51 protein-coding genes (1 of these 51 running past the window's edge) are annotated in these 56,840 nt (G+C 66.6%); 24 read left to right on the forward strand and 27 right to left on the reverse strand.

The genetic code is table 11. The annotated features are described in order from the left end of the window. Positions 1-196: 196 nt before the first annotated feature. Positions 197-1,414: a patatin-like phospholipase family protein gene (locus J8I33_RS06955; protein WP_050013490.1), complete on the forward strand. Its 1,218-nt coding sequence runs from the start codon at positions 197-199 to the stop codon at positions 1,412-1,414. Positions 1,415-1,474: 60 nt separating this feature from the next. Continuing rightward, positions 1,475-1,939: a hypothetical protein gene (locus J8I33_RS06960; RefSeq protein WP_209934083.1), complete on the forward strand. Its 465-nt coding sequence runs from the start codon at positions 1,475-1,477 to the stop codon at positions 1,937-1,939. Positions 1,940-1,987: 48 nt separating this feature from the next. Here J8I33_RS06960 and J8I33_RS06965 read toward each other — a convergent pair whose 3' ends face one another. Beyond that, positions 1,988-2,872 carry a LysR family transcriptional regulator gene (locus J8I33_RS06965; RefSeq protein ID WP_050013488.1) on the reverse strand — a complete coding sequence of 295 codons (885 nt, stop codon included), beginning with the start codon at positions 2,870-2,872 and terminating at the stop codon, positions 1,988-1,990. A gap of 121 nt (positions 2,873-2,993) precedes the next feature. Here J8I33_RS06965 and argC point away from each other — a divergent pair, with 121 nt between their 5' ends. Next, complete coding sequence (gene argC, locus J8I33_RS06970; protein WP_124681582.1) at positions 2,994-3,935, forward strand: N-acetyl-gamma-glutamyl-phosphate reductase; 942 nt, start codon at positions 2,994-2,996, stop codon at positions 3,933-3,935. A gap of 66 nt (positions 3,936-4,001) precedes the next feature. On the opposite strand, the gene J8I33_RS06975 is transcribed toward argC, so the two are convergent. Continuing rightward, the gene (locus J8I33_RS06975) at positions 4,002-4,925 is read right to left on the reverse strand and encodes a LysR substrate-binding domain-containing protein (RefSeq protein ID WP_209934089.1); all 924 of its coding nucleotides are present in this window, start codon (positions 4,923-4,925) and stop codon (positions 4,002-4,004) included. A gap of 115 nt (positions 4,926-5,040) precedes the next feature. Between J8I33_RS06975 and J8I33_RS06980 the strand changes: the two genes are divergently transcribed. After that, positions 5,041-6,126, forward strand: coding sequence for a tartrate dehydrogenase (locus tag J8I33_RS06980; RefSeq protein WP_050013485.1), 1,086 nt, complete (start codon positions 5,041-5,043; stop codon positions 6,124-6,126). A 472-nt stretch (positions 6,127-6,598) separates the two neighbouring features. Here the strand turns inward: J8I33_RS06980 and J8I33_RS06985 are convergent, their stop codons facing one another. The 4 genes from J8I33_RS06985 to J8I33_RS07000 form a co-directional block, all read right to left on the reverse strand. Beyond that, complete coding sequence (locus J8I33_RS06985) at positions 6,599-7,078, reverse strand: nuclear transport factor 2 family protein (RefSeq protein WP_209934095.1); 480 nt, start codon at positions 7,076-7,078, stop codon at positions 6,599-6,601. A gap of 64 nt (positions 7,079-7,142) precedes the next feature. Beyond that, entirely contained in the window at positions 7,143-7,748 is a 606-nt protein-coding gene (locus tag J8I33_RS06990) for a TetR/AcrR family transcriptional regulator (protein WP_124556606.1), read from the reverse strand. A gap of 552 nt (positions 7,749-8,300) precedes the next feature. Then, on the reverse strand, positions 8,301-9,329 hold the full coding sequence (gene tdh, locus J8I33_RS06995) for an L-threonine 3-dehydrogenase (RefSeq protein WP_006480187.1): 1,029 nt from the start codon (positions 9,327-9,329) through the stop codon (positions 8,301-8,303). A gap of 13 nt (positions 9,330-9,342) precedes the next feature. Next, on the reverse strand, positions 9,343-10,542 hold the full coding sequence (locus tag J8I33_RS07000) for a glycine C-acetyltransferase (RefSeq protein WP_050013482.1): 1,200 nt from the start codon (positions 10,540-10,542) through the stop codon (positions 9,343-9,345). A gap of 158 nt (positions 10,543-10,700) precedes the next feature. Here J8I33_RS07000 and J8I33_RS07005 point away from each other — a divergent pair, with 158 nt between their 5' ends. The 3 genes from J8I33_RS07005 (at position 10,701) to J8I33_RS07015 (ending at position 12,966) form a co-directional block, all read left to right on the forward strand. Next, complete coding sequence (locus J8I33_RS07005) at positions 10,701-11,312, forward strand: XRE family transcriptional regulator (RefSeq protein WP_209934100.1); 612 nt, start codon at positions 10,701-10,703, stop codon at positions 11,310-11,312. 153 nt (positions 11,313-11,465) lie between these two features. Beyond that, a complete protein-coding gene (locus J8I33_RS07010) occupies positions 11,466-11,843 on the forward strand; it encodes a DUF2471 family protein (protein WP_050013480.1) in 378 nt (125 codons plus the stop codon). A gap of 103 nt (positions 11,844-11,946) precedes the next feature. Then, positions 11,947-12,966 (forward strand): tyrosine-type recombinase/integrase, encoded by a 1,020-nt coding sequence (locus J8I33_RS07015; protein ID WP_089489935.1) that lies wholly within the window; start codon positions 11,947-11,949, stop codon positions 12,964-12,966. A gap of 135 nt (positions 12,967-13,101) precedes the next feature. Here J8I33_RS07015 and J8I33_RS07020 read toward each other — a convergent pair whose 3' ends face one another. Continuing rightward, on the reverse strand, positions 13,102-14,283 hold the full coding sequence (locus J8I33_RS07020) for a DNA-binding protein (RefSeq protein ID WP_209934640.1): 1,182 nt from the start codon (positions 14,281-14,283) through the stop codon (positions 13,102-13,104). Positions 14,284-16,105: 1,822 nt separating this feature from the next. On the opposite strand from J8I33_RS07020, the gene J8I33_RS07025 reads away from it, so the two are divergent. Then, positions 16,106-17,473, forward strand: coding sequence for a replication initiation protein (locus J8I33_RS07025; RefSeq protein ID WP_006480193.1), 1,368 nt, complete (start codon positions 16,106-16,108; stop codon positions 17,471-17,473). 92 nt (positions 17,474-17,565) lie between these two features. On the opposite strand, the gene J8I33_RS07030 is transcribed toward J8I33_RS07025, so the two are convergent. Beyond that, positions 17,566-18,627: a ParB/RepB/Spo0J family partition protein gene (locus tag J8I33_RS07030; protein ID WP_209924954.1), complete on the reverse strand. Its 1,062-nt coding sequence runs from the start codon at positions 18,625-18,627 to the stop codon at positions 17,566-17,568. A 23-nt stretch (positions 18,628-18,650) separates the two neighbouring features. Continuing rightward, positions 18,651-19,313 (reverse strand): ParA family partition ATPase, encoded by a 663-nt coding sequence (gene parA / locus J8I33_RS07035; protein ID WP_006480195.1) that lies wholly within the window; start codon positions 19,311-19,313, stop codon positions 18,651-18,653. Between the two features lie 972 nt (positions 19,314-20,285). Between parA and arsC the strand changes: the two genes are divergently transcribed. Beyond that, on the forward strand, positions 20,286-20,642 hold the full coding sequence (gene arsC, locus J8I33_RS07040) for an arsenate reductase (glutaredoxin) (RefSeq protein ID WP_204384479.1): 357 nt from the start codon (positions 20,286-20,288) through the stop codon (positions 20,640-20,642). A gap of 140 nt (positions 20,643-20,782) precedes the next feature. Here arsC and J8I33_RS07045 read toward each other — a convergent pair whose 3' ends face one another. Next, positions 20,783-20,998 (reverse strand): zf-HC2 domain-containing protein, encoded by a 216-nt coding sequence (locus J8I33_RS07045; RefSeq protein ID WP_209924955.1) that lies wholly within the window; start codon positions 20,996-20,998, stop codon positions 20,783-20,785. Then, on the reverse strand, positions 20,976-21,575 hold the full coding sequence (locus J8I33_RS07050; protein WP_050013473.1) for an RNA polymerase factor sigma-70: 600 nt from the start codon (positions 21,573-21,575) through the stop codon (positions 20,976-20,978). Before J8I33_RS07050 ends, J8I33_RS07045 begins: the two co-directional genes overlap by 23 nt. A 374-nt stretch (positions 21,576-21,949) precedes the next feature. On the opposite strand from J8I33_RS07050, the gene J8I33_RS07055 reads away from it, so the two are divergent. Further along, the gene (locus tag J8I33_RS07055; protein WP_124450700.1) at positions 21,950-22,504 is read left to right on the forward strand and encodes an NAD(P)H-dependent oxidoreductase; all 555 of its coding nucleotides are present in this window, start codon (positions 21,950-21,952) and stop codon (positions 22,502-22,504) included. Positions 22,505-22,572: 68 nt separating this feature from the next. Here the strand turns inward: J8I33_RS07055 and J8I33_RS07060 are convergent, their stop codons facing one another. After that, positions 22,573-24,822: a hybrid sensor histidine kinase/response regulator gene (locus J8I33_RS07060; protein ID WP_209934108.1), complete on the reverse strand. Its 2,250-nt coding sequence runs from the start codon at positions 24,820-24,822 to the stop codon at positions 22,573-22,575. Between the two features lie 492 nt (positions 24,823-25,314). Between J8I33_RS07060 and J8I33_RS07065 the strand changes: the two genes are divergently transcribed. The 3 genes from J8I33_RS07065 to J8I33_RS07075 are packed head-to-tail and all read left to right on the forward strand — an operon-like array spanning position 25,315 to position 27,240. After that, positions 25,315-25,683: a response regulator gene (locus J8I33_RS07065; protein ID WP_050013470.1), complete on the forward strand. Its 369-nt coding sequence runs from the start codon at positions 25,315-25,317 to the stop codon at positions 25,681-25,683. Further along, positions 25,676-26,302 (forward strand): chemotaxis protein CheC, encoded by a 627-nt coding sequence (locus J8I33_RS07070; RefSeq protein WP_050013469.1) that lies wholly within the window; start codon positions 25,676-25,678, stop codon positions 26,300-26,302. Before J8I33_RS07065 ends, J8I33_RS07070 begins: the two co-directional genes overlap by 8 nt. Further along, the gene (locus tag J8I33_RS07075; RefSeq protein WP_050013468.1) at positions 26,299-27,240 is read left to right on the forward strand and encodes a diguanylate cyclase; all 942 of its coding nucleotides are present in this window, start codon (positions 26,299-26,301) and stop codon (positions 27,238-27,240) included. Before J8I33_RS07070 ends, J8I33_RS07075 begins: the two co-directional genes overlap by 4 nt. Positions 27,241-27,255: 15 nt before the next feature. Here the strand turns inward: J8I33_RS07075 and J8I33_RS07080 are convergent, their stop codons facing one another. Next, positions 27,256-28,140, reverse strand: coding sequence for an alpha/beta fold hydrolase (locus J8I33_RS07080; protein WP_124556598.1), 885 nt, complete (start codon positions 28,138-28,140; stop codon positions 27,256-27,258). 190 nt (positions 28,141-28,330) lie between these two features. Between J8I33_RS07080 and J8I33_RS07085 the strand changes: the two genes are divergently transcribed. The 5 genes from J8I33_RS07085 (at position 28,331) to J8I33_RS07105 (ending at position 33,734) form a co-directional block, all read left to right on the forward strand. Then, complete coding sequence (locus J8I33_RS07085) at positions 28,331-28,663, forward strand: hypothetical protein (RefSeq protein WP_050013466.1); 333 nt, start codon at positions 28,331-28,333, stop codon at positions 28,661-28,663. 258 nt (positions 28,664-28,921) lie between these two features. Beyond that, positions 28,922-29,770, forward strand: coding sequence for a presqualene diphosphate synthase HpnD (hpnD, locus tag J8I33_RS07090; protein WP_124631376.1), 849 nt, complete (start codon positions 28,922-28,924; stop codon positions 29,768-29,770). 13 nt (positions 29,771-29,783) lie between these two features. After that, positions 29,784-31,037, forward strand: a complete 1,254-nt coding sequence (hpnE, locus tag J8I33_RS07095) for a hydroxysqualene dehydroxylase HpnE (protein WP_209934116.1) — start codon at positions 29,784-29,786, stop codon at positions 31,035-31,037. A 12-nt stretch (positions 31,038-31,049) separates the two neighbouring features. Next, positions 31,050-33,023 carry a squalene--hopene cyclase gene (gene shc / locus J8I33_RS07100; protein WP_124556596.1) on the forward strand — a complete coding sequence of 658 codons (1,974 nt, stop codon included), beginning with the start codon at positions 31,050-31,052 and terminating at the stop codon, positions 33,021-33,023. A gap of 3 nt (positions 33,024-33,026) precedes the next feature. After that, complete coding sequence (locus J8I33_RS07105) at positions 33,027-33,734, forward strand: phosphorylase (protein WP_209934123.1); 708 nt, start codon at positions 33,027-33,029, stop codon at positions 33,732-33,734. A 112-nt stretch (positions 33,735-33,846) separates the two neighbouring features. Here the strand turns inward: J8I33_RS07105 and J8I33_RS07110 are convergent, their stop codons facing one another. Next, a complete protein-coding gene (locus J8I33_RS07110) occupies positions 33,847-34,842 on the reverse strand; it encodes a VacJ family lipoprotein (RefSeq protein WP_209934129.1) in 996 nt (331 codons plus the stop codon). Then, positions 34,835-37,468 carry an MMPL family transporter gene (locus J8I33_RS07115; RefSeq protein WP_209934136.1) on the reverse strand — a complete coding sequence of 878 codons (2,634 nt, stop codon included), beginning with the start codon at positions 37,466-37,468 and terminating at the stop codon, positions 34,835-34,837. The genes J8I33_RS07110 and J8I33_RS07115 overlap by 8 nt, the downstream gene beginning before the upstream one ends. A 326-nt stretch (positions 37,469-37,794) precedes the next feature. Between J8I33_RS07115 and J8I33_RS07120 the strand changes: the two genes are divergently transcribed. Continuing rightward, entirely contained in the window at positions 37,795-38,391 is a 597-nt protein-coding gene (locus tag J8I33_RS07120) for an ABC transporter substrate-binding protein (protein WP_050013460.1), read from the forward strand. A 91-nt stretch (positions 38,392-38,482) separates the two neighbouring features. Here J8I33_RS07120 and J8I33_RS07125 read toward each other — a convergent pair whose 3' ends face one another. From J8I33_RS07125 to glcD, 8 genes are all read right to left on the reverse strand, one after another. After that, complete coding sequence (locus tag J8I33_RS07125) at positions 38,483-39,127, reverse strand: response regulator transcription factor (RefSeq protein WP_124556591.1); 645 nt, start codon at positions 39,125-39,127, stop codon at positions 38,483-38,485. A 30-nt stretch (positions 39,128-39,157) separates the two neighbouring features. Beyond that, on the reverse strand, positions 39,158-40,543 hold the full coding sequence (locus J8I33_RS07130) for a cache domain-containing protein (protein ID WP_124556590.1): 1,386 nt from the start codon (positions 40,541-40,543) through the stop codon (positions 39,158-39,160). A gap of 136 nt (positions 40,544-40,679) precedes the next feature. Continuing rightward, a complete protein-coding gene (locus J8I33_RS07135) occupies positions 40,680-42,245 on the reverse strand; it encodes a sensor domain-containing diguanylate cyclase (RefSeq protein ID WP_050013455.1) in 1,566 nt (521 codons plus the stop codon). Positions 42,246-42,806: 561 nt separating this feature from the next. Then, positions 42,807-44,981, reverse strand: a complete 2,175-nt coding sequence (locus J8I33_RS07140) for a malate synthase G (RefSeq protein ID WP_209924965.1) — start codon at positions 44,979-44,981, stop codon at positions 42,807-42,809. 45 nt (positions 44,982-45,026) lie between these two features. Beyond that, entirely contained in the window at positions 45,027-45,431 is a 405-nt protein-coding gene (locus J8I33_RS07145) for a heme-binding protein (protein WP_050013453.1), read from the reverse strand. 22 nt (positions 45,432-45,453) lie between these two features. Beyond that, positions 45,454-46,674 carry a glycolate oxidase subunit GlcF gene (gene glcF, locus J8I33_RS07150; RefSeq protein WP_209934141.1) on the reverse strand — a complete coding sequence of 407 codons (1,221 nt, stop codon included), beginning with the start codon at positions 46,672-46,674 and terminating at the stop codon, positions 45,454-45,456. Positions 46,675-46,698: 24 nt separating this feature from the next. Continuing rightward, positions 46,699-47,784 carry a glycolate oxidase subunit GlcE gene (gene glcE / locus J8I33_RS07155; protein ID WP_209934147.1) on the reverse strand — a complete coding sequence of 362 codons (1,086 nt, stop codon included), beginning with the start codon at positions 47,782-47,784 and terminating at the stop codon, positions 46,699-46,701. Next, complete coding sequence (gene glcD, locus J8I33_RS07160; RefSeq protein ID WP_209934155.1) at positions 47,784-49,283, reverse strand: glycolate oxidase subunit GlcD; 1,500 nt, start codon at positions 49,281-49,283, stop codon at positions 47,784-47,786. The genes glcE and glcD overlap by 1 nt, the downstream gene beginning before the upstream one ends. Before the next feature lie 223 nt (positions 49,284-49,506). Between glcD and glcC the strand changes: the two genes are divergently transcribed. The 3 genes from glcC (at position 49,507) to J8I33_RS07175 (ending at position 52,350) form a co-directional block, all read left to right on the forward strand. After that, complete coding sequence (glcC, locus tag J8I33_RS07165) at positions 49,507-50,277, forward strand: transcriptional regulator GlcC (RefSeq protein ID WP_050013449.1); 771 nt, start codon at positions 49,507-49,509, stop codon at positions 50,275-50,277. A 61-nt stretch (positions 50,278-50,338) separates the two neighbouring features. Further along, positions 50,339-51,793, forward strand: coding sequence for a DEAD/DEAH box helicase (locus J8I33_RS07170; RefSeq protein ID WP_209934161.1), 1,455 nt, complete (start codon positions 50,339-50,341; stop codon positions 51,791-51,793). A gap of 173 nt (positions 51,794-51,966) precedes the next feature. Next, on the forward strand, positions 51,967-52,350 hold the full coding sequence (locus J8I33_RS07175) for a hypothetical protein (RefSeq protein WP_050013447.1): 384 nt from the start codon (positions 51,967-51,969) through the stop codon (positions 52,348-52,350). Positions 52,351-52,430: 80 nt separating this feature from the next. On the opposite strand, the gene J8I33_RS07180 is transcribed toward J8I33_RS07175, so the two are convergent. After that, positions 52,431-53,372 carry a LysR substrate-binding domain-containing protein gene (locus J8I33_RS07180; protein WP_209934168.1) on the reverse strand — a complete coding sequence of 314 codons (942 nt, stop codon included), beginning with the start codon at positions 53,370-53,372 and terminating at the stop codon, positions 52,431-52,433. Between the two features lie 82 nt (positions 53,373-53,454). Here J8I33_RS07180 and J8I33_RS07185 point away from each other — a divergent pair, with 82 nt between their 5' ends. Beyond that, on the forward strand, positions 53,455-53,853 hold the full coding sequence (locus J8I33_RS07185) for a nuclear transport factor 2 family protein (RefSeq protein ID WP_209934643.1): 399 nt from the start codon (positions 53,455-53,457) through the stop codon (positions 53,851-53,853). 175 nt (positions 53,854-54,028) lie between these two features. Here J8I33_RS07185 and J8I33_RS07190 read toward each other — a convergent pair whose 3' ends face one another. Continuing rightward, positions 54,029-54,442 (reverse strand): helix-turn-helix domain-containing protein, encoded by a 414-nt coding sequence (locus J8I33_RS07190; RefSeq protein ID WP_050013445.1) that lies wholly within the window; start codon positions 54,440-54,442, stop codon positions 54,029-54,031. Between the two features lie 93 nt (positions 54,443-54,535). On the opposite strand from J8I33_RS07190, the gene J8I33_RS07195 reads away from it, so the two are divergent. Then, a complete protein-coding gene (locus tag J8I33_RS07195) occupies positions 54,536-55,489 on the forward strand; it encodes an aromatic alcohol reductase (RefSeq protein ID WP_209934175.1) in 954 nt (317 codons plus the stop codon). A gap of 186 nt (positions 55,490-55,675) precedes the next feature. Here J8I33_RS07195 and J8I33_RS07200 read toward each other — a convergent pair whose 3' ends face one another. Both J8I33_RS07200 and J8I33_RS07205 read right to left on the reverse strand, forming a co-directional pair. After that, positions 55,676-56,527, reverse strand: a complete 852-nt coding sequence (locus J8I33_RS07200) for a carbohydrate ABC transporter permease (RefSeq protein ID WP_050013443.1) — start codon at positions 56,525-56,527, stop codon at positions 55,676-55,678. 21 nt (positions 56,528-56,548) lie between these two features. After that, a protein-coding gene (locus J8I33_RS07205) for a sugar ABC transporter permease (protein WP_209934181.1) crosses the window boundary here: on the reverse strand, positions 56,549-56,840 show its final stretch. 653 nt of this gene lie beyond the right edge of the window; 292 of the gene's 945 nt are visible here — the last part of the coding sequence; the start codon falls outside the window, past its right edge; the stop codon is at positions 56,549-56,551.

Genomic DNA, 56,840 nt, shown 5'->3' on the forward strand with positions numbered 1-56,840 from the left:
TCCTGTCGGCGTTCCCGAGCGCCGCGCTCACCGGCCAGTCGTTCGTCGTCAGCCACGGCTGGTTCATGCAGTAACGCCGGCGTTTCCCCGACGGTAGGCGACTTCCGCGCCACCGCCCTTCTCGAGATGGCGTGCCGTCGATCGACGTCACGCCATCCATCACCGCCGTCCACGGCGGGATTTCTCGGAGCAACTGATGAAACCGCACGCGCGTACAGAAAAGCAGGCCGTCGATGCGGCGGACCTGCGCCACGAAGCCGGCGCGCCGGCCGCTGCGCGGTCGCTGCCGTACGAAACGATCGCGCTCGTCCTGCAGGGCGGCGGCGCGCTCGGCGCGTATCAGGCCGGCGTATTCGAAGGGCTGCATGAAGCAGGCATTCCGCTCGACTGGATCGCGGGCATCTCGATCGGCGCGCTCAACACCGCGCTGATCGCCGGCAATGCGCCCGAGCATCGCGTCGAGCGCCTGCGCGAATTCTGGGAAACGATCTGCCAGCCGGCGTTCTTCCCGACGATTCCGGCCGCGTTCGAATTCGCGCTGTTCAACAGCATCGATCAGATCCGCACGTTCTTCACCGCGTCGCAGGCCGCCAGCGCGATGATGCAGGGCCAGCAGGGCTTTTTCGTGCCGCGCTTTCCGCCGCCGCTGCCGGGCGTGTCCGACCATCCGGAAAAAATCAGCTGGTACGACACGTCGGCGCTCCGCACGACGCTGCTGAAACTGTGCGATTTCGACCGGATCAATTCGGGCGAGACGCGCGTGTCGGTCGGCGCGGTCAACGTCGGTACCGGCAACTTCGTGTACTTCGACAATTCGCGCATCCGTCTCGAGCCCGAGCATTTCATGGCGTCCGGTGCGTTGCCGCCCGCGTTCCCGCCCGTCGAGATCGACGGCGAGTACTACTGGGACGGCGGCGTCGTGTCGAACACGCCGCTGATGGAAGTGCTGCGCGCCCGCCCGCGCAGCGACACGCTCGCGTTCCAGGTCGATCTGTGGAGCGCGCGCGGGCCGCTGCCGCGCACGATGGCCGACGTCGCCGAGCGCACGAAGGACGTACAGTATTCGAGCCGCACGCGTTTCGTCACCGACACGCTGCAGCGCGAACAGCGCTACCGCAACGTGTTGCGCCACGTGCTCGAACAGGTGCCGGAAGAACAGCGCAAGAACGATCCGTGGTGCATCGAGGCCGAAGCGATGTCGAGCGGCAAGAAGTACAACATCCAGCACCTGATCTATCAGCAGAAAGCGTACGAGCATCACTACAAGGACTATCAGTTCGGTCTGTCGACGATGCGCGACCACTGGTCCGCGGGTCTCGACGACATCCGCAAGACGCTCGCGGTGAAGGACGGCCTCGCGCTGCCCGTCAACGACGCGGGCTTCGTCACGCACGACATTCACCGCCGCCGGTAATGCCGTGTGCCACGGGCCGGCGCGCCGCCTGCGCCGGCCCGTCCTCCTTTCCGATTCGACATGCCGATTTTCATTGCGCTGCTCGCGCTCATCGCCCTGGGCTGGGGCGCCGTTCACCTGTTTCACGTCATCGCCGCGCAGTTCGGCCCGCCGGTCGCGATCGCGGCCGCCGTGCTGGCCGCCGCGCTCCTGATCACGCTGATCGCGTGGTGGCTGAAGCGCCGTCGCGACATCGCACCGAACACGAAGGAAGAAGGCTGGACGCATATCGTGCATCGCGCGTGGGGCGAGTTGCGCGTGTCCGCGACGCAAGGGCTGCTGTGGCTGTCGCATGACGGCGCGGACGGCCGCTATACGCTGTCGCAGCTCGACGGCTGCGAGGCCGCGCCGATCGACGGCCGCTGGCATCTCGTCGTGCGCGTGCGCGACGCCGTGCGCGGCGAATGGAAGCTGCCGATGATGGACAAGCGCGATGCGCAGCGCTGGGCGCGCGTGCTCACGCTCGCGAAGGACAACCGGCTCTGAACGCGCGTTGGGCCGCACGGCTCGCGCGCGTCAGCCGCACGACGGACGCTATCGCGCGCGGAGCGCCCGCAGCGCATCGAGCACGTGCTGCGTCGCCCGTTCGACCGGGCCGGCTCGATGCGCAATCCCCAATTCACGCCACAACGCCGGGCGTAGCGGCCGCATCACGATGCGCGCATCCGGCAGCGGCGCGCCCGCCTCATGCGGCAGCAGCGTCGCGCCGTATCCTGCGGCGACCAGGCTCTTGATCGCGTCGTTGTAGTTGAGTTCGATCCGCGGCTCGGGCCGGTGGCCGCCGAGCGCGAACCATTCGGTCGTGAGCCGCGACAGGCGCGTCGTCGCATCGTTGAGAATCAGCGGCCGCTCGGCCAGATACGCGGACGTCACACGCGCCGGAAGCGGCCAGTCCGCGGGCAGGAAGGCCATCACCGGATCGCGACGCCACGGGTGGATCGACAGCCCCGCGACCGGCGCTTGCGGCAGCGCGACCAGCCCGACATCGAGCGTGCCTTGCGCAAGGCGCGCCAGCGTGTCCTGCGACGTGAGCACCGCGATCTGCACGTCGATATCCGGATGCTGCGCGCGCAATCCGGCCACCGCCTGCGGCAACAGGTGCGCGATCGCGCCGGTCGATGCGCCGAGGCGGACGCGCCCGGTCAACCCCTGCACCTGTCGCTGCACGTCGTCCAGCGTGGATTCGACTTCCGCCAGCAGACGCCGCGCCCGCTCCACCAGCACTTCGCCGATCACCGAAGGACGCACGTTGCCGCGCGTGCGGGACAGCAGCGGCGCGCCGATGCGGCTTTCCAGCTCGGCGACATGCAGGCTGACGGTCGGCGGCGCGAGATGAAGCCATTGCGCCGCCGCCACGAAGGATCCGTGGTCAGCGATCGCGACCAGCGTACGCAGGCGGTCCAGACTGATCTCGCGCATCACACACCTCTCGTTCAGAAAAGCTGAATCAGACGGTCAGCAAATTCAACTTTTCCTATTCTAGGCGTTCGGTGGACGATACGGTTTCCCCCGACGACCGAACGCGACGCACACGACCATCATGAGCTTCCCCACTGTCTTCATCGACGGCGACCAGGGCACGACCGGGTTGCAGATTCACGCGCGTCTGCGCGAGCGCACCGACCTGCGGCTGCTCACGCTTCCCGCCGCCGAACGCAAGGACGCGGCCCGCCGCGCCGACGCACTCAACGCGTGCGATATCGCGATCCTGTGCCTGCCCGATGCGGCCGCACGCGAAGCGGTCGGCTTCATCCGGAACCCGGCGGTACGCGTAATCGACGCGAGTTCGGCCCATCGCACGCAGCCCGACTGGGTCTACGGCTTTCCCGAGATGGCCGACGGACAAGCGCAACACATCGCGCAGGCGAAGCGCGTGACCAATCCGGGCTGCTACCCGACGGGCGCGATCGGCCTGCTGCGCCCGCTGCTGCAGGCCGGGCTGCTGCCGCGCGACTACCCGGTGAGCATCCACGCGGTGTCCGGTTACTCGGGCGGCGGAAGGGCCGCCGTCGACGCGTTCGAATCGGACGACGCCGCCGCACACGCGTTGCCGCTGCAGGTCTACGGCCTCGCGCTCGAGCACAAGCACGTGCCCGAGATCCGGCAGCATGCGGGGCTCGCGCACCGTCCGTTCTTCGTGCCGGCCTACGGTGCCTATCGGCAAGGCATCGTGCTCACCATCCCGATCGAGCTGCGCCTGCTGCCGGCCGAGGTGACCGGTGAGCGGCTGCATGCGTGTCTTGCGCACCATTACGCGGACGCGCGTCACGTCGACGTGATGCCGCTCGCGGACACACGCGCGGCCACGCATCTCGATCCGCAAACGCTGAACGGCACCAACGACCTGCGGCTCGGCGTGTTCGTCAACGCAGACGGCGGCCAGGTGCTGCTGTCCGCCGTGTTCGACAATCTCGGCAAAGGGGCATCCGGCGCCGCCGTGCAGAATCTCGACTTGATGCTCGGTGCGCGACACGCGGCGTGACGCGCCCGCAGGCATCGTCGACGGTGCCTGCGCATGCCCCCCGTAAAAGCTCACCTTTAGCCGGTTTCAGGCCGTATCGTCACCCGCGGCGGCATTCAGGCCGGCCAGCGTCTCCACCAGAAAATCCACGCATACGCGCACCTTCGCCGACGCCGCGACGCGCTCCGGATACACGGCCCAGATGTTCGCGGGCTGGACCGCGTCCGGCAGCACGCGGCACAACGCACCGCGCTCGATCAGCGGCCCGGCTTCCCAGATCGAGCGCAGCACGATCCCGCGCCCGGCCAGCGCCCATTGCACGGCCACCTCGCCGTGGTTCGTCGACAGCGCGCCGCCGACCTTCACCGTCGCCGTTTCGCCGCGCACGGTCAGCCGCCATACGCCGAACGGATGATCGCGCTCCTTGATCGCGAGACAGTCGTGCGACGCCAGATCCGCGAGCGAGCGCGGCGTCCCGCGGCGGGCGAGATAGTCGGGCGATGCGCACAGCACGCGATGGTTCGCGGCAAGGCGGCGCGCGATCAGGTGATCGGCGATGTCGTCGCCGATGCGCACGTCGAGGTCGTAGCCTTCGCCGGCCACATCGACGAGCCGGTCGAACAGATCGAGCCGCACGTTCAGTTGCGGATAGCGCGCGCTGAAGTCGAGCAACGCCGGCGCGACGACGTGCCGGCCGAAGCCGAAGCTGCTCGACATGCGCAGCGTGCCGCGCGGCACCGTGCGCGTGGTCGACACGTCCTCGACGAGATGATCGACGTCGTCCAGGATCTTTTCGGCGCGCGCGAACACGCGTTCGCCGGCTTCGGTGACCGTCATGCGGCGCGTCGAGCGATGCAGCAGGCGCGTGCCGAGCTGCGCCTCGAGCATCGCGACGCGCTTGCTGACATACGCGGGCGACACCGCGAGCTGCTCGGCGGCCACGCTGAAGCTCGCGAGGCGGACCACCAGGCTGAACACGCGCAGGTCGTCGAGGTTCGGCGATTTATTCACGATTCGTGGAAAGTCGATTAACTTTTGAGCGATTTTAATCCAGATGGAAATAAATAGAATGACGTGACGGGCCGTTGCCTTCCCGGCAGCCGGCCAACCAGACAAGGAGATTTGCATGACCGACAGGACTTACAGGATTGCCGTGATCCCCGGCGACGGCATCGGCCGCGAAGTGATGCCCGAGGGCCTGCGCGCGCTCGCCGCCGTGACCGCGCGCTTCGGCATCCGCTTCGACTTCGTCGAGATCGACTGGGCGAGCTGCGACTACTACGCGCAGCACGGCACGATGATGCCGGACGACTGGAAAGCGCAGCTGTCGGACATGGACGCGATCCTGTTCGGCGCGGTCGGCTGGCCGGCGACGGTGCCCGATCACATTTCGCTGTGGGGCTCGCTGCTGAAATTCCGCCGCGAATTCGACCAGTACATCAACCTGCGGCCCGCGCGCCTGTTCGACGGCGTGCCGTCGCCGCTCGCCGGCCGCCGCCCGGGCGACATCGATTTCATGATCGTGCGCGAGAACACCGAGGGTGAATATTCGTCGGTCGGCGGCACGATGTTCGAAGGCACCGAGCGCGAAGTCGTGATGCAGCAGTCGATCTTCACGCGGCACGGCACGGAGCGCGTGCTGAAATTCGCGTTCGAGCTCGCGCAGCGGCGCGCGAAGCGCGTCACCGTCGCGACCAAAAGCAACGGCATCGCGATCAGCATGCCGTGGTGGGATGCGCGCGCGGCCGAGATGGCCGAACGCTATCCGGAAATCGCGGTCGACAAGCAGCACATCGACATCCTGTGCGCGCGCTTCGTGCTGCAGCCGGACCGCTTCGACGTCGTCGTCGCGTCGAACCTGTTCGGCGACATCCTGTCGGATCTCGGGCCGGCCTGTACGGGCACGATCGGCATCGCGCCGTCGGCGAACCTGAACCCCGATCGCACGTTCCCGTCGCTGTTCGAACCGGTGCACGGTTCGGCGCCCGACATCGCGGGGCAATACATCGCGAATCCGGTCGCGATGATCTGGTCGGCGGCGATGATGCTCGATTTCCTCGGCAACGGCACGGGCCGCGAACGCGACGCGCACGATGCGATCGTCGCCGCGATCGAGGACGTGCTGCGCACGGGGCCGCGTACGCGCGATCTCGGCGGCAACGCGGGCACGCAGGAAGTGGGCGAGGCGATCGCCGCGCGGATCGCGGGCTGAGGGTCGAGGGTCGTGCCCGGCGCGCGCGCCGGGCGGCGCTTCGTGAATCGGTCTGCGGCGAGCGACGCACGATGCGGTCGCGCACGTGTGCGGACTCCGCCGATGCGTCGGCGTGAAGTCGAGCGGTGAGCAACAACGCATCGCAACGCGCACTGCTTGCGCGGTTTTTCATCGCAAGCCGAAAGATGATCCGATCGATGAGTTGCACGTGTCGCTCGCGCACACCGATCGTCAATGCACGATCGCTTCGACACGATCGGTGAAATGCATCGCACGGTGACGCACACCGCTGCACGTCGACGTATGCACCGCTTTACTCGTGCGATGTCGCGTCGACCTGTTCAACGCACACAGTTCGACGCGACATTTCACCTCGTCCCGAAAAATCTCACCTTCAGCGGAAGGCTCCCGAATTTCCTCACCATTGAACCTCCGCTGATGCGTTCGCCGCTCCTTCGAACGGGCGCGAGCATCACAGCCCGAGGTCGGACAGCCCCGGATGATCGTCCGGACGACGGCCGAGCGGCCAGTGATAAAGACGGTCCGCCTCGCGAATCGGCAGATCGTTGATGCTCGCGTGACGATGCGCCATCAGGCCGTTTTCGTCGAACTCCCAATTCTCGTTGCCGTACGAACGGAACCAGTTGCCGGCATCGTCATGCCACTCGTACGCAAAGCGCACCGCGATGCGATTGCCGTCGAACGCCCACAGCTCCTTGATCAGCCGGTAGTCGAGTTCGCGCGCCCACTTCCGCTGCAGCAGCGCGACGATCTCGTCGCGGCCCGTCACGAATTCCGCGCGGTTGCGCCAGCGGCTTTGCGGCGTATAGGCGAGCGACACGCGTTGCGGATCGCGCGTGTTCCACCCGTCCTCGGCGGCGCGCACTTTCTGGCGCGCCGTTTCAAGCGTGAAGGGCGGAACGGGCGGACGAACTTCGGTGGAAGCGGACATGGATTGCTCCTGTTCAGGGTTCTGGCTGCGAACGCACGCAGCCGGTTCGGATTCGCTGCGTCGGCTACCGCGATACGGTATCGAGCAGCAGTTCAGCCGTCGCGCGCGCATCGCGCGCGGCGTTTGCATCGCCACTGACGAGCGCCACGCCGATCGCGCCGTCGATCAGCACGAGCCACTGACGTGCGAGGCGTGCGAGCCCGCGGCGCGCGACGCCGGTTTCGTCGGCGTAGGCGTCGAAGCGCTCGCGCACGAATGCCAGCAGGCGTGCCTTGTGCATGCGGGCGACGACGCGCACCGGATCGTCGGCGTCGGATATCTCGCCCGACGCATTCAGGAACGCGCAGCCGTGAAAGTCGGGCTGCCCGAACCAGTCGCGCAGCACGTCGAACATGCCGAGCAGTTGCGCGCGCGGCGCGTGGCCGCGCGCCAGCGTGGCGTCGACGAACCAGCGCATCCAGCGCGCGTCGCGACGTTCGAGCGCGGCGACGACCAGCGCCTCTTTCGATTCGAAATGCGAATAAAAGCTCTTTCGCGCCGCGCCGGATCGCTTGACGATCGCATCGACGCCGGTCGCATGGATGCCGCCCGAATAGATCAGCGCTTCGGCCGCGTCGAGCAGCCGGTCGCGAACGCCCGGTTCGCCGGAGGAGTCGAGAGGTGTGTTCATCGGTTTACGGTAGAACGATCGTTCTCCGTCGTCAATACCCGGATGAAAAAAGCCCTGCCGGTGGGAGGGCTGAATCTCGCGCGAAGCGCCGGCTCGTCGCGCTGAGCCTTCAGCGCGATCCGCGCGGATTCGAGGGTGAACGGATCAAGTGGGGGTCGCGCACCGGTCGAGGCCGATCGCGCTTCGTCTCAGTGAGTCGCAGCGCTGCATGCGGCTCACGGTTGATGTTCCGGGTCGGTACGATGCCGCCTAAGGTTGCGGGCGAACGCTCGCGCGCCAAACGAAGCGGGGAAGTGCATGGAAGAGGAAAAACGAGCACCGAATAGCGTGACGGCGAGAAGCGAAGCGGCTGCCGATAGGTGAAGCGAATCTGCCATTGCACGTCACCTATGCGGGATCGTGCGACGATTCGGCGCGCGAACACCGCTCCCGAATAACCTCACCTCAAGCGTTGAATCACGCGTTTCGATGCACGACGGTGCGTGCGTGTGCAAACGAAAACGGGGCAGCCGGCCAACGTGCCGCGCCGCCCCGGCTCTGTCGCCCCCCGACTCAGACGGTCCAGTCGAGAATCACCTTGCCGCTTTCGCCGGACAGCATCGCGGCGAAGCCTTGCTCGTAATCGTCGGCCGCGAAGCGATGCGTGATGATCGGCGACAGGTCGAGGCCGCTCTGCAGCATCGCGACCATCTTGTACCAGGTCTCGAACATCTCGCGGCCGTAGATGCCCTTGATCTCGAGCCCCTTGAAGATCACCTGGTTCCAGTCGATCGCCGTCTGCGCGGGCGGGATGCCGAGCAGCGCAACCTTGCCGCCGTGGTTCATCGCCTCGAGCAGGCTCGTGAACGCGCTCGGCACGCCGGACATCTCGAGACCGACGTCGAAGCCTTCGGTCATGTGCAGGTCGGCCATCACGTCGCGCAGCGACTCGCGTGCGACGTTGACCGCGCGCGTCGCGCCCATCTTGCGCGCGAGCTCCAGCCGATAGTCGTTGATGTCGGTAATGACGACGTTGCGCGCGCCGACGTGCTTCGCGATCGCGACGGCCATGATGCCGATCGGGCCCGCGCCGGTGATCAGCACGTCTTCGCCGACGAGGTTGAACGACAGCGCCGTATGCGTCGCGTTGCCGAACGGATCGAAGATCGACGCGAGATCGTCGGAGATCTCCGGCGGAATCTTGAACGCGTTGAACGCCGGAATCGCCAGGTATTCGGCGAACGCGCCTTCGCGGTTCACGCCGACGCCCACCGTGTTGCGGCACAGATGCCGGCGCCCGGCGCGACAGTTGCGGCAGAAACCGCAGGTGATGTGCCCTTCGCCGGACACGCGATCGCCGATCGCGAAGCCGCGCACTTCCTGCCCCATCTCGACGATCTCGCCGACGTATTCGTGGCCGACGTGCATCGGCACCGGAATCGTCTTCTGCGCCCAGTCGTCCCACTTCCAGATATGGATGTCGGTGCCGCAGATCGCCGTGCGGCGGATCTTGATCAGCACGTCGTTGTGGCCGACTTCGGGGCGCTTCACGCGCGTGAGCGTGAGGCCGGGGCCGCGTTCGAGCTTTGCCAGTGCTTTCATGGTCGCGCCTCCGTCAGATGATGCCAAGCGACTTGCCGACACGCACGAACGCGGCGACCGTCTGGTCGATCTGTTCGGGCGTATGCGCGGCGCTCATCTGCGTGCGGATGCGCGCCCGGCCGCGCGGCACCACGGGGAACGAGAAGCCGATCACGTAGACGCCTTCGCCGAGCAGCTTGTCGGCCATGTTCGTCGCGAGCTGCGCGTCGCCGAGCATCACCGGAATGATCGGATGCGCGCCGGGCACGAGCGTGAAGCCGGCTTCGGTCATCTGCTTGCGGAACTGCGCGCCGTTCTCGCGCACGCGCTCGCGCAGCTTCGCGCCTTCGTCGCTGCCGAGCAGTTCGAGCACCTTCAGCGATGCCGCGGCGATGCTCGGCGTGAGCGTGTTCGAGAACAGATACGGACGCGAGCGCTGGCGCAGCAGCTCGATCACCTCGCGCCGCGCGGCGACATAGCCGCCCGACGCGCCGCCGAGCGCCTTGCCGAGCGTGCCGGTGATGATGTCCACGCGGCCTTCGACGCCACAGTGCTCGGGCGTGCCGCGACCGTGCGTGCCGATGAAGCCGACCGCATGCGAATCGTCGACCATCACGAGCGCGCCGTAGCGATCGGCGAGATCGCAGATGCCTTTCAGATCGGCGATGATGCCGTCCATCGAGAACACGCCGTCGGTCGCGATCAGCTTGTGGCGCGCACCCGCGGCATCGGCTTCCTTGAGCTTCGCCTCGAGGTCGGACAGATCGTTGTTCTTGTAGCGAAAGCGCTTCGCCTTGCACAGGCGAATGCCGTCGATGATGCTCGCGTGATTCAGCTCGTCGCTGATCACCGCGTCGTTCTCGTCGAGCAGCGTCTCGAACAGCCCGCCGTTCGCGTCGAAGCAGCTCGAATAGAGGATGCTGTCCTCGGTGCCGAGAAACGCGGCCAGCGCGCTTTCCAGTTGCTTGTGGACGGTTTGCGTGCCGCAGATGAAGCGCACCGACGCCATGCCGAAGCCGTCCTGGTCGAGGCCGGCCTTGGCCGCGTCGATCAGGCGCGGATCGTTCGCCAGACCCAGATAGTTGTTCGCGCAGAAATTGAGCACGCCGGCGCCGCCGGCGAGCCGCACGGCTGCCGCCTGGGGACTCGCGATCTCGCGCTCGGTCTTGTAAAAACCGTCCGCGCGGATCTGGTCGAGCGTCCCGCGCACCTGGGCGAGAAAGGCATCACGCATCGCAAAGCTCCTGACAGGGTTTCGCATTCCGCGGCGCACGGCTCGTGGCGGCGCAACGGCTTGCTACTGTTATAGTCGGTCGTTCGGTTGACCGCATTTATCCTATATTCCGAACTAGAATTCGAAATATCGAACAACTCTAAGCGAACGGAATCCAAATGGCAAGTTCCTCCGGATCGCGGCGCACGCCCGCCGACGCCGCCCCGCAACCACCGGCCGCGACTCCGCCGCGCGTCGGCGAGCAGATCCAGCGGCTGCGCAACGAGCGCAAGCTGACGCTCGACGACCTGTCGCGCGCAGCCGGCGTATCGAAATCGATGCTCTCCGAGATCGAACGCGACAAGGCCAACCCGACGATCGCCGTCGCATGGCGGCTGACGAACGCGCTCGGCATCACGCTCGACGAACTGTTCTCGCAGCCGAAGGCGCCCGAGACGATCCGCGTGGACGGCCCGCACGACATTCCGACGCTCGCCGGCCACGACGGCCGGTACCAGTTGCGCGTATGGGGCCCGATCGACCTCGCCGGCAAGTTCGAGTGGTACGAGTTGACGCTGCCGGGCGGCGGCGCACTGGTATCGAACGCGCACGAACCCGGCACGCGCGAGCACCTCACCGTGCTGCAGGGCGCGATGGAAGTCGAGGCCGCCGCGGCCAGCCGCCGGCTGAAGACGGGCGACACCGCGCGCTACCCGGCCGACGAGCCGCATGCGATCCGCAATCCCGGCAAGGCCGAAGCGCGGGCATTGCTGATCGTGATCCATCGCTGACGGCGCGGATAGCCAGGGCCTGTTCACGCTAAAAGGTCAGTCGCAGGCCAGTTGCGGAAAATACTGTATGTTTGTACAGTATACGGACATTCCGCCATGCATGGGCCGGAGCCGGCGCACCGAGGCGCCCGTCCCGGTCGACAGGAGCCTGCAATGACAGAAGAACAAGATTTGGCCGCGCTCAGCTTCAAGGCTGCCGCGCATGACCTCGAATTGATCGTTCGCCATATCGCGGCGCGCTACATCCGTCAGCGCGTGCCGCTGACGTGGCGCCTGCTGCATGCGATCGAAGCCGAAGCGCTCGCCGATCTCGGCTTTGCCAGCCGACACGACGCGGGCATGCGTCAACTGTTCGAACGGCCGTCGGACATGACGTTTCCCGAAACGGACGATCCGATCGACTTCGGGCGCTCGAATGCGCTGCCGGCGGTCTTTTCGTTTGCCGTGCTCGCGTACGAAGCCGCGGCAAACGCGCACGATACCGCGCGTCCCGCGCGCCCGCACCGCCAGTCCAAGGCGTGGGGCGACTGACGGCCCGGCCCCGGCCGTCGCGCATGGCGGCCGGTTCACCCGCTTGCTGCCCGATACGTTGCGGAAAAGGGCTACTATGTACGCAACTAACGGAATTAATGCCATGTCCCTTCCCGCCTCTCCCGACACCGCCGCCTCGCCGGAAGAAAAGGATCTGTTCGACCGCGATGCGTCCGACTGGGTCGCCTCGCCCGAAGCCGCGTTCGACGCGTGGCTGGCGATGCAGGACTATCGCCGCTCGTCGGCCGACGTCTATCGCGCGCAATGGGGTGCGTTTCTCACGTGGATGCGCGCCCATCAAAAGAACCTGGCGACGGTCGATACGCCGACCATTGCGAATTTCGTCGGCGAACTGCCGATCAAGAAAACCCAGCGAATGCGCTATCTCCGGCTGATCGAGCGGGTGCTCGATCATGTCCGCCGCACCGAGTACGCATCGACCAATCCGGCCCGCTTCATTGCTCAGGATGGCGAAGCGAACTGGCGCAAGGCACGCGACAACGAACCGACCGGTTTCCTCACGCCGGCGGAACGGGCGACGTTGCTCGCGTATCTGTTTTCGCCGATCGGCGTCTCGGGTTCCGCGTACTGGAAGGAACGCCGCGACCGTGCGCTCGTCGCCGCGTTTCTTGGCGCCGGCATCAAAACCGGCGAAGCGCGCGCACTTACGATTAGTTGCATCAATACGAGCGGCACGTCGCTGCGGATCGCGTCGACGCATCCGGATTACTCGCGCGACACCCATCTGGCCTCGTTTGCGATCGCGTTACTCGAAGCGTGGCTCACCGAACGCAAACGCCAGGAGATTCCAGGAGAACTCGTCTTCCCCGCATCGCATGCCGGGCGGCCGATGCACAAGGCGACGATGCTGCGCGCGATCGACGCGATCGTCGAATCGGCCGGGCTCACATCGTCACGCACGGCGCGCGCCAGCCCGCAAACCCTGCGCAATAGCTACGCGGCCGAACTGTTCGAGCACGACGTGCCGCCGGAGCGCGTCGGCAAATGGCTGGGCTTCATGCGGCCGATCTCGTCGAATCGCCTGCATCGCGCCTGGAAAAACTGGCGTGACGGGCTGGCCGACAGCAACGGTGACGCGTCCGACCGCGACGAAACTCACTGATCGGGAAAAGGCTGCTCACGGAAACGATCCGTGAGCAGCCTTGTGTGGCGCAGCCTCACCGTTTCACAGCTCCCGAAAAACCTCACCTCAAGCTTCCCGGATCTTCTCACCTGTGAGGCGCTGCCGGCTTCCACGTCAGGTCTGCGCAAAACGCGCGACGGCTTCGAAGCGGGACGGCCATGCGCCGGACGCGTGCTCGCACTCGGGGCACGCGACTTCAAACCCCTCGTTGCCATGTGACAGTTCCGGTTCGCCGTCGCAATGCGGGCACCGGGTCGGCGCCGGAATCTCGTGATCCAGCGAGGTGCCGATCGCGGCATACGCGTTGGCATCGAGCCGTCCCGCCTCGGCCAGGCGCCGGATCAGCGCGGCGATTTCCGGATTCATTCCGCGGTTCGCGCGCAATGAATTCACGTCGCGCGTGGCGCGCTCCAGTTCGTCGCTCTGGGTACGCAACTGTTCTTCGAGCCGGTCGGCGCGCGCCTTGGCCGAGCTCAACTGCTGCAGGAAATCGAATTCCTTGCGCTGGACGTCGCGCAACCCGCTCTGGTACGTCGACGCCATGCTGCGCAACGAATCCAGTTCGACCAGCATCGGCTTGACGCGGCGTTCGGCTTCGGCCACCGCATCCTTGATTTGCTGCGCGTAATGCTCGGTGCGCTGCTGCAATTCGGCCTGCAGCGCATCGATGCGGTCGCGTAGCGCGGCGTTCTGCGCTTGCTCGGCATCGATCCGGCCGGCAGCCGCGGCCAATTCCTTTTCCAGTCGAGCGACTGTGGTGAGCAACGTGGCTTCGCTTGCCGAACCGTGGGTGGTCTGGGACGCGAGCTGCACCTCGAGTTCGGTCACCCGCGCCTGTAATTGCTCGTTTCTCGCTTCCCCGCGCGCGAGCGCGCCTTCGAGCGTCTCCTGACGGATAGTTGCGTCGCGCAACCGCTGTTCCGCGTCGGCCATGCCGGCGCGGACCTGCTCGCGGTCTCCATCGAGGCTGTCGCGTGCGGTTTTCAATGCCTCTTCATAGAGTGCGCCGAGCAACGCGCCGGCTTTTTCCTCGACAGCTTTCGGGATCGCCGCGCCGTCGAGCCGGATCTTGGAAGCAGAACGGATGCGCTCCCAGAAATGATCGATGTCTTTCGGGATGTCGCTGGCGCTGCCGGTCTGGGTGAGATCGCGGACGTTGGCGGCCGACGGCCGGATGCCGAGATCGAAGAACAAGCGCTTGCATGCATGCAGCGACAATTCCTGACGCCGTGCACCGCTTGCGCGCAGCGATTCCAGTTCTTCCCGAATGACTTGACGCATTTCGTCCAGGGTCATGGCCATGCTCACAGACAATGAAATGTGGCAATCATAACGAAATACGTATTTATCGATACTTGTTTCGAGGGTCCGTTGTGAATTTACGTCGTTTTGCACAGAAATCGGCTCGGCGAGTCCATCCTGCTGACGGTGACCTGGAATTCCGTGAAACAAAGCGAAGAAAGTCAGCCAAGTCCTTGTACTGCAAGCGATTTCCCGTGAACCCCGAATTTGGGCATTTGTTTCACATGACGATGGCTCGGGTTGCCTGTGGGTGTTCAGGGGTTGGGGTGTCTGTGGAAAACTCCCCAGGGGATGGTTTGAGAGTATTAGAAGTAAACACCCTTGAACCCTTAGTTAAAAACGTTAACGCCACGGCACAGCCTTATGGCGCAAGGCTTTCCGGCCGACAAGGTGAAGTTTTACGGGAGCCAAGGTGATCTTCTGCGGGAGCTGACGTGATGGGGTTCAGGGAGCTGCGTGAGCCGTTGCAGGAAGGGTCGTGAGCGGATTCGGGATCACAGTAAAACACGCGTTTTCCCACAGGTGAGGGTTTTCGGGGCCGCACAGCCACAGAACCCGCGCCATGCCTGGCTGCACAGTTTTCTGCCTGTGCAGACATAGGTGAGAACTTGCAGGACGTGCTTCGCGCCCTGATTCTGCCCATCTTTTGGGCAGATTTGGCGAAAGGTGAGGTTTCACGGGACTCCACGGGAATTTGCTGTGAGGATTTCCGGGAAGCAAACGCCATTTTGCACAGCAAAAGTGCTTTTCGGCGCCTGTGATGCCCCAAAGGTGAGGTTTTTCGGGAGCGAAATCCGGGTTTTCCTGCTCCGATCCCCTAAAGGTGAGCTTTTTCGGGGCATCGATCACAGGCTGCGATCTCGCTCACAGGTGAGGCTTTCCGGGAGCCGTATTTGCTGAAAAAATGGTCAAAGGTGAGGCTTTTCGGGACTCGTGACCGGCCTAATTCGCCGAAAAGCCCGTCAGGACTGGCGGAAATCTCGTTTTTGCTGTGCCACCTTTTGGCACAGGTGAGACTTTTCAGGGGCCGAGATTCGGTTGTCGTATGAAGGATTCCCGTCGAAAGGTGAGGCTTTTCGGGGGATCCCGGCGATGCACAGCCAAATGCCTTCTGTGCATAAGTATCGGAAGGGATTGAGATTTTTGATACCGCGCCGGTTACGGTGAGATTTTTCGGGAGTCATTTCCGGACCCGCTGCGGTGCCGCATTTCTTCTGTAAGGTGAGCGTTTGCGGGAGTCATTGGTAGCGAGTCCCGCGTGCGTCGGACCTTCGTCGGCATCCGGACGAATCCACATGCTGTGCCACAGGTGAGTATTTTCGGGACTGGACACGATTCGCGCACTGTACAATGCGCGCCCGGGCTGGCGAAGCAGCCGCCGATCGGGCTGCGCGTACCGGTTTCGATGGCGGTTTTCCACGTGTCGAAGCCGAACCGATGTTCCGGCGGACCACGCCTGTACATGCATACAGGCCGATGGGCGGCGGTCCGGGACGAACGGTGAGGTGCAATCGCGACCCTGTGTCGAACTCACGGTTGCGCAGTCGCAAAATTACGACAAATCGAAAGGTGAGCCGATACGGGAGCCAATTTCGCACGTGTCCTGCACAGGTGAAATTCTGTGAATCGGCGCATGCCGCGGCACGTCTGGACGAGTCCGGAACGCCGTCCGGGCGGACCGGTGAGCGTTTTCGGGAGCGGTACGGGTGAGTGCCGTTTTGCCGGCGTGCTTCACCGGCTATGGTGAGCATGTCGTTCTGGACGCACATCACCGCAGGCGCTATCCTTCCGGGAAACTTCTCCTCCGACCCGACGTATGGCCACGACGAAGCGCGCCAAGAAAACCGATGTGGATGTGGTGAGTGCCAGTTCAGCCGAATTGCGAAAGGCCGTCGAGGCGATCGCCATTCAGCCGAAGAGCGGCAAGATCACGCTCCTCACTCGCAAGCTGTTCAATGTCCTGCTGGCCGTCGCGCAGCAGGCCGACGACTCGGGCGACACGTATCGTGCGCTGCTGTCGGACATCGTCGCCAACTCCGCTTTCGATTCGAACGACACCGCGTTGGTGAAGGAACACCTGCGCCGCATGGTGTCGGTACAGGTCGAATGGAGCACGGGCACATCAAGCCAGAAGCCCGGCCGCAAGTGGGGGATCTCCACGCTGATCGCCGATGCGGAAATTCTCGAGGATCCGACTACCCGTCGCGTGTGGGTCGAATTCTCGTTCGCGCCGAAGATCAAGAAGAAGCTGCTCGACCCGGTCCAGTACGCGCGCCTCAGCCTGCAGTTCCAGAGCCAGCTGCGCAGCAGCGCCGGTCTCGCGCTGTACGAGATCTGCGTGCGCTACCTGACGAACCCGAGCCATCTGACGATGCGCGAGCCGTGGGAATGGTGGCGGCCGATCCTGTCGGGCACGCCCGACACGGAAGCCGGCGACGAAGCGAAGCGCGAGTACAAGTACTTCAAGCGCGACTACCTGCGCCCCGCGATCGCGGAAGTCAACGCGGTCACCAACATCTTCGTCGAGCTGATCGAGCACCGCGAAGGGCGTCGGGTGGCCGAGATCCAGTTCCGCGTGACCGAGCGCAAGCAGCCGATGCTCGCGCTCGACGAACACCCGAACGTGTTCGACAGCACGCTGGTCGACCGGATGGTGAAGCTCGGGATCCCGCTGAAGGAAGCGCAGACGCTCTATGCGGACAGCGAGGAAAACCGGATTCGCGCCGCGCTGCAGATGACCGAGCAGCGGATGCGCAGCACGACGCTGCCGCCGGTGCGCAGCGCGCCGGCGCTGTTCAAGGATGCGCTGAAGAAGGGGTATGCGCCGCCGGTCGAGTCGGTCGACGCACTGCCGGCCGGCACGCCGTCCGCGAAGGTCGCGGCTGCGCAGCCGGACGATCTGAAGGCGCGCTTGCTGAGCGAGTTCGCGGCGTTCCGCCGCAAGGAAGCGAAGGTGCTGTACGAAGAGCAGGGCGACGCGGAGCGCGAAGTCGCGCGCGAGTCGTTCGAGTCGGAGGCATTGCCGACGATGGGCTCGCATCTGCGCGACGACTGGCGCAAGCGCGGCCTCGATTCCAAACTGGCCGAGACGGCCTTTTTCGACTGGCTGGCCCAGAAGACCTGGGGCGAGCCGACGGACGGCGACCTGCTGTCGTTCACGCTGAACCAGTCGCGGGCCGCTTGACGCCCGCTCAGGCCCGCTGACGGGCCGCCGCCGGTCCCCAGCCCTAGTCGGGCGGGGCCGGCGTCCTCACCAGGCCCTGCCGGCCGCTTCCCTCACTCCGACAACAGCATCCGCTCGAGCTGCTCGAGGATCGCGTCGCGCTTGTCCTTCGGGAGGCCGCGCAGGCGCAGCTCGATGCGGTCTTCGCCATACGACTTCAGGTCGCCGACTGACTTGCCGCCGAGCTTGATCTCGAGACGCTGCGCATAGCGTTGACGGCCGGCCGCCTTTGGCGTCTCCTGCGCCGCGACGCGGCCCTTGACGATATCCGACACCTGACGCGTGCTGAGATCGTCCGACACGATCTTGTTGATCAGCCGCAGCGTTGCCTCGGTGCCGCGCGCATTGTGATAGCGGCCGACCTGATACGCCATGTTCGATCCGAAGCGATCGGGGCGCGCGACCATTTCCTGCATGATCGCTTCCGGCAACTTGCCGATCGACAACGCGACGGCCACCGTCGACTCGTCGAGGCCGAGGTGCTCGGAGAGTTCTTTCTGGCTCTGGAAATGCTTGTCGTCGAGGAAACGGCGCCACACGACGGCGTTGTCGAACACCGTCTGCGAATCGCGCTGAACGTTGAGGTCGTAGCCGAGCTTGTAGCTCTGGATGCCGATCGGCACGTCGATCACGATCGCCTTGACCGACTCCTTGTTCGCTTCCTTCAGCGCCCGCACGCGGCGGCCGCCATCACTGACGAAATACGTGCCCGGATTGTCGTAATCCGGAATCACGTGGATGGCCTGCTGCTGACCCTGCTTCGCGAGGTTGACCGCAAGTTCGGCAATCGACGATTTCAGATAGAAGTGCCGCGGGTTGAACGGGCTATGCTTGATCGCTTTCAGCGGCAACTCGATCACCTGCCCCGGCGCATAGCGATTCTCGAGGCGCCACGCGCGATATTGCTGCGATTCGTCGATCGACGGATCGATCGTGAATTCCGGAGCAGGCGGAGGGGCGATGTCCTTTTTCGTGGATTTGGTCGATGCCGGGGGCGGCGTGTCGGACTTGACGATGCCGTCGATCGCATTGAGCCGATCAAGCGCCGTGCGCTTCTCGCTCGTCGTGATATCCGGGCGCGCTTGGAATCCTTTGGCAAATTGGGAAGGTTTCATGTGACTCCTTTATGCGCATAAAGTCAGGGCAGCATGGCGACGATTTCGTCGGCGCATGCGCGAATTTCGGCGGCGGCCAGCTTGCCGCCGCGATCGTTCATCTGCAGCACGGTCTGACCGAGCGCCATTGCCTGCTTGTACGCTTCCCGGGTCGGAATCTGCGTCTTCAGCAGCGGGAAGCCGAGTTCCTCGAGCGCACGCTTGAGCTCGCGGGTCAGCATGCGCTTCTCTTCGGTCTTGTTCAGCAGGAACACCGCGCGGAGGTCTTCGTTCATCACCTGCGCCTGCTGAATCAGTTTGACCAGCCCGACGCTCGACCAGTAATCGGCCGGCGACGACGATGTCGGGATCACGGCAATCGATGCGGCCAGCAGGACGACGCCGGAGACTTTCTCGGTGATCGACGGCGGGCAGTCCACGACGATGATGTCGTAGTCGTTGATGAACTTCTTGATCTCGCGATGGATCTGGCCGTCGGCTTCGGCCAGGTTGACGACCGGAAACGGGATGCCGTTGTCGCTGTCGCCGGATGCGCTCGACCAGTGAACCAGCGTGTTCTGACGGTCTGCGTCGATGACGAGGACGCGCTTCCCTTTTTCATGGAACGCGGCGCCGAGATGCATGGCAATCGTGCTTTTGCCGACGCCACCTTTTTGTTGAGTGACTGCAATGATTTCCGCGGCCAATTTTCACTCCTGTTTTGGTCGTTGGAATTCTACAGGACGATATTTGAATTTCAATGAAATTGTCGTTCGACAACTACGCGTTGGCCATTCGGACTATCGGTTTATGCGCATAAACGAGATGGCGGAGATGGACGGCGAGTGTTGGCGGTGTCGTGGAGATGGCGAGGCCGATGCCGAGTGGCCGATGCGGTGCTCGATGGCTGCGTCTTCACGGGCTACGTCGCCGGGAGCTGCTCGTCGTAGAGATATGTCTCGGTACGCTCCCCTTTCGCAGGATGGGCCGCGTTGCCTGCGAGCCGCCCAGTTTGTGCGCATAAACTCGGCAGAGCTCGCGGCGATCAACTTCGTTGGGGAACCCGCCGCGCATTCGCGAGCAGGATGAGTGGGTCTGTGAGGCTGGACGTGCGTCTTCGATATGCATCGCAGAACCGATGTGCATCGAGGCAACGCCGTCTCGGCCCGCGGCGTTTATGCGCATAAACCAGACGCAAGGATGGCCCGCGGAGAAGGGCCGAAGGCAGGCGCCTCGCCCGCGTCAGGAGCGCAATGATGTCGTGCCGGGGCGATGGATTATCGATATAGCCATTGTCTGGTGCCGTCTCGTCTGGGCATAGACCTACGTCAGAGTCGCGTCGCACCTCGCCCGACAATCGCAGGCTTTATGCGCATAAACGCAGCCGAAGTGTCCCGCAATCACGCGCCCTTTCGCCACCCGGGACAGCCCTCACTGGGCATTGGTCAGGCTGACCACAGTTGCCGGTCCCGCGAGGCCGTTGCCCGGCCTTTATGCGCATAAACGTAACCGCATCTTCGAAGCGTCTCCCAGACACCCGACGCACAGCACATCGCCAAACCGAACCACCGCAGCAACCTGTCGAGAGGAAAACCACCCCGATCTCGCTTGAACCACCCCACCGAGCCCGTCAATGCAGACTGGCTACAATACAGGGCTCCCCCATCCAGGCTTGAATGATGATCACGATCTACCACAACCCCCGATGCTCGAAGTCCCGCGAGACGCTCGCGTTGGTCGAGTCGCTGAATACCGCCAGCGCGCCGTTGAACGTCGTCGAGTACCTGAAGACGCCGCCAACGGTCGAGGAAGTGGAAACGCTGCATCGGCAGCTCGGCCGCCCGGTTCGCGACATGCTGCGCGACGGCGAGGAGCCGTACAAGACATTGAATCTGGCTCGCGCGGATCTGAGCGACGCCGAAGCCTACGCGGCGATCGCCGCTCATCCGATCCTGCTGCAACGCCCTATCGTCGTGTATCGCGGCAAGGCGGCCATCGGTCGCCCGCCCGAGTCGGTGAAGGCGCTGTTCGAATAATTCTTCCCCGGCGTATTTTTCTTATTGCATCAACGCGACCGAGTCCGGCCCGGCACACGCAACGGTAATCCAGGCCGACGCGACGGCCGGGCCGCACGCGCGAGCGGCCGGCGGAACGATACGTCGCCCCCCCGCGCCGCCTAGCCGCCACCGGACGATCCCTCATCATCGTCCGACTCCCGCCCCGCCGCCGCTTTCGCGGCCGTCCGCAACAGCGCGATCTGTCCACGATAGGCGCGGCATCCGCTGCAGGTCGGCAGATGCACGCGTACCTGCAGACGCTCGTGCAGCGTCAGATGCCGATCGAGCGCATCCGACAGCAGTCGTGTCACGTCAGTACATTTCCCCGGCAGCATCTTCGGTCGTCAGTCCTTTTTCGCTCAGGCAGGTTCGCAGGCGCGTGCGCGCCCGGTACAGCAGCACGCTGCAATGATTCGTCGTCAGCGTCAATTCGCTACAGATATCCACAATCTCGACATCGAGGAATTCGCGCATCATGAACACGCGTCCGATCTGCTCCGGCAGATGGTCGAGGCAGACCTGGAACAGCGTCCAGAATTGCTGTTGTTGCAACAGCGTTTCGGGCTTCGGCCACGGTCGCGGTTTCGCATGCGCGGCCCAGTGCCCATTGTCCTTGAACAGTTCGCGATCGAGCACGGATTCGCCGTCGAGCTCCGCATCGAGCGCGGTCAGGCTCACCATTCGCTGGCGCGCGCGCAGCACGTCGATCAGCTTGTTGCGCAGGATCCCGAATACCCAGGTCTTGTGGGCCGACAGCCCCGCGAACTCGCCGGCATGCGACCACGCGGCGGCCAGCGCTTCCTGCACGGCGTCTTCGGCCGCGTCGGCATCGCGGAGCTGGAGTCGCGCGAAGCGCAGCAGGTCGCGCCGCAGTTGCGCGAGATAGGCGGGATCGTCGTGTGCGGACGGCATGTCTGGTTGCAGTGTCTCGAAGCAATGGCAATCGCGCGAGCGTCACGGGAGCGGGCGCGTCGCGGTGCGAGCAGCTTACTGGGCGCGGTCCGCGCCTGCAACGCAATGTTCCGTCACGAATTCACGGAGCCCGCCGCCGCGCTGCGCTATGCTTGCCGAACCCCGTGTCGCGCGTCGACCACGCCGCGCGGCGGGCGATCTGTAACGTCGGAACATATCGGTCGAGTTATCCACAATTTCTGTGGAAAACCTTGTGGAAAGTCGGCCGGACGGCCCCGTGGGACGGCTCGCGGGCTGGCTTGCCTATAAACAGACCTTTATCGCCCGTTCGGAAGCAATCGATCCGATTCCTCACTCACCGGAAGGAGAATTCCATGTCCTATCGTATTGCGGTCGTCGTCGGCAGCCTGCGTCGCGCGTCGACGAATCGCGCGCTCGCGCATGCCGTGATCTCGCTCGCCCCCGCCGATTTTTCGTTCGAGTTCGTCGAGATCGGCGAGCTGCCGCTGTACAGCCAGGACTACGACGCGGATTTCCCGGAAGTCGCGAAGCGCTTCAAGCAGTCGATCGAAGCAGCGGACGCGCTGCTGTTCGTCACGCCCGAGTACAACCGGTCGATTCCGGGCGTGCTGAAGAATGCGCTCGACTGGGGCTCGCGCCCATGGGGTTCGAATTCGTGGTCGGGCAAGCCGGGCGCGGTGCTCGGCACGTCGCCGGGCGCGGTGGGCACCGCGCTCGCGCAGCAGCACCTGCGCAACGTGCTCGCTTACCTCGACGTGAAGACGCTCGGTCAGCCCGAGATGTTCATCAAGCACGACCCGGCGCGCATCGACGACCAGGGGCAGATCGTCAGCGAGGACACCCGCAAGTTCCTGCAGGGCTTCGTCGATCGTTACGCGGGCTGGGTGCGTCTGCTGAAATCGGCGTGACGTCGTCGGCGGCCTGATCGCCGCGTTCGTTCACGCCGTCGCGCCGGCGCCGCCCTGCGCACCGCGGGTCACGCGCCGGCGTGTCGTGCGTCGCGCGCTTCGCGGATGCCCAGCAGGATCTCGTCGAGCAGCGCGATATCGAACGGCTTCGACAGCACGCGGACGTTGACCGTGCGCGTGCGGTCGAGCTCCTCTGCATAACCGGTGACGAGAATCACGGGCAGCTTCCCCGGCCGCTTGTCGATCGCTTCGGCCAGGTCGATGCCGTTCAGGCGGCCCGGCATATGGATGTCCGAAATCACGAGGTCGAACGCGTCGTTCGCGGCGGCGCCTTCGATCAGGCGCAATGCGTCGTCGGCGGTGGGCGCGTAGGTCACGCGATGACCGAGCAGCGACAGCAGCGCTTCCGTGCCGGCCGCGACTTCGCCGTTGTCCTCGACGAGCAGCACGTGCAGGCCGGCGAGCGCGCCATTGGCCGCATCGTGCGCGGCGGCCGCCGGCCGCGCGACGACATCCTCGGCGCGCGCGCGCGGCAGGTACAGACGCACCGACGTCCCCGCACCGACCGCGCTGTCGATCGTCGCAAGGCCGCCCGAGCGTTCGCAGAACGCGAAGACCTGCGGCAGGCCGAGCCCGGTCCCCATCCCCTGCGCCTTCGTCGTGAACAGCGGTTCGAACGCGCGCGCGAGCACGTCGGGCGCCATGCCCGACCCCGTGTCGTCAAGCGAGATCTGCACGAAATCGCCGGTCAGCGGGAAGCCGTCCTCACGGCGCAGCGTGACGTTGCGCGCGCCGACCGTGAAGCGTCCGCCGATCGCCATCGCGTCGCGCGCGTTGACCGCGAGGTTGATCACCGCGAGTTCGAGTTCCGCGACGTCGACGCGGATCGGCCAGACGCCCGGCTCGATCGCGACGACCAGCGACGACTTCGACCCGAGCGACGTCTTCAGCAGCTCGCGGCACGTGCCGACCCATTGCCCGATGTCGATCGTCTCGTTGTGCAGCGGCTGCTTGCGCGCGACGCCGAGCAACTGGCGCGTGAGCGACTGCCCGTTCTTCAGCGCGCGTTCGATCGCGCCGAGCTCCTTGTCGAGATGCTGGACGCCGCGCCGCCGCGCGATCTGCACGTTGCTCGAGATGATCATCAGCAGGTTGTTGAAGTCGTGCGCGACGCTGCCGACGAGATTGCCGAGCGCCTGCATCTTGCGCGACTGCCGGTACGCCGATTCGATCGAGCGCCGCATCGACGCTTCGGCCTGCCAGCGGTCCCATGCCTCCTCTTCCGCCTTCAGCCGCTTGAGCGACAGCCAGATCACGGACCACAGCGCGACCGACGGCGCGAACATCGAGATGAACAGCACGCTCAGGTGTTCGTACCATTCATGCCAGATTGCCGACGTGCGGTACGCGCAGCTCACGTAGACGGGATAGCTGCCGACCTGGCGATACGCGACGATCTCGCTGCTCGCGTCGTCGTGACGCACGCGCACGACGCCCGCGCGCGGCTCGTTGTGCGCGTTGCCGAACGTGACCGAGCGATCGGTGTGCGCCAGCGACGGCGGCGGCGGATACGACGCGATCACCGCGCCGTCCGAGCGCGCGAGCGCCATCGTCATCGGCGTGCTCGCGCCGCCGAGCAGGTCGCGGTAGAACGCGTTGAAATACGACGATTTCAGCGCGATCGACACCATGCCGGCGAACGAACCGTCGCTATGGCGTCGCGCGACGCCGGTGTTGAATACGGGAATGTTCTCGAGCTTGAGCGGCCCCATCATCAGTTTCGAGATGTGTTCGATGACCTTGCCGTCGCGGATGCCGGCGAAGTCGTCGCGATTCGCGATCGACGCATACGGCGCCGGATAGTAGAGGCTGTTGGCGAGCAGCATCCCGCTCGCACCGAAGATCGACACGGCGGCCACTTGCGGATAGCCGCCGCCGATCGTGTTGAGCGCCTCGTGGATGTCGGATTCCCTGCCGCGCACGGTCGCGTCGTCCATGTCCTGCACGAGGTCGACGATGCGCGCATCGAGCGTCTCGCTCAGGTCGAACACCTTGAGCGCATGCTCCTCGGCCACGCGCACCGTGCGCATCGTCACGTCGCTCGCGGCGGCCTCGCGCGCCTTCAGGTCGCTGTACGCCATCACCACCACGTAGATGCACGGCAGCACGATCGCCGCGACGAGCAGCACGATCAGCGTCACGCGGCGCACCGCGAAATCGTGCTCGGGTGCGCCGGCCGCGTAGCTGCCGTCGTCCTGCCAGTCGTCGGCGGGAGGGGGCGCGGGGGTGTGGGAGTCGGCAGGCCGTTCGGACGTCATCGAGGAAAGCGGGTGAGGCAGCGGTGTCTGTCATCATAAACGAGTTGCGACGGCCCGCCGCGCGGCGCCGTACGTGGCGATTCTGCCGTTCGTACAGGCGCGATCCTGCCGTATATGACAGCGGTAAACCGTCGGATTGAAAACGCGACGAATCCGGCAGCGCAAACGTACACAAGGAAAAATTTTGCGTACTTATCTCGAAAATGGTCGCGGCTATTTTCGGAATGATGCGCGATCGGACCAATTCTGTTCGAAATGGCGAAAATGGCGAGTTGCATCGCCTCCGGTTTACTCCGAGAATCGCGCCTTGCTTTCCCTATGACAGATACATGCGCCCGCCGGCGATTGCCGCGCGGTGCGTCGCGCGCACCTGCGTCGCGGCGCCCGTGCGCGGCCGCAAGGCGGTTGCCCGCGCCGAAACGCATGGCCCTAAAGAAATGCGCCGCGCGGTCGTTAACGCGAGAGAGACCATTCCGTATACCGCATCGCCCCATGCCTTTGCCGATTGTAATTGCCGACGATTCGCTGCTCGCTCGCAAACTGCTGACAAAGGCGCTGCCGGGAGATTGGGACGTCGACATCGCGTATGCAGCGAATGGTCGCGAGGCCTTGGCGCTCTATCGTGACGGCAAAGCTTCCGTGATGTTTCTGGATCTGACGATGCCCGACATGAGCGGATATCAGGTCCTGGAAACACTGCGCCACGAAGATCTGAACACGTTCGTGATCGTGGTATCCGCCGATATTCAGCCGCAGGCGCAAGCACGCGTGCGCGAATTGGGCGCGATCGCATTCGTTGCCAAGCCCGTGACGTCGGAGGCATTGCTGCCCATTCTCAAGGAGTATGGGTTGTATGCCTGAATCGGTGTTCACGGCGGAGCAACGCGACGCGTTGCAGGAAATCGCCAACCTTGCAATGGGCCGCGCTGCCGCGCGGCTTGCGTTGCTGCTCGGGCACTTCATCGAGCTGTCGGTGCCGCGCGTGCGCGTCGTGAAAGCGGCCGATGCGAGCGACGCGCTGCGCGAGATGACGGGCATCCACGACAACGTGACCGCCGTGCGCCAGGGCTTCCGTTCCGACATCAAGGGCGAGGCCATCGTGCTGTGCCGCACGGCGGGCGTCGCGCGGTTGATGTCGGTCGTCGACCGCACGTTCGGCGACGGCGTGTACGGCGGCATGGCGACGCCGGACGAACTCGTGTTCGACGTCGCGAACGTGCTGATGGGCGCCTGCGTCGCGTCGATCCTCGACGAACTCGGCCGCAAGCCCGTGTTCTTTCCGCCGGGGCTGCTCGGCGCGAACGTGTCGTTCGACGACGTCTTCCAGCCGAACGAACTGGGATGGAGCGTCGCGCTGCTGCTCGAGGTGAACTTCGGGCTCGAGAACCATATGTTCCGCGCGCATTTCGTGATGTTGATGGCCGAGGATTCGATCCGGCTGATGGGCGACGCGCTCGACGCGTTGCTGTCCGCGCTATGACGGCCGCCGCCCCGTCGCTGAGCGACCTCGTGATCGAGCGCGTCGGCTTCGGCCTGTTCGTGCTCGACCGTTCGATGACCGTCCTGATGTGGAATCGCTTCATGCAGGACCACAGCGGGATCCCGGCCGCCGACGTGATCGGCCGCAACCTGTTCGACCGCTTCCCGGACCTGCCGCGTGCGTGGCTGTCGCGCAAGCTCGAGAGCGTGTTCCAGCTCGGCAGCTTCGCATTCAGCTCGTGGGAGCAGCGGCCCTACCTGTTCCGCTTCGAGCACGACCGGCCGATCACGGGCGGCGTCGACTACATGCAGCAGGACTGCACGTTCATGCCGCTCACGCGCGGCCGCGACGTCGAGGCCGTGTGCGTGACGATCTCCGACGTCACGCATGTGAGCGTGATGCAGCGAGAGCGCGAGGAAGCGGTCGCGAAGCTGCGCGAGCACGCGAATCTCGACGGGCTGACCGGCATCGCGAACCGGCGCTTCTTCGAGGCGCGGCTCGGCGACGAATTCGCGCGCTGGCAGCGCTACGGCGGCGACCTGTCGGTGCTGCTGTTCGACCTCGACCACTTCAAGACGATCAACGACCGCTTCGGGCATGCGGTGGGCGACGCGGTGCTGCGCGAGACGGCGCGCCGCGTCGCGTCGATCGTGCGCGCGCAGGATACGTTCGGCCGGTTCGGCGGCGAGGAATTCGCGCTGTTGCTGCCGTGCACGACGCTCGACGAGGCGATGCGGGTGGCCGACAAGGTGCGCGACGCGATCGGCAGCGTGCCGGTCGACGCCGAGGGCGTCAGCGTGCCGGTCACGGCGAGCGTCGGCGGCGCGTGCGCGAAAGCCGGCGCGCCGACCTGCGACGTACTCGTCAACGAGGCCGACGCCGCGCTCTATCGGGCGAAGCGGCTCGGGCGCGATCGGTCGGTCGCGTACGCCGACTGACCGCGCCCGCTCCGCTCAGCTTTTTGCGATGTCGGCGAGCACGCCGGCCAGCACGGCCGGCTGCGACACGAACGGCGAGTGGCTGCTGTCGAGCTGGTGCACGTGGGTCGGGTTGCCGGGCGCGAACGCGTCGGCTTCGTCGATGAAGCGTTGCTGCAGCGCGGGCAGGATCACGCGATCGGCCAGGCACTTGATGTAGTGGCGGTCGATCGCGCCCCAGCGTGCGGCGGTCGTCGGGATCGCGGTCGCGAACGGCGCGGCCGGCACGTCGCAGCTCATCAGGTTCGCGACCGCGTCGAAATCGGCTTGCGGCACGTCTTCGTACAGCGCGCGCTTCATCGATGCGCGATACGCGGCGTCGCCGCTGTGCGGATCGACGCGCAGCGCGCCGGCCACGCGCGGGCTCGCGAGCATCAGCGGGCCGAGCAGCTCGCCGTTGTTTTCCGGCGCGCGCACGTAGTCGAGGCCCGGCACGCCCGACGCGGGCATGAAGGCCGCGAGATAGACGATCTTCGCGATCTTGTCCGGCGCGCGTTCGGCGGCCGCCGTGATCGCGAGGCCGCCCATGCTGTGCCCGACCAGCACGACCTTGCCGCGGCCGAGCGCGTACGCGTCGTCGACGGCCTGCGTCACCTGCGTCGCGTAGTCGTCGAGCGTCGTGTTGGCGACCGGCGACGGCTCGGCGCCGAACGCGTCCTTGTCGAGCGGCCGGGCGAGATACGACGCGGGAAAGCGCGCATGGATGCCGTGCGCGGGCAGGTCGCGCGCGATCGACAGGTAGCCGCGCGCGGCCAGCGCGGCCGCCACGTGGGCATAGCACCACGCGCCATGCCACGCGCCGTGCACGAGCACGAAAACGGGATGATCGGACGGCGGGGTGGCGGGGGCGTTCGTCTCCATGGTGTCCGTATTTTTTCGAGAAAGGTGTCATCTTAGACGAACCGGCCGCCATCGAGACGCGCTCGCGCGGCGCGTTTCTTGACCGGCAACGATCCGTCCCTTTGTGTCGCGCAGGCCACATTTCGTCCTGATCCGATTTGAATTTGTGCCGAAGCGCGCTAATTTGTTGCTTTGCCTGCGATTGCACCCCATGAACGTCGACTATCTCTTCTATCGGAAGCCGAACAAACCCGGCCCCTATTCGCTCGACGACCTGGGCGACATCGCGCCGCCGATCGGCCCGGGCGCCGTGGTGCGCGCGGGAATCGCGCGCGTGTTCGAGCAGATCGACTGGCAGGAATCACTCGACGTGCCGGGCGCGTGGTTCGGTACCGGCGGCGCGGTTTTCCAGTTCACCGCCGAGCCCGACGGCCGCGTGACGAGCTTCATGGGCTCGCGCCTCGAGCGCCGCTCGATGCTGCAGCTCACGCGCGAAATGGGGCTCATCGCGCTCGATCTGCAGCGCGACATCGTGTACGGCTGACGCGCGTTCGGGCCGCCGTTCGCAAAGGCCGGCGCACCGGCCCGCCGGTGGCGCTCGGCACCCCGCCGGACAGGGTGCGCGTCCGCCATCGAACTTCAAAGATTGCTATACTTTCGCCCAATTCCGGCTTCCGGCCGGTAATTTGTGCCTGTCTGCGTCGATCGTTCGCATATCTCGCACGCATTCGACGCCCTGACCATCCCAGCCGGGCATGGCTTCTTCAATCGCCCCGCGTGGGTGTCTCCGTGGAGCTTCGTCTTGGCCGTTTCCCATTCCGTCGTGGACGAACAAGAAACCGACGCCGCTGCCGTCACATCGGGCAGCTCCTTCTATCTGGCGATGCGCATCCTGCCGGCCGTGCAGCGCGATGCGATGTTCCAGGTCTATGCGTTTTGCCGCGCGGTCGACGACATCGCCGACAGCGACCTGCCGCGCGCCGAGCGCACCGCGGGCCTGAATCGCTGGCGCGCGGACATCGACGCCTGCTTCGCCGGCCGCCCGCCGCGCCACCTCGTCGCGCTCGATCGCGAGATTCGCGCGTTCGACCTGCAGCGCGACGATTTCCACGCGATGATCGACGGGATGGCGATGGACGCGGTGGAAGACATCTGCGCGCCCGACGAGCCGACGCTCGACCTGTTCTGCGATCGCGTGGCGAGCGCGGCCGGCCGGCTGTCGGTGAGGATTTTCGGGATGCCGGAAGCCGAAGGGATCACGTTGTCGCACCACCTCGGCCGCGCGCTGCAACTGACCAACATCCTGCGCGACATCGACGACGACGCGGCGATCAACCGGTGCTACCTGCCGCGCGAGCTGCTTGCGCGCGAAGGCATCGCGATCACCGATCCGGCGACGATCGTGCGCGATCCGGCGCTGCCGCGCGTGTGCGCGACGCTCGTCGAGCGCGCGCTCGAGCACTTCCGCCAGGCCGACGCGGTGATGGATGCCTGCCCGCGTGCGCAGGTGAAGGCGCCGCGCATCATGTCGGGCGCGTATCGCTGCATTCTCGAGGCCGCGATCGCGCGCGGCTTTGCCGCGCCGCGCGCGCCGCTGCGCAAGCCGAAGGCGCGCATGCTGATGATCGCCGCGCGCTACGCGCTGTTCTGAGTCGACCGACGCGATGCCCAGAACCGTCCACGTGATCGGCGCAGGACTCGCGGGCCTGTCGGCCGCGGTCGAGCTGCAACGTCGCGGGCGGCGCATCGTGCTGCACGACGCGCATGCGCACGCGGGCGGCCGCTGCCGCTCGTGGTTCGACGGGACGCTGAACACGACGCTCGACAGTGGGCTGCACACGGTTTTCGCGGGACAGCCCGCGACGCAGCGCTACCTGCGCGCGATCGGCGCGGCCGATCAGCTCGCGGGGCCCGCGCTGGCTGAATTCCCGGTCATCGACATCGCGTCGCAGCAGCGCTGGACGCTGCGTTTCGGCAACGGCCGCTGGCCGTCGTGGCTGTTCGATGCTGCGTCACGGGCGCCGGGCACGACGCCGCTCGACTATCTCGCGCTGGCCCCGCTCGCATTCGCCCGCACGGGCCGCTCGCTCGCGCAGACGATGCGATGCGACGGCGTGCTGTGGGATCGCTGGCTGCGACCGTATTTCCTCGGGGTGCTGAATATCGAGCCGCGCCACGCGAGCGCCGAACTCGCGCGCGCCGCGCTGTGCGGCACGTTTGCCGCGGGCGGCCCCGGCAGCCGTCCGCTCGTCGCGCGCCGCGGGCTCGGCAGCGCGTTCGTCGAACCGGCGCTGCGGATGCTGCAGTACGGCGGCGCGCAGATCCGCCTGAATTCGCGGCTCGACGCGTTCGAATTCGGCGCGCACGGCAATGCGGTCGATGCGGTGTCGGTCGGCGGCGAGCGGATCGATCTCGCGCCGGGCGACGCGGTCGTGCTGGCCGTGCCGCCCGAGGTCGCGCAGCCGCTCGTGCCCGAACTCACCGCGCCCGATACCTTCAGCGCGGTCGTGACCGCGTATTTCGCGGTCGAATCGCCGGCCGGTCATCCACTGCAGACGACCGTCGTCAACGGCGTCGTCGATGCGGTGCGGACCGGTGACGGCCAGCTCGCGGCGACGATCCGCGATGCGGGCCGCTGGCTCGACATGCCGCGCGACACGCTCGCGCGGCGCATCTGGGAAGACGTCGCGCGCGTGACCGGCACGAACCCGGAAACCATCCCCGCGTGGCAACTCGTCGTCGAGCCGCGCGCGGGCTTTGCGGCGGTGCCGTCGCAGGAAATGAAACGGCCGGCCGTGCGTACGCGCTGGACCAATCTTGTACTCGCGGGCGACTGGATTGCCACCGGCCTGCCCGCCACGATCGAGGGCGCGATCCGTTCCGGCCAGTTGGCCGCGGACGTGCTCCAGACGCAATAAAGAGAGGGACCGATGAACGATCTCACCGAAATGGCTACCTTGTCCGCCGGCGCCGTGCCGGCCGACGTCGACGCGGCTGTCGCGCGTGCGACCGACGCGCTGCTGGCCGCGCAGCAAGCGGACGGACACTGGGTCTACGAACTCGAAGCGGATTCGACGATTCCTGCCGAATACGTGCTGCTCGTCCACTATCTGGGCGAGACGCCGAACCTCGAGCTCGAACAGAAGATCGGCAAGTATCTGCGCCGCATCCAGCAGGCCGACGGCGGCTGGCCGCTGTTTACCGACGGCGCACCGAACATCAGCGCGAGCGTGAAGGCGTATTTCGCGCTGAAGGTGATCGGCGACGACGAGAACGCCGAGCACATGCAGCGCGCGCGCCGCGCGATCCATGCGATGGGCGGCGCCGAGATGTCGAACGTGTTCACGCGCATCCAGCTCGCGCTGTACGGTGCGATTCCGTGGCGCGCGGTGCCGATGATGCCGGTCGAGATCATGCTGCTGCCGCAGTGGTTCCCGTTCCATCTGTCGAAGGTGTCGTACTGGGCGCGCACCGTGATCGTGCCGCTGCTCGTGCTGAACGCGAAGCGTCCGCTCGCGAAGAACCCGCGCGGCGTGCGCATCGACGAGCTGTTCATCGACCCGCCCGTCAACGCCGGGCTGCTGCCGCGTCAGGGCCACCAGAGCGCGGGCTGGTTCGCGTTCTTCCGCGTGGTCGACCATGCGCTGCGCGCGGTCGACGGCCTGTTCCCGAGCTATACGCGCGAACGCGCGATCCGTCAGGCCGTGTCGTTCGTCGACGAGCGCCTGAACGGCGAGGACGGCCTCGGCGCGATCTATCCGGCGATGGCCAACGCGGTGATGATGTACGACGTGCTCGGCTATGCGGAAGACCATCCGAACCGCGCGATCGCGCGCAAGGCGCTCGACAAGCTGCTCGTCGTGCACGACGACGAAGCGTATTGCCAGCCGTGCCTGTCGCCCGTGTGGGACACGTCGCTCGTTGCGCATGCGCTGCTCGAGACCGGCGATGCGCGTGCGCAGGAAGCGGTGCTGCGCGGCCTCGAATGGCTGCGTCCGCTGCAGATCCTCGACGTGCGCGGCGACTGGATCTCGCGCCGCCCGAACGTGCGGCCCGGCGGCTGGGCGTTCCAGTACGCGAATGCGCACTACCCGGACGTCGACGATACGGCCGTGGTCGTGATGGCGATGGATCGTGCGCAGAAGCTCACGCAGTCGGACACGTATCGCGAATCGATGGCGCGTGCGCGCGAATGGGTCGTCGGCATGCAGAGCAGCGACGGCGGCTGGGGCGCGTTCGAACCTGAAAACACGCAGTACTACCTGAACAACATCCCGTTCTCCGATCACGGCGCGCTGCTCGATCCGCCGACGGCCGACGTGTCGGGCCGCTGCCTGTCGATGCTGTCGCAGCTCGGCGAGACGCCGCTGAACAGCGAGCCGGCCCGCCGCGCGCTCGACTACATGCTGAAGGAGCAGGAGCCGGACGGCAGCTGGTACGGCCGCTGGGGGATGAACTACGTGTACGGCACGTGGACGGCCCTGTGCTCGCTGAACGCGGCCGGCCTGACGCCGGACGACCCGCGCATGAAGCGCGGTGCGCAGTGGCTGCTGTCGATCCAGAACAAGGACGGCGGCTGGGGCGAGGACGGCGACAGCTACAAGCTCAACTATCGCGGTTACGAGCAGGCGCCGAGCACGGCGTCGCAGACGGCCTGGGCGCTGCTCGGCCTGATGGCGGCCGGCGAAGTGAACAACCCGGCCGTGGCGCGCGGCGTCGACTACCTGGTCGCGCAGCAGAACGAAGAAGGCTTGTGGGACGAGACGCGCTTCACGGCGACGGGCTTCCCGCGCGTGTTCTACCTGCGCTACCACGGCTATCGCAAGTTCTTCCCGCTGTGGGCGCTCGCGCGCTACCGCAACCTGAAGCGCGCGAACGCGACGCGCGTGACGGTCGGGATGTAACGCGTGGCGACGACGCAGCACAACGGCGCATTGCCCGTCATCGCGGTCACAGGGATGGCGTTCGAGGCGCGCATCGCGCGCGGCGACGGCGTCGAGGCCGTGTTCGCCGCGCGGGCCGACCGGCTCGAGCGCGCACTGGCCGAAGCGACCGCGCGCGGCTGCGCGGGCATCGTCAGCTTCGGTACCGCGGGCGGGCTCGCGCCCGACCTCGCGCCGGGCGCGCTCGTGATCGCGGACGCGATCGACGGGCCGTTCGGCCGCGTGCAGACCGATACGGGCTGGAGCGCGCGGCTCGTCGCCGCGCTGCAGGACACGCCGGTGTGGGCGCGTGTCACGCGCGGCACGATGGCGGCCGTCGGCGCGCCGGTGGTCAGCGAGCAGGACAAGACGTCGCTGCATCGTGCGAATGGCGCGCTTGCCGTCGACATGGAATCGCATATCGCGGCGGCCTTCGCGGCCGCGCGCGGCGTGCCGTTCGCGGTGTGCCGCGCGATCGTCGATCCGGCGTGGCGCACGCTGCCGCGCGCGGCGACGGCCGGGCTGCGCGACGACGGCAGCACGGCGATCCTGCCGATCCTGCGCGAACTGCTGAAGCAGCCGTCGCAGCTCGGCCCGTTATTGCAGGTCGCCAGCGATGCGCGCGCGGCGCGCACGACGCTGATCCAGGCGCGGCACGCATTCGAGCGTGCGGGCGCGCTGCAGATCGTCTGAGCGGCGTTCGCTGCTGGCCTTTCCCCCGCTTCCCGGTCTGCCGTTTCGCGCGGACAAAAAAAGAGCGCTGCATGACGCAGCGCTCTTTTTTTGCGCGGCCGCCGTTGCGGCGTTACTGCGCGGCCGGACTGCTCGCGGGCACGGTCGGCATCGCCGGGGCGATTGGCGCACCGTTGGCGGCCGGCGCCGTCGTGGCGCCCGCCGATGCAGCCGCCGGCGCACTCGCCGGCATCGCACTATCCGCACCCGGATCGTCGTACTGCGGCAATCCCGGCGCGGCCGGTGCGTTGTTCGGCGTGGCGCCCGATGCGCCGCCCGCATCGCCCGGATCCTCATAGTTCGGCAAGCCGCCCGGCGTGGTCGGCGTGGCCGCCGGCACCGCGCCGGCTTCACCCGGCTCCGCGTAGTTCGGCGCCGCGGCCGATGCCGACTGGCCGTGATACGTCAGCGACTTGCGCTGCTGCAGGTACGCGTCGCGCACGAACGAATACGGATCGAGCGCGGCCTGCTTCAGCAGATCGGTCGCACCGAGCAGGTCCGAACGCGCGCTGATGAACTGCGCGATGTACATCGGATTGCGTGCGGCCGGCTCGATGTAGTTCAGCAGGTTGAAGCGCACGTCCACCGCGCGGCCGACGCCGTCGCGGATCGTGCTCGGCCCGAACACGGGCAGCACGAGGTACGGGCCGGACGGCATGCCCCAGCGCGCCATCGTCAGCCCGAAATCCTGGTGATGCTTCGGCAGCCCGGCCGGCGTCGCGATGTCGATCAGGCCGGCGACGCCGAACAGCGAGTTCATCGCCACGCGCATCAGATCCTGCGTCGCATCGGTGATGCGCAACTGCAGCAGGTTGTTCGCCATGTTGCCGAGATCGCCGAGGTTCGAGAAGAAGTTGCTGATCGCGGTGCGCACCGGCGTCGGCGTGACTTTCTGGTAACCCTTCGCGATCGGCTGCGCGATGTGCGTGTCGACCGTGTCGTTGAACGTGTACATCGCCCGGTTCATCGGCTCGAGCGGGTCGTTGGGATTGCGGTTCGGTCCCGTCGCGCAGCCGGTCAGCATCGCGCTGGCGGCGACGGTCGCCGCAATGATTCGCACCTTATTCATTGATTCCTTGCGATTGGTTCTGGGCGCGCTTGACGCGCGGTTTGCCCATCAGGACGGGCTGGAACACCACGGCGCCGATCAGCGTACAGGTCAGGGCCAGCGCGAGCAGCTTGCCCATGCTCGACGTGCCCGGATGGTGCGACAGCCACAGGCTGCCGAAGGCGGTCGCCGTCGTCGCGGCGCTGAACAGCACGGCGTGCGTGAGGCTCGAATGCAGCAGCCCCGTCTGCCCCGCGCGCCACGCCATCACGAAATACACCTTGAACGCGACGCCGACGCCGAGCATCAGCGGCAGCGCGATGATGTTCGCGAAGTTCAGCGACATGCCGAGCACGACGCACATCTCGAGCGTCACGATGCCCGACACGAGCAGCGGCACCAGCGTGCGCAGCACGTCGCCGAAGCGGCGCAGCGTGACCCACAGCAGGACCGTGATCGAGATGATCGACCACAGCGCCGCGTGCAGGAACGCGTTGATGATCGTGTCGGCCGAATGCAGGATCGAGATCGGCCCGCCGGTCGCACCCGGTTCCGCGGCCTTCACGGCCTTGGCGAAACGGCGCAGCATCGTGTCGTCGTTCGGGTCGACGCCCTTCGGCACCTTCGGCGAGATCTGCACGAGCGCGTGGCCGTCCGGCGCAACCCAGTCGCGCACGACCTGCGGCGGCAGCGATTCGCGCGTGATGTCCTGCGGCTGCAGCAGCGCAGCGAGCTGGTTGAGCGCGATGCGCAGCGTATCGGAGAACGCGCGTTCGGCACGGTCGCGCGTCGCGCTGTCGGCGGCGGCGAGCTTCGCGAGCGACGCGGACAGGTGCTGCGCGGCCGCGGCGCCCGGGCCCGGGTGATCCTCGGCCGCGTAGCTCAACAGGTCCGACACGCGCTTGAGCGCGGCCACGCGTTGCGCGTCGGTCGCGGGCGGCGCGGCCGGCTGCGTCAGCGCGGGCAGCAGTTCGCTCGCGGCCGCAGCGATCGCCGCGCGCTTGGCCGGCTGGTCGGAGGGGATGAAGGTCGACAGCGTGGTCGTGCGGCCGACTTCGGGCAGCGCGTCGAGGCGCTTCGCGGCCGCGTCGGCTTGCGCGAGCGACGGCGCGAGCAGCGTGACGTCGTTGACGGCGGCTTCCGGCGAATCCTTCAGCGCGAGCAGCGTCGCCATCGATTCGCTGTTCGGGTCCTTCAGGTGCAGCGGGTTGAAGTCGAAATGCAGGAATGCGAGCAGCGGCAGCGCGCCGATCACGACCGCCAGCGTGCCGATCAGGATCGGCTTGCGATGGCGATCGAGATAATCGTCGACCGGCGCGAGCCACGGAAAGCCCGGCGTCTTCGATTCGCCAGGCGGCGCGAACAGGCGCAGCAGTGCGGGCAGCAGCGTGAGCGTGGTCAGCAGTGCGACGAACATCCCGACGCCCGCGATCAGGCCGAGCTCGGACACGCCGCGATACGCGGTCGGAATGAACGAGAAGAAGCTTGCTGCCACGGCCGCGGTGGCGAGCGCGAGCGGCATGCCCATCGAGTGCGCGGCGCCGATCAGCGCGTGATCGATGCGCTCGTCGCGGAAGCGTTCCTCGCGGTACTTCACGCCGTACTGGATCGAGAAGTCGACGCCGAGGCCGACAAACAGCACCATGAACGCGACCGAGATCATGTTCAGCGAGCCGACCATCGCGAGGCCGAGCGCGGCCGTCACGACGAGGCCGACGAACAGCGTGACGAGCACCGAGCCGATCATCCGCTTCGAGCGCAGTGCAAGCCACAGGATGACGAGCACGGCGAGCAGCGTGAGCACGCCATTGAGCGCGGCGCCGTCTTCGACCGACGCGAATTCGTCGTCGGCGAGCGGCTGTTCGCCGGTCAGGCGCACGGCCGCGCCGTAGCGCTTGTCGAGGTCGAGCGAACGGGCCGCGTCGCGGATCACCTGGCTCGTTGCCGCGCCGGCCTTCAGCGCGCCGTAGTTGACCACCGGCTGCACGGTGACGAACGCGCGCGCGGGCTGCCGCGCGGCGTCGCTGTCGACCAGCGCGCGCCACGAGAACGCGGCCGGCTTGCCGGCCAGCACGTCGTCGACCGTCGCCGCGCTGCGCGCGAGCAGCTTCGCCATCGCGGGCAGCTTCACCTGGCCGGTCAGGAGCGGCTGGCCGAGCGTGGTGGACAGCGTGGTGGCGAGCCCGGTGAGGCTCGGGTTCTTCGCGAGTTCGTTGACGAGCGGGCGCGCGCTCGCGAGCTGCGCGGTCGTATCGGAGACCTCCTGCGGCGACAGGAACAGCAGCCCGTTGTGTTCGAAGAACGGCCCGCCGCCCGGTTCGGCGACCGGGCCGATGCGGCCGGCGGCGGCGTCCTTCTGCAGCGCTTCGGTCAGCGCATGCGCGGCGGCCGTCGCGAATTCGGGCGCGGGCGCCTCGACGACCGCGAGGATCGTGCCGTTGCGTTGCGGGAACGCCTTGTCGACGGCCTGGCCGAGCGCGGCCCATTGCGGTTCCGCATCGACGAGCTTGCTGATGTCGGTGTTGATCTTGAAATGCTGCGCGACGTAGACGCCGCTGCAGGCGGCGATCACGAGCGACAGGACGACGACCCAGACGGGGCGGCGCACCGACCACGCAACGAGTCGGACGATGAGAGATGTCACCATGTGGCGGTGGGGAGCGGCTGGCTAGGGCAAAGTAGCCAAGTATACCGGCGCGGCGCGGCGACGGTCGTGACGTTGCGGAGAATCGGGGCGGGAAGGATATTTGCTACCGGCGTGGCAATCGGATCGCGCGGCCGGATCATTTGTATGCAGATATTTACATAATCGCCGCGGCGATGCGTCGACACGCCGCGGAGCGCCTGTGACAAACGGCGCTGAAAGGTAACAGTCGGTCACCGGGCGGCAACGCGGCGTCGGGCCCGGTATACTTTGCTCCACCGGCCGATGCAAAGAGCCGGCCGTTTTTTCCCATCGAGTGCGAAATTCGTATGAAACGTCATCTGTTTGCTTTCGTCGCGGCGGCCGCCGTGTCGGTTTCCGCTTTCGCGCAGAGCGCGCCGGTCGATCTCGTTCGCACGGCGGTCGAGGGCACCGTCAACGCGATGAAGGCCGATCCGGCCGCCCGCGGCGGTGACATGGCGAAGATCACGCAGGTGGTCGAGCAACGCTTCCTGCCCGTGACCAACTTCGAGCGCACGACCCGCATCGCGGTCGGCGACGCGTGGAAGCAGGCCACGCCGCAACAGCAGCAGGAGCTGTACAAGCAGTTCCGGTTGCTGATGACGCGCACCTACGCCGCGTCGCTCGCGCAGCTCGGCAACCAGGACGCGAAGTTCTCGTTCAAGCCAGGCGGCGCGTCGGGTGCCGATGCGCTCGTGCAGTCGACGGTCACGACGCCGGGCGACAGCCAGTCGGTCGGCTATCGTCTCGGCAAGGTCGGCAACGACTGGAAGATCTACGACATCGACATGTCGGGCGCGTGGCTGATCCAGGTCTACCAGGGCCAGTTCAAGAGCCAGCTCGCGACGGGCGGGATCGACGGCCTGATCGCGTATCTGCAGAAGCACAATTCGCGGACGAACTGACGGCGTTGCAAGGCCGCGGTCCGGATGCACGAAGGGCGCCCTCGGGCGTCCTTTTTTCATGGTGGCGCGTGGACTGCGTACGGGTTCGCGCCTACCGCCGCCGATGCTCGACCGCGAACTTGATCAGCTCGGCCTGCCCTTCGATCTCCAGCTTGCGTTTCAGATTGAGCCGGTGCGTCTCGACCGTGCGCACCGACAGCCCCGTCTGTTGCGCGATCTGCTTGCTCGACAGCCCTTCGGCCAGCGCGTCGAGGATGTCGCGCTCGCGCGGCGTCAGCCGGTCCAGCGGCGACGCCGTCGCGCTGGCCTGGATCATCCGCGCGGCCAGCCCTTCGCTGAAGAACGTCTGCCCGCCCAGCACCACGCCGATCGCACGCACGATCTCGCTCGCGGGCGAATCCTTCAGCAGATAGCCGCTCGCGCCGGCGCGCACCGCCTGCGTCACGTACTCGATGTTGTCGTGCATCGACAGCATCAGCACGCGAATACCCGGAAAACGCTCGTGGAACACGCCCGCGAGCGTGATGCCGTTCATCCCGTTCATGCCGACGTCCATCAGCGCGAGATCGGGTTCGAGCGAGGCGGCCAGCGCGAGCGCCTCGTCCGCGTTGCCGGCCTCGCCGACCACCGACAGGTCGGCCGCTTCGAGCCGCATCCGCAAGCCGTCGCGCACGAGCGGGTGATCGTCGACGAGCAGCAGTCGGGCGGCGGGCCGGGCGGGATCGGGGGCGCTCATGGGCAAGGTCTCCGGGTAGGGTGTGCGTGCTCAGGCGGCCGCGCGCCGCAGCGGCACGCGCGCGGCCACGACGGTATGGCCGACCTGCGACGTGATCGTCAGCGTGCCGTCGAGCGCGTCGAGGCGCTCGCGCATGTTGCGCAGGCCGATGCCGCGGCGCGCGTCGGCCTGCGAACGTTCGGCGTCGAAGCCGCAGCCGTTGTCGGCGATGGTCAGCGTGACGGATTGTGCGCCGACGTCGAGCGTGACGGCCGCGCGCGACGCCCGCGCATGATGCACGATGTTGCTCAGCGCTTCCTGCGCGATCCGGAACAGCGCGGTGTTGACGGCTTCGGGCAGCGGCTGCGTGCCGCCGTGCGCGACCTGCGTGTAGCCGATGTCGATGCCGCTTTCCGCGCCCAGCTCGCGCACGAGTTGCTCGAGCGCGGCCGCGAGGCCGAGATCGTCGAGCATCGACGGGCGCAGCGCGTGCGAGATGCGTCGGACTTCGCGCAGCGTGTCGCCGAGCCGCCCGACGCCCGACGCGAGCGCCTGCTCGGCTTCGGGCACGCGCGACGTGCCGCGCTCGAAGCGCGCCAGCGCGGATTCGAGCATCAGCTTCGCGGACACCATCATCTGGCTGATCCCGTCGTGCAGTTCGCGCGACAGCCGCGCACGCTCCTGCTCCTGCGATTCGACGACGCGTTGCGCGAGCAGCTTGAGCTTCGCGTCGGCGCTGCGCGACTCGCTGACGTTCAGTACCAGCGCGCACACGGCGATCGCCGCCGCGCCGGTGAGCGCGATCGCGGTGAGCCAGCTCATCGTGCGCTCGATGTTCGCGGACGCGCGCGCATCGATGCGCTGCAGCGCGGTGTCGACGTCGTCGAGATAGATGCCGGTGCCGACCATCCAGCCCCAGCGCTCGAGCGCGACGACGTAGCCGAGCTTCGGCGCGACGCGGCCCGTCGACGGCCGCTGCCACGCATAGCGCACGTAGCCGCCGCCCTGCGACGCCGCGCCGATCAGCTTCTGGATGGTCAGCGCGCCCTGCGGGTCGCGCATCGACCAGAAGTTGTGACCGACGCGCTCGGGCTCGCGCGGATGCATCAGCGAATTGCCGTGCAGGTCGTAGACGAAGAAATAGCCGTCGGGGCCGAAATCCATCTTCTGCAGCATCGCGAGCGCCTGCGTGCGCAGCAGCGCGTCGTCGCGCGCGTTGCGGCCGCTCGCGTCGTAGAGCGGCATGATCGCGCTCGTCGCGAGTTCGACGTAGTGCTTCAGCTCGACTTCCTTGCTCGACAGGTACGCGGCCTGGATCGTCGCGTGCTGCGTGCGCGCGAGCGTCGTCGCCTGCTGGCGCACGCCGAAGCCGATGCCGGCAATCGCGAGCAGGAACGGCACGATGGCCAGAAGGAAGATCTTTGCCTTGAGTCTCATGGTGGTGCGAAGCGGCCGGCCCACGCGGCCGGCCAGGCGCGCAGGCCGGGCGCATCGGCCGCGCGGCGGCGCGGTGGCATATCGAGCCGGTATTGTCGGCGATTTTGCAGGCGGGCGGCGGCCGCCGCCCGTGCGTTCAGGCCCGCCGCGATTCGCGAGTGTCGGGCGACGTGGCCGCCTGCACGGCGATGCGGTTGCGCCCGCCTTCCTTCGCCCGATACAGCGCATCGTCGGCCCGCTTCAGCGCGGCCTGGATGTTGTCGTCGTGTTCGGGGTAGCTGGTCGTCACGCCGATGCTCACCGTCAGGCGGCCGACCGTGCCCGCGTCGTGCCGGATGCCGAGATCGAGGATGCCCGTGCGGATGGTTTCGGCGATCGTCACCGCGCCGTCTGTGTCGATATCCGGCAGCACGACGACGAATTCCTCGCCGCCGTAGCGCGCCGCATAGTCGGCCGGGCGGCGCAGGCAGCCGGCGATGCAGTGGCCGACCGCGGCGAGTGCGTCGTCGCCGGCCTGGTGGCCCTGCGTGTCGTTGTAGCGCTTGAAGTCGTCGACGTCGATGAACAGCAGCGACAGTGCATGTTGCGAGCGCGCGGCGCGGCGCCATTCGCGCGCGAGCGTGACGTCGAGCATCCGGCGGTTGTCGAGGCCCGTCAGGCCGTCGGTGCGCGCGAGCGCCTGCAGCTCGGTTTCCGCGCGATGGCGTTTGCGCAACTGCACGTCGAGCAGCAGCGACAGGCCGACGAAGCCGATCGCGAGCGCGACCATCGCGGAGCCGATCGGGATCGCACGGTCGTACCACGCGGCGTAGGTGTCCGCTTCCGAGCGCGCGACCATGACGATGAGCGGCAGGTGCTCGAGGTGCCGGAACACGTATAGGCGCCGCACGCCGTCGATCGTTGCGGTATCGGCGAAGCTGCCTTCGTTGGCGGTCATGAAGTGCCGGAACGTGCTCGCGCGGCTGATGTCGCGGCCGACGATCTTGGGGTCGTACGGCTCGCGCGCGACCATCCTGCCATCCGTGTTGATCAGCGCGACCGAGCCGCGATCGCCGAGCGACAGCCGCGAGAACAGGTTCTGAAAATATTCGAGCCGGATCGACATCACCGCGACGCCGCCGAACGATCCGTCGGGCCGCGTGATTCGCCGGCTGAGCGCGATGCTCGGCGAGCCGCCGCGCAGCCGCGAGTGATACGGGGGGCTGACGTACAGGCCGACGTCGGGACGGTCGCGGTGCACGGTGAAGTACGGTTCGTTGGCGAAGTTGGCCTTGCGCGGCACGTCGCTCATGCCGTCGACCGCGATGTCGCCTTTCGCGTCGAGCACGTAGATGCCGCCGAGGTACTTGGCGGTCGTCGCGCGATCGAACAGCACCTGGCGGCGCAGCGCCATCGGCAGCCGGGTCACCGCCGGGTCGTTCGCGCCTTCGACGACCGCCTGCAGCGACAGCGAATAGATCTCGATGTTGCGTTCGATGTCCCACGACGCCATCAGCGCGAGGTTCTGCTGCATGCTGCGCGAGCGGTCGCGCGCGTCGATCCGGCCTTCGTACAGCACGATCCCGCACAGCAGCAGCAGGATCAGCGCGATCAGCAGCCCCGTATAGAAGATCAGGTGCGGCAGCAGGGACCGGCGCAGATGAGCGGCGACACGGCTCGTCACGCCGGATTCGCTGGGCATTGCGTAGTCGGTTTCTGCCATGGTCCGTGGATCGGGGGCATCGTCGCCGGGCGGCGGGCCGATGCGATTGTTCGTATGACTACCGGTGGCGATCCGGTGCGCGCCCTTCCCGTGCCAGCCTTCCGTTCAGCGGAGAAACCGGGCACCGATTATCGACAATCGCGGCCCGAGAAACCGATAAACCGGGTATTCACAGGTAACGTCTGCTGCAATTCGACCATCTGACGAATCGCGACGCGAATTGAACGGAGTATAACGCGCGTGTTTGTGTGCGCGGAAAATGTTGCAACCTGTTGATCGGGATCAAATTTTCGCGTAATCCCGGGCTTGCAAATATCGGCGAAGCGTTGTCGCGCAAGGCTGTGCGGCAGTGCGGAAAAGGCCGTGCGGCGCACGTCCGCGGACGCACCGGGATTAACGTCGGGTGAGCACCGCATGCGAAAGCGCGCGATATCTACCGATTATCGGTTTCAACGGCACGGTGCACGCAAATATGAAAACGGGCAGCCGCGCGGGCTGCCCGTTTCGCAAGGTCGGCGTACGACCGGCGCCCGGCATGCGGGCGAGCCCGCGTGCGCAGGTTCAGGCGCCGTGCTGTTGCGCCTTGAACGCGAGCCGGAACCGATGCAGCAGCGGCTCGGTGTAGCCGCTCGGTTGCGACGTGCCTTGCAGCGCGAGCGCGCATGCGGCCTTGAACGCGGTCGACTGGTCGTAGCCGGGCGCCATCGGGCGATAGTTCGGATCGCCCGCGTTCTGCTGGTCGACGACGCGGGCCATGCGCTTGAACACGTCGAGCACGAACGCCTCGGTGATCACGCCGTGGCGCAGCCAGTTCGCGATGTGCTGGCTCGAAATGCGCAGCGTCGCGCGGTCTTCCATCAGGCCGACGTCGTGGATGTCCGGCACCTTCGAGCAGCCGACGCCCTGTTCGACCCAGCGCACGACGTAGCCGAGGATGCCCTGCGCGTTGTTCTCGACCTCGCTCAGAATCTCGGCCTCGCTCCACGCCGCGCGCTCGACGACCGGGACCGTCAGCAGCCCTTCGAGCAGCGCGTCGCGCTCGCTCGCGTACGGCGTCTTTTCGAGTTCCTGCTGGACGGCCTGCACGTCGACGAGGTGGTAGTGCAGCGCGTGCAGCGTCGCGGCGGTCGGCGACGGCACCCACGCGGTGTTCGCGCCGGCGCGCGGATGCGCGATCTTCTGCTCGAGCATCGCATGCATCAGGTCCGGCATCGCCCACATGCCCTTGCCGATCTGCGCGCGGCCGCGCAGGCCGGCCGACAGGCCCGCAAGCACGTTGTTGCGCTCGTACGACTGGATCCACGCGGACGATTTCATGTCGCCCTTGCGGATCATCGGGCCCGCTTCCATCGCGGTGTGCATCTCGTCGCCGGTGCGGTCGAGGAAGCCGGTGTTGATGAACGCGACGCGCGCGGCCGCTGCCGCGATGCACGCGGCGAGGTTCACGCTGGTGCGGCGCTCCTCGTCCATGATGCCCATCTTCAGCGTGTTGCGCGGCAGGGTGTACAGATCCTCGATGCGCGCGAACAGCGTGTCGGCGAACGCGACTTCGGCCGGGCCGTGCATCTTCGGCTTCACGATGTAGATCGAGCCCGTGCGCGAATTGCGCTCGGCCTTCAGGTCGTGCAGCGCGCACAACGTCGTGACGACGCCGTCGAGGATCCCTTCCGGAATCTCGTTGCCGTCGCGGTCGAGCACCGCGCCGTTGGTCATCAGGTGGCCGACGTTGCGCACGAACAGCAGCGAGCGGCCGTGCAGCGACAGCGTGCCGCCGGCCGGCGTCGTGTACTCGCGATCGGCGTTCAGGCGGCGCGTAAACGTCTTGCCGCCTTTCGCGACTTCCTCGACGAGCGTGCCCTGCATCAGGCCGAGCCAGTTGCGGTAGAGCTGGACCTTGTCGTCGGCGTCGACCGCCGCGACCGAATCCTCGCAGTCGATGATCGTGCTGACCGCGGCTTCGAGCACGACGTCCTTCACGTTCGCGAGATCGGCGCGGCCGATCGGCGTCGACGCGTCGATCTGGATCTCGACGTGCAGGCCGTTGTGCTTCAGCAGGATCGCGGACGGCGCGTCGGCCGCGCCCTGGTAGCCGACGAACTGCGCCGGCTGCGCGAGCGCGACGTTGCCCTTCGCGGTTTCGACCGCGAGCTGGCCGTCCTGCACGCGGTAGCGCAGCGCGTCGCGGTGCGAGCCGCTCGCGAGCGGCGCCGCGTTGTCGAGCACGTTGCGCGCATAGTCGATCACGCGCTGGCCGCGCGTCGGGTTGTAGGCCGCGGTGCGTTCGGCTCCGCCGTCTTCCGGCAGCGCGTCGGTGCCGTACAGCGCGTCGTACAGGCTGCCCCAGCGCGCGTTCGCGGCGTTCAGCGCATAGCGCGCGTTCGACAGCGGCACGACGAGCTGCGGGCCCGCCTGCGTGGCGATCTCGCTGTCGACGTTCGCGGTGGCGGCCGCGACGTTCGACGGGACCGGCACGAGGTAGCCGATCTGTTCGAGGAACGCGCGATACGCGGCGTGGTCGCGTACCGGGCCCGGGTGCGCGCGATGCCACGCGTCGAGTTCCTGCTGCAGGCGGTCGCGTTCGGCGAGCAGCTCGCGGTTGCGCGGCGCGAGGTCGTGCACCAGGGCCGAGAAACCGCTCCAGAACGCGGCCTTGTCGATGCCGGTGCCCGGCAGCGCTTCGTTTTCAATGAACTGGCTCAGCGCTGGCGCGACTTGCAGTCCTGCTTGGTCGATCATCGTGATTCCTCCCGGGGAATTGAAAAACGCGCGCGCGTTGGCTGGCTATGCCACGACGCTTTGTGTACCGGCGCGGGCGATCTGCGCGTCCTGTTCGGACTTTACGCCAGACACACCGATCGCGCCTGCAATCCGGCCGTCGACCGTGACCGGCACGCCGCCTTCGAGCAACCCCGTCAGCGGCGCGCTCAGGAACGCGGTGCGGCCACCGTTGATCATATCCTCATACGCCTTCGTCTCGCGACGGCCGAGCGCCGCCGCGCGCGCCTTGTCCTGCGCGATGGTGCTGCTGGCCGGCGATGCGCCGTCCAGCCGCGCGAACGCGAGCAGGTGGCCGCCATCGTCGACGACGGCGATCGACACGGCCCAGCCGTGGCGTTCCGCCTCCGCGCGGGCCGCGGCGAGCATGCGCTCGGCATCGGCCAGTTCGAGTTCGGGTTTCGTTTGCATGGCTTTCCTCCGGAATAGGCGGTCAGTCGACCAGCCGGTTGTCGACGAGCTCGATCCAGTGGCGCACGGGCGTGCGGCCCGCGCCGTTCAGGTGAGTCTGGCAGCCGACGTTGGCGGTGACAATCAGGTCCGGCTGCGCGGCTTCGAGCGCATCGAGCTTGTTGTCGCGTAACGTCGTCGCGAGTGCGGGCTGCGTCAGCGAATAGGTGCCGGCCGAGCCGCAGCACAGATGGCCGTCGGCGACATTCGTCAGATCGAAGCCGAGCCGCGTCAGAATGCTTTCCACCGCGCCGCCGAGGCGCTGTGCGTGCTGCAGCGTGCACGGGCAGTGAACCGCGACGCGCCGTGGCGTCGCGTCGGCGAGCGCGTCGAGCGGCTCCGCCGCGATCACTTCGGCCAGATCGCGCGCGAGTGCGCCGACGCGCCGTGCCTTCTCCGCATAGACGGGGTCGGAGCGCAGCAGGTCGCCGTATTCCTTCACGAACGCACCGCAGCCGCTCGCGGTCAGCACGATCGCTTCCGCGCCGGCGTCGATCGCCGGCCACCACGCGTCGATGTTGCGGCGTGCGCGCTGAAGGCCCGCGTCCTGCGCGTTCAGGTGATATTCGGTCGCGCCGCAGCAGCCGGCTTCGCGCGCCGGGGTCACGCTGATGCCGAGCCGGTCGAGTACACGCGCGGCGGCCGCATTGGTGTTCGGCGACAGCGACGGCTGCACGCAGCCTTCCAGCATCAGCACGCGCCGCGCATGACGCACGGCCGGGCGCGGCGCGGCCGCGGGCACGGCGGCCGGGATCTTGTCCCGCAGTGTGCCGGGCAGCAGCGGGCGCAGCGCGCGGCCGGCCTTCAGCAGCGCGGCGAACGTCGCCGGGCGCGGCACGACGTGACGCAACCCCGCACGCAGCAGGCGCTCGCGCGCCGGCCGCCGCGAGCGCTTCTCGGCTTCCGCGCGGCCGATGTCGAGCAGCGTGTGATAGCGCACGCCGGACGGGCAGGTCGTTTCGCAGTTGCGGCACGTCAGGCAGCGGTCGAGGTGTTGTTGCGTGCGTTCGCCGCACGGCTCGCCTTCGAGCAGCTGCTTGATCAGGTAGATGCGGCCGCGCGGCCCGTCGAGCTCGTTGCCGAGCACCTGGTAGGTCGGGCAGGTCGCATTGCAGAAGCCGCAGTGCACGCAGGCGCGCAGGATCGCTTCCGCTTCGTCGGCCCGGGCGAGGGCCTTGCTTGCTTCGCTGAGGTTGGTTTGCATCGGCGGGTCGAAGTCGGGTTGGCGTCAGAAGTCGGCGTAGAGCCGGCCGGGATTGAAAATCGCGTGCGGGTCGAGCTGCGCCTTGAGTTGCCGGTGCACGCGCAGCAGCGCGGGCGGCAGCGGCTGGAACGGCTCCGCTGTCGTGCCCGGCGTGTAGCAGGTCGCGTGGCCGCCGCACTGCGCGGCGAAGCGCTGCACGTCGGCCGGCGCGGCGTCGGTCTTCAGCCAGCGCTGCGCGCCGCCCCAGTCGACGAGCTGCGCGCCCGCGAGCGCGTCGAGCGGCGCGGCGGCCGGCACCGATACGCGCCACAGCGGCCGCGGATCGTCGAAGAACGGCAGCGACAGGTCGCGCAGATGTGCCCAGAACGCGTCGTCGCGGTCGTCCATCCGGTCGCCGCCGATCGTGTCGCGCGCGGCCTTCACCGAGCCGTCGCCGCCTTCGAGCCGCACGCGCAGCACGCCGTCCGCGTGGCACGCGCCCGCGAGCGGCAGCCCCGCGCGACGCCACGCGGCGACGCGATGCACGGCTTCGCTCGCCGTGAGCGTCAACGCGAGATCGCCGGTCGCGCGCGGCTTCGGCAGCACCTTCAGCGAGACCTCCGTCACGACGCCGAGGCAGCCGAAACTCCCGGCGAGCAGCCGCGACACGTCGTAGCCCGCGACGTTCTTCATCACCTCGCCGCCGAAGCGCAGATGCTTCGCGTGGCCGGTGATCACGCGGCAGCCGAGCACGAAGTCGCGCACCGCGCCGGCCCACGGGCGGCGCGGGCCCGACAGCGCCGCCGCGAACATGCCGCCGACCGTCGCCGCGCCGCCGAACGACGGCGGCTCGCATGGCAGCATCTGGCCGGCCGCGTCGAGCATCGCATCGAGATCGGCGAGCGGCGTGCCCGCGCGCGCGGTAATGACGAGTTCGGTCGGGTCGTACGACACGACGCCGCGATGCGTGCGCACGTCGAGCGTGCGGCCTTCGACCGGCCGGCCGACGAACGCCTTCGTGCCGGCGCCGCGGATGCGCAGCGGCTGGCGAGCGTGGATCGCCGCGTCGACCTGCGCGACGAGCGCCGCGCTGTCGTCGATGGACTCGATGGATTCGATGTCGCGTCGCATCAGAAGCGCTCCAGTTCGGGGAACGGCAACTCGCCGTGATGAACGTGCATCGCGCCGAATTCGGCGCAGCGGTGCAGCGTCGGGATGTTCTTGCCGGGATTGAGCAGGCGCTGCGGATCGAACGCGGCCTTCACCGCGTGGAAGAACGTGATTTCATCGGCGTTGAACTGCACGCACATCTGGTTGATCTTTTCGCGCCCGACGCCGTGTTCGCCGGTGATGCTGCCGCCCACGGCGACGCACAGCGCGAGGATCTTGCCGCCGAGCGCTTCCGCGCGGTCGAGCTCGCCCGGCCGGTTCGCATCGAACAGGATCAGCGGATGCAGGTTGCCGTCGCCCGCGTGGAACACGTTCGCGACCGGCAGCCCGTATTCGGCGGACAGCGCGACGATCCCTTCGAGCACGCGCGGCAGCTCGCGGCGCGGGATCGTGCCGTCCATGCAGTAGTAGTCGGGCGACATCCGGCCGACCGCCGGGAACGCGTTCTTGCGGCCGGCCCAGAAGCGCTGGCGTTCGGTTTCGTCGCGCGCGACGCGAATCTCGCTTGCGCCCGCGTCGCGCAGCAGCGCGGCGACGCGTTCGGCATCTTCTTCGACATCGCTGGCCGCGCCGTCGAGCTCGCACAGCAGGATCGCCTGCGCGTCGACCGGATAGCCGGCGTGGATGAAATCCTCGGCCGCGCGGATCGCGAGGTTGTCCATCATCTCGAGGCCGCCTGGGATCACGCCCGCGCCGATGATCCGCGCGACCGCGGCGCCGGCCTCGGCGACGTCGTCGAAGCTCGCCATCAGCACCTTCACGCTCGGCGGCAACGGCAGCAGCTTCACGGTCACTTCGGTGACGATCCCGAGCATCCCCTCGGAGCCGGTGAACAGCGCGAGCAGGTCGAAGCCAGGTGCGTCGAGCGCGTCGGCGCCGAGCGTGAGCGTGTCGCCGTCGATCGTCAGGATCTCGACCTTCAGGATGTTGTGTACCGTGAGCCCGTATTTCAGGCAATGCACGCCGCCCGCATTCTCGGCGACGTTGCCGCCGATCGAGCACGCGATCTGCGACGACGGGTCGGGCGCGTAGTAAAGGCCGTGCGGCGCGGCAGCCTGCGAAATCGCGAGGTTGCGCACGCCGGGCTGCACGTGCGCAATGCCGGCATCGGGGTCGATATCGAGCATCCGGTTGAACTTCGCCATCACCAGCAGGATGCCTTTTTCGAGCGGCATCGCGCCGCCCGACAGCCCCGTGCCGGCGCCGCGCGCGACGACCGGCACGCGGTGCGCGGCCGCGACGCGCAGCACCGCGCGCACCTGGTCGACCGTATTGGGCAGCACGACCGCGAGCGGCACCGTGCGGTACGCGGCGAGGCCATCGCATTCGAACGGCTTCAACGCCTCGCGTTCGTGCAGCACGTCGAGGCCGGGCGCCGCCGCGCGCAGCGCGGCGACGAGCGTGGCGCGGTCGACGGTCGCCAACGGGCCGTCGATCCGTTCGTCGTAGATGAAACTCATCGTGTGTCTCCGTCTCCACCAGGCAGTTGGCCGCGCGATGCGCGACACGCCGGATGGACGGCATTCTTGGCGGGACGCGCGGGCCTGTCCAGCCGTCTTGACAGTGGTCGTACCAGTTTTTGGAAAGGCATCGATCCTGGTTTCATGAATGATCGATAAAACCCAATCAAGACAAGGCTTTGTGCGAAAATAGACGGCATCCTTCAAAAGTGGTCATACCAGTATGGAAATGCAGGATCGGGAGCGGCCGGCGCGGCGCGTGGCCGACGTCGTCGCCGAGCGGATCGAGCAGTTGATCGTCGACGGCGTGCTGAAGGCCGGGCAGGCGTTGCCGTCGGAGCGGCGGCTGACCGAGAAGCTCGGCGTATCGCGCACGGCCGTGCGCGAAGGCATGAAGCTGCTGCACGCGCGCGGGATCATCGACACGACGCACGGCAAGGGTTCGTTCGTCGCGAGCCTGACCCCGCAGCGCGCGATCACGCCGATGATGCATCTGCTCGGCTCGCAGCCGCGCACGCTGTACGACCTGTTCGAGGTGCGCGGGATGCTCGAGGCCGAGGCCGCCCGGCTCGCGGCGTTGCGCGGCACGCCGGCCGATTTCATCCTGATCCGGCGCCGCTACGAGGAAATGACGGCGGCCGACGCGCAGGATCTCGATCCCGCTGCGCGTGCGAAGCTCGACCACGCGTTTCATCTGGCGATCTGCGAGGCATCGCACAACCCGGTGCTCGTCAACACGCTGCAGTCGCTGACCGACCTGCTGCTCAGCTCGGTGTTCGCGTCGGTGAACAACCTCTATCACCGCGAACCGCTGAAGAAGCAGATCGACCGCCAGCATGCGCGGCTCTACAACGCGGTCACCGGCCGGCTGCCCGACCAGGCACGCAAGGCCGCGAGCGAACATATCCGTCAGTGCGTCGACTATCTGCGCGAGATCGAGCAGGAGGAACAGCGGCTCGTGCGTTCGACGTTGCGGCTCGAAGGGTGGACATGAGCGGGCGGGCCTGGCCGACGCGGTAACCGCTAGAATTGCGGTTTTAGCCCGGAACACGTCCATGTCTTTTGCCTCGCTTGGCCTGATCGAGCCGTTGCTGCGTAATCTGCAGGGCCTCAATTACCAGACACCCACGCCGGTGCAGGCCAAAGCGATTCCCGTCGTGCTCGGCGGCAAGGACGTCATGGCCGCCGCACAGACCGGCACCGGCAAGACGGCCGGCTTTGCGCTGCCGCTGTTGCAACGGCTCGTCCAACACGGCCCGGCGGTGTCCAGCAACCGTGCGCGCGTGCTGGTGCTGGTGCCCACGCGCGAACTGGCCGAGCAAGTGCTGCAAAGCTTCGTAGAGTACGGGAAGGGCCTCGATCTGCGCTTTCTGGCCGCGTACGGCGGGGTGAGCATCAATCCTCAGATGATGAAGCTGCGCAAGGGTGTCGACGTGCTCGTCGCGACGCCCGGCCGCTTGCTCGACCTCAATCGGCAGAACGCCGTGCAGTTCGATCAGGTCCAGACGCTGGTGCTCGATGAAGCCGACCGCATGCTCGATCTCGGCTTCGCGCGCGAACTCGACGCGGTGTTTGCCGCGTTGCCCGCCAAGCGCCAGACGCTGCTGTTCTCCGCGACGTTCTCCGACGAAATCCGCACGCTGGCGGCCGGCATTCTGCGCAGCCCGGTCGACATCAGCGTCAGCCCGCCCAACGCCACGGCCAGCAAGATCAAGCAGTGGGTCGTACCGGTCGACAAGCGGAACAAGCCCGACCTCTTCATGCATCTGGTGGCCCAGAACAAGTGGGAGCACGCGCTGGTGTTCGTCAAGACCCGCAATGGTGTCGACTATTTGGCGGTGATGCTGGAGAAAGCCGGCTATGCGGTCGATACGATCCACGGCGACAAGCCGCAACCCGCACGTTTGCGCGCGCTGGAGCGCTTCAAGACGGGTGAGGTGCAGATGCTGGTCGCTACCGATGTGGCGGCGCGCGGGCTCGATATCGACGATCTGCCGCTGGTGATCAACGTCGATCTGCCGATCGTCGCGCAAGACTACGTGCACCGTATCGGCCGGACCGGCCGCGCGGGCGCCAGCGGCGTCGCGGTGTCGCTCGTGTGCGCGGATGAAGCGCCACAACTGGCCGCGATCGAAGCGCTGATCCTGCAGACGCTGCGCCGGGAGGAAGAGCCCGGTTTCGAAGCCGAACACCGCGTGCCGGAAACCAGCGCGACGGGCCAGATCATCAAGAAACCCAAAAAGCCGAAGAAACCGAAGGTGCCGCAAGCTGCGCCGGTGGCCAAGCAGACGCCGGGCAAGAAGCCGCATACGCAAGGTGGCGAAGGCAAGCGCAAGCCTGGGGTGCAGCACGCGGCGGCCAATGGTGCCGGTCAAGGCCCGGACTACACCATCGGCAGCCCGTTCAGCGTGCACAAGCCGCGCAGCAAACCGGCCGGCAAGCCGGCGCCGGGGAAGGCTGCCGGTAAATCTGCTGGTGGTCGCGGCAAACCTGGCAAACCGTCCAGGTAGCCTGAATCCTTCCCTTTCAAAGTGCCCGATACGATCGAACCGTCCGATGCAGTGAACGCATAGGGGTGGTTCGGAACAGCGCTGCCGGTTTTCTCGTGAGCGACCTGAAACCGCGCGCGATAGCGGCTTCCCCGCGTGACCCATGATGTGCGATGACTGAAGTGAGAGATGGAATGACGACGACATTCGACGAGGCGACAACGGCGGCGATCGCCGCGTTTGCCCAACTGGATTTCTACACGGCTGTGCAAGCGATGCGCGCCGAGGCCGATTACGACCACGAACGAGACCAGTGGATCTCGCGCTATATCGACGAGCAGGGCGGCGGCGTGGACGATGCGGAATACGACGCACTGCACGCGCGGGCACAGGCCACGCCGGAATACGCGGCGTTCATCGATGGGGTGCGGCGGGAAATTATGGCGTACTTCGGCGTGACCGACGAGCAACTGGACTGGATGATCGTGCTGCGCGACGACGACAGCGATGAACTGTGGGCGGAGGTCAACCGGCAGCGGAGCGCGTTGGGAACCGGGGAAGTGCGCGGGGATCTTTGACCGGGCGCGTCGTTCGTCGGTACGTTGGTGCGCGATTTGAAGGTCGGCTTCGCACCACGTATCGGACGCTCGCCTATCGATCAATCTTCTCGCGCCAGTCGTAGCAAGATATCGACGAGGGCCCGAATTTTCGGTTGTGCCGCCCGTTGGGGCGGATAGACGAGGAAGTAGGAAAGGCCGTCTTCAACCACTTCCTCAAACGGGGTCACCAGCGATCCGGCGCGGAGTCGGTCTCTCGCCATTCGCGGGTCGCCGATTGCAATGCCGTGTCCTTCCATCGACGCCGCGAGCGTCAATTCGAGGGTATCGAATACGAGCCCGCGTCCCGCATCGGTCTGGCGTGCCCCCACGTGATCGAGCCAGCATCTCCACTCTGCGTGGCTGGGCCCGGGATGGAGCAAATCGACCTGCGCAAGGTCGGCAACGGATCGCAGCGATGTCGCCAACGCGGGCGCGCACATCGGCGTGAGCCGCTCGGAAAAGAGCGGTACTGCTTCCATACCGGTCCACTGTCCCGTGCCGCGCACGACGATGGCGTCGACGTCGGACGTCGTGAAATCCGGCGTGTCGTCCGCGGAGGTCGAAATACGCAGCTCCGTGCCGCTCATCGCGCGATGAATGTCCGGCAGCCGCGGGAGCAACCAGCGAACGGCGAACGTGGACGGCAACTTCAACGTGAGCACCGAGGTCGCCCGTGCATGGGAATCCGCATGCTGAACCAGTTGCGTGAGCACGTTGACCGCGACCGTCAGCAGTGCATTGCCTTCCGGCGTCAACGTCAGCCCCGAGACATGGCGCACGAAGAGTGCGCATCGATAATGCGTTTCCAACTGCTGTATCTGGCGGCTCACCGCGCCTTGCGTGCGGCATAGACGATCCGCGGCCTTGCTGACGCTGCCCAGTTGCGCCGCGGCGACGAACGACTGAATTGCCGCCAGCGGCGGGAGCGGCCGCGTCAGGTCGGCCAGCGGATATGCATGCGCCGCATACCCGGGTTGCAAATTTTTCGATTGTTCGGTCATCGGTGCGTCGCTATCGTGCGTCTACCGGATGCCCTGTTCTGGCGGATGAACGGGGTTGTCGACGAACGATCGGAGGATAATTTTGGGCTCAACGTCGGAATCACTCTACACGGAACAGGTTCGCGCTTACCTGCGGGAACTGGAGCGCGGCGATGTCGGCGCCATCTGCGCGCTATTCACGCCGGACGCGCCGATTTTCTCGCCATTTCTCGGCTGGATGCACCCCGGGCCCTTCTTTTCGAAGGTCGCCGCCGTATCGGGAGAAAGCAAGATTACACCGATCGATATCTGCGTCAGCACGACCGGCGCTCGACGTGCGACAGGTTACTTCATCTACGACTGGGCGCTGAACGACGGTTCGGTGGCGCACTTCGAGTGCGTCGACGTGTTCGAGTTCGACACTGCGGGGCTCATCGAACGGATGATCATCGTCTACGACACCCATCCGATTCGCAGTACGGTCGGCGACAAGTACGCGTAGTCGAATCGGTGTCGCTCGATGCCGAAGGCTGGCGTGTGCGGACGGCAGTTCCGCACGACGCCAAACTTCCGCGGACGCTGTCTCCCAGGTTTTGTCAGCCGGTCGAAATATGTCTCGACGACCGATGTCGATCGAAGTCGTACCCATCTGCGAGGCGCGTCGAAATCCCGGCAAGCTACGCGTCTGTGTCGCGGTGCGCTCTGTCGAAATTCTGCCTCGCTTCCCGGAAGCGGTCCGCATTCTCGACGATCCAGGTCCACAGCGGAACCATCCTGACGAGCAGGTCCATGCCCGTGTCGGACAACTCGTATTCGACTCTAGGCGGTACTTCTTCGAAATCGTGACGGAGCACCAGGCCGTCACGCTCGAGCTGCCGTAACGTACGCGTCAACATGCGCTGAGTCACCCCGTGCATGCGCCTGCCGATTTCCGCATGGCGCAGTCTGCCGTACACGCCGAGCGTGTGGACGACACCGAGCGACCAACGGCTTCCGGCATGGGCGAGCACCTCCCGCCGCAACCCGTCATCATCGTCTCGCAGGCCGTCACACACGGTCTGCGAATATCGGAGAAGTTCGTCTCGATCCAACTATCCGGCTCCCAGTATCACGCGTGTACCTTCTTTCATACACGTCCGTGCATCGCTAGACTGCGTGCAACACATTCCTCAGCAGGCTGGACGATGAACCCAACAGACCCTCACGCGACTTCTCGGAACATCCTCGTGCTCGGTGCCGGCGAACTCGGCCTCCCGGTACTCCGCAATCTTGCACGTAGAGCGAAGGACGTCGCCGGCGCGAAGGTCAGCGTGCTGCTGCGCGCGAGTGCCCTCGAGTCCAGCGCACCCGCCAAGCGGCATGATATCGCGGAGATTCGCGCGCTTGGAATCGAGATCGTCGTAGGCGATTTCGTGAAGCATTCCATCGATGAACTCGCCGCCCTGTTCGCGCGATATGACACGGTAATCGGTTGCGCGGGCATTACAGCCGGCATCGACACGCCGATGAAGTTGGCGCGGGCTGCGTTGCAGGCGCGCATCCCGAGGTACTTCCCCTGGCAGTTCGGCGTCGATTTCGACGTGATCGGTCGCGGTAGTCCGCAGGACATCTTCGACGCCCAGCTGGACGTGCGCGAATTGCTGCGTAGTCAGCACGAGACCGAGTGGGTCATCATCTCGACCGGCATGTTCACGAGCTATCTATTCGAGCCGGACTTCGGCGTAGTCGACCTGAAAAACGACGCAGTCCACGCGCTGGGTAGCCTCGACACCGCCGTGACGCTGACGACGCCCGACGATATCGGCGCGCTGACTGCCGCGATCGTGTTCGCCGAACCCCGTATCCGGAACGAGATCGTGTATCTGGCCGGCGACACCGTGACTTACGGGGAGGTCGCCGACAAGCTGGAAGCGGGCCTCGGCCGCCCCTTCAGCCGTTCGGTATGGAGTGAGCAGTATTTGCTCGACGAGCTGGCGCGCGATCCGAACAACATGATGGGCAAGTACCGTGCGGCATTTGCTCAAGGGCGGGGCGTCGCATGGGACAAGAGCGGGACGTTCAATCAGCGCCACGCCATCCCGGTCACCGACGTGGCGTCGTGGATCCATGCCAACCTCGCTTCGGGTCGCGGCGAGTAATCGCAAGCCCGACCATCCGGATAAACGGCATCGACGACAGGCGATCGTCGACGGCGTTGAGGCCTGGATGGCGGATCAGGCTCACCAACCGACATCCGCCCAACCCGCAAGGCATGAAAAAAGCCCGCCGAAGCGGGCAACCTCACGATGCGGAGGGGGAGATGCGAAAACGCAACCGGCGCGCGTTCAGCCTTTCGTCGCGCCGAACGTGAGCCCCGCGACGAAATGCTTCTGCATCGCGAAGAACATCGCGACCGACGGCAGCGCGGCGAGGATCGACCCGGCCGATACCAGATTCCATGACGTCGTCCATTGCCCCTTCAACGCCGCGACACCCGCCGTGATCGGCGCGGCCTCGTCGCCTTGCGTGAGGCACAGCGCCCAGAAATAATCGTTCCACACGAACGTGAACACGAGAATCGCGAGCGCGGCCAGCGCCGGCCGGATCAGCGGCAGCACGATGCGCCAGAACACCGTCCATTCGCCCGCGCCTTCGATGCGCGCCGCCTCGATCAGCTCGAACGGCAACTGTTTGATGAAGTTGCGCAGGAACAGCGTGCAGAACCCCGTCTGAAACGCGACGTGAAACAGGATCAGCGCTTCGACGGTATTGAACACGCCGAGCCGCAGCGACAGGTCGCGTACCGGAATCATCAGCACCTGCACCGGCACGAAGTTGCCGGCGACGAACGTGCCGAACAGCGCGGTATTGCCGCGAAACCGGTACGTCGCGAGCGCGAAGCCGGCCATCGCCGCGAGCGCGATCGAGCCGACGACCGACGGCACCGTGATCTGCACGCTGTTCCAGAAGTAGTGCAGCATCGGCGACGTGGTCAGCGCGTCGCGATAGTTCTCGATCATCGAGAAATGCCGCGGCCAGCCCCAGTAATGGCCTTCGACGAGTTCCTCGGTCGAGCGCACCGACGTGACGAACACGGCGATCATCGGCAGCAGCCAGATCACGAGCGCGACGGGCAGCGACAGCTTGTACAGCCGGCGCGATACCGGCTTCCAGTGGGCAACGGGTGTCGGAAACATGATGAATGAACTCCCGAAAGGTCACTGTTCGTTGCGCAGCATGCGGCGCAACTGGAACGCGATGTAGACGAGCATGATCGCGAACAGCACGACCGCGATCGACGCGGAATAGCCGAGCCGGTAGTACTTGATCGCCTGGTCGTACATGTAATATGCGAGCACGGTCGAGCTTTCGAACGGGCCGCCGCCCGTCATCACCGAGATCAGGTCGAAGCTGCGCAGCGCGCCGATCACGGTGACGACGATCGCCATGAACGTGGTCGGCCGCAGCTGCGGCAGCACGACGTGCCACAGCAGCGCGAAGCCGCGCGCG

Origin of the sequence: Burkholderia sp. AcTa6-5 (genome assembly GCF_017815075.1) — a bacterium.
Taxonomy (GTDB): Bacteria; Pseudomonadota; Gammaproteobacteria; order Burkholderiales; family Burkholderiaceae; genus Burkholderia; species Burkholderia sola.

Excerpts from the sequence above, each read along its gene's own strand:
- J8I33_RS06985 (WP_209934095.1), bottom strand. The coding sequence starts at position 7,078 with ATGTCCGCTTCCACCGAAGTTCGTCCGCCCGTTCCGCCCTTCACGCTT.
- J8I33_RS06990 (WP_124556606.1), bottom strand. The coding sequence starts at position 7,748 with ATGAACACACCTCTCGACTCCTCCGGCGAACCGGGCGTTCGCGACCGG.
- J8I33_RS07195 (WP_209934175.1), top strand. The coding sequence starts at position 54,536 with ATGAACCCAACAGACCCTCACGCGACTTCTCGGAACATCCTCGTGCTC.
- J8I33_RS07030 (WP_209924954.1), bottom strand. The coding sequence starts at position 18,627 with ATGAAACCTTCCCAATTTGCCAAAGGATTCCAAGCGCGCCCGGATATC.
- J8I33_RS06980 (WP_050013485.1), top strand. The coding sequence starts at position 5,041 with ATGACCGACAGGACTTACAGGATTGCCGTGATCCCCGGCGACGGCATC.
- J8I33_RS07110 (WP_209934129.1), bottom strand. The coding sequence starts at position 34,842 with ATGAATAAGGTGCGAATCATTGCGGCGACCGTCGCCGCCAGCGCGATG.
- J8I33_RS07115 (WP_209934136.1), bottom strand. The coding sequence starts at position 37,468 with ATGGTGACATCTCTCATCGTCCGACTCGTTGCGTGGTCGGTGCGCCGC.
- J8I33_RS07020 (WP_209934640.1), bottom strand. The coding sequence starts at position 14,283 with ATGACCCTGGACGAAATGCGTCAAGTCATTCGGGAAGAACTGGAATCG.
- J8I33_RS07025 (WP_006480193.1), top strand. The coding sequence starts at position 16,106 with ATGGCCACGACGAAGCGCGCCAAGAAAACCGATGTGGATGTGGTGAGT.
- J8I33_RS07015 (WP_089489935.1), top strand. The coding sequence starts at position 11,947 with ATGTCCCTTCCCGCCTCTCCCGACACCGCCGCCTCGCCGGAAGAAAAG.
- glcE (WP_209934147.1), bottom strand. The coding sequence starts at position 47,784 with ATGCGACGCGACATCGAATCCATCGAGTCCATCGACGACAGCGCGGCG.
- hpnE (WP_209934116.1), top strand. The coding sequence starts at position 29,784 with ATGCCCAGAACCGTCCACGTGATCGGCGCAGGACTCGCGGGCCTGTCG.
- J8I33_RS07060 (WP_209934108.1), bottom strand. The coding sequence starts at position 24,822 with ATGACGTCCGAACGGCCTGCCGACTCCCACACCCCCGCGCCCCCTCCC.
- glcF (WP_209934141.1), bottom strand. The coding sequence starts at position 46,674 with ATGCAAACCAACCTCAGCGAAGCAAGCAAGGCCCTCGCCCGGGCCGAC.
- J8I33_RS07005 (WP_209934100.1), top strand. The coding sequence starts at position 10,701 with ATGGCAAGTTCCTCCGGATCGCGGCGCACGCCCGCCGACGCCGCCCCG.
- argC (WP_124681582.1), top strand. The coding sequence starts at position 2,994 with ATGAGCTTCCCCACTGTCTTCATCGACGGCGACCAGGGCACGACCGGG.
- glcC (WP_050013449.1), top strand. The coding sequence starts at position 49,507 with ATGGAAATGCAGGATCGGGAGCGGCCGGCGCGGCGCGTGGCCGACGTC.
- J8I33_RS07010 (WP_050013480.1), top strand. The coding sequence starts at position 11,466 with ATGACAGAAGAACAAGATTTGGCCGCGCTCAGCTTCAAGGCTGCCGCG.
- J8I33_RS07080 (WP_124556598.1), bottom strand. The coding sequence starts at position 28,140 with ATGGAGACGAACGCCCCCGCCACCCCGCCGTCCGATCATCCCGTTTTC.
- J8I33_RS07075 (WP_050013468.1), top strand. The coding sequence starts at position 26,299 with ATGACGGCCGCCGCCCCGTCGCTGAGCGACCTCGTGATCGAGCGCGTC.
- J8I33_RS07135 (WP_050013455.1), bottom strand. The coding sequence starts at position 42,245 with ATGGCAGAAACCGACTACGCAATGCCCAGCGAATCCGGCGTGACGAGC.
- J8I33_RS07140 (WP_209924965.1), bottom strand. The coding sequence starts at position 44,981 with ATGATCGACCAAGCAGGACTGCAAGTCGCGCCAGCGCTGAGCCAGTTC.
- J8I33_RS07200 (WP_050013443.1), bottom strand. The coding sequence starts at position 56,527 with ATGTTTCCGACACCCGTTGCCCACTGGAAGCCGGTATCGCGCCGGCTG.
- J8I33_RS07175 (WP_050013447.1), top strand. The coding sequence starts at position 51,967 with ATGACGACGACATTCGACGAGGCGACAACGGCGGCGATCGCCGCGTTT.
- J8I33_RS07125 (WP_124556591.1), bottom strand. The coding sequence starts at position 39,127 with ATGAGCGCCCCCGATCCCGCCCGGCCCGCCGCCCGACTGCTGCTCGTC.
- J8I33_RS07145 (WP_050013453.1), bottom strand. The coding sequence starts at position 45,431 with ATGCAAACGAAACCCGAACTCGAACTGGCCGATGCCGAGCGCATGCTC.
- tdh (WP_006480187.1), bottom strand. The coding sequence starts at position 9,329 with ATGAAAGCACTGGCAAAGCTCGAACGCGGCCCCGGCCTCACGCTCACG.
- glcD (WP_209934155.1), bottom strand. The coding sequence starts at position 49,283 with ATGAGTTTCATCTACGACGAACGGATCGACGGCCCGTTGGCGACCGTC.
- J8I33_RS06965 (WP_050013488.1), bottom strand. The coding sequence starts at position 2,872 with ATGCGCGAGATCAGTCTGGACCGCCTGCGTACGCTGGTCGCGATCGCT.
- J8I33_RS07130 (WP_124556590.1), bottom strand. The coding sequence starts at position 40,543 with ATGAGACTCAAGGCAAAGATCTTCCTTCTGGCCATCGTGCCGTTCCTG.
- shc (WP_124556596.1), top strand. The coding sequence starts at position 31,050 with ATGAACGATCTCACCGAAATGGCTACCTTGTCCGCCGGCGCCGTGCCG.
- J8I33_RS07170 (WP_209934161.1), top strand. The coding sequence starts at position 50,339 with ATGTCTTTTGCCTCGCTTGGCCTGATCGAGCCGTTGCTGCGTAATCTG.
- J8I33_RS06955 (WP_050013490.1), top strand. The coding sequence starts at position 197 with ATGAAACCGCACGCGCGTACAGAAAAGCAGGCCGTCGATGCGGCGGAC.
- arsC (WP_204384479.1), top strand. The coding sequence starts at position 20,286 with ATGATCACGATCTACCACAACCCCCGATGCTCGAAGTCCCGCGAGACG.
- J8I33_RS07000 (WP_050013482.1), bottom strand. The coding sequence starts at position 10,542 with ATGCGTGATGCCTTTCTCGCCCAGGTGCGCGGGACGCTCGACCAGATC.
- J8I33_RS07045 (WP_209924955.1), bottom strand. The coding sequence starts at position 20,998 with ATGCTGCCGGGGAAATGTACTGACGTGACACGACTGCTGTCGGATGCG.
- J8I33_RS07070 (WP_050013469.1), top strand. The coding sequence starts at position 25,676 with ATGCCTGAATCGGTGTTCACGGCGGAGCAACGCGACGCGTTGCAGGAA.
- J8I33_RS07055 (WP_124450700.1), top strand. The coding sequence starts at position 21,950 with ATGTCCTATCGTATTGCGGTCGTCGTCGGCAGCCTGCGTCGCGCGTCG.
- J8I33_RS07180 (WP_209934168.1), bottom strand. The coding sequence starts at position 53,372 with ATGACCGAACAATCGAAAAATTTGCAACCCGGGTATGCGGCGCATGCA.
- J8I33_RS06960 (WP_209934083.1), top strand. The coding sequence starts at position 1,475 with ATGCCGATTTTCATTGCGCTGCTCGCGCTCATCGCCCTGGGCTGGGGC.
- J8I33_RS07050 (WP_050013473.1), bottom strand. The coding sequence starts at position 21,575 with ATGCCGTCCGCACACGACGATCCCGCCTATCTCGCGCAACTGCGGCGC.
- J8I33_RS07065 (WP_050013470.1), top strand. The coding sequence starts at position 25,315 with ATGCCTTTGCCGATTGTAATTGCCGACGATTCGCTGCTCGCTCGCAAA.
- J8I33_RS07120 (WP_050013460.1), top strand. The coding sequence starts at position 37,795 with ATGAAACGTCATCTGTTTGCTTTCGTCGCGGCGGCCGCCGTGTCGGTT.
- J8I33_RS07085 (WP_050013466.1), top strand. The coding sequence starts at position 28,331 with ATGAACGTCGACTATCTCTTCTATCGGAAGCCGAACAAACCCGGCCCC.